The organism is Serratia sp. LTN-2 (genome assembly GCF_059740205.1).
Genome location: NZ_JCAXDO010000009.1, coordinates 23752 through 78094, shown reverse-complemented (window position 1 = coordinate 78094; position 54343 = coordinate 23752). Strand labels below are relative to the sequence as shown.

Here is a 54343-nt window from a genome sequence, read left to right as displayed (position 1 = left end):
TGCACTACATGCCAAAATCTACGTACTGCTGCTGATCGCCGTGCTGATCGCCATCTGCCTCTGAGACAGAAAGGGCGGCCGGATGCCGCCCTGATAACCGCCTAACGGTGGTATTCGCCCGCCGCTTCCGGCTGGTACAGCAATTCCAGCACTTCAATCCGCGCTTCTTCACCGTTCGGCAATTGCCAGGAGATCTGCTTGCCGACGTGCATGCCGAGCAGCGCTGCGCCCAGTGGCGCCATCACCGACAGCTGATCGTGGCTGTCTTTCAGCGATGCCGGATAGACCAGCGTGCGCACGTGCTCTTCATCGGTGTGCAGATCGCGAAAACGCACGCGGCTGTTCATGGTCACCACGTTGGCCGGCATCTTCTCAGGCGGCAGGATCTCCGCGCGATCCAATTCGTCGTTCAGCGCGGCGGCGACGTCGGTGTTGGCAAAGGCCGGTTGTTCCAATAGCGCATCCAGGCGTTCCGCATCCAGCTCATTAATAGTAATGATGGGTTTGGTCATTCCACTCTCCAGTCAAATCAAAGGGTGCCAGTCTGTGCACCCATAAATTCGGAAAAACAACACAAAGCAACACCCCCGCGCCAGAGGAGCGGGGGTGTGGGTAATGTCGGTTTGTCCTATTGATAGTAGGCGGTTGAGGCGAGAAAAGAAAGAGATCCCGATCACGAAGGCTTTTATCGTCAATCGAGGCAAAAAAAACCGTTAGCCGGGTTATGTAATTGTTATCTCATTTACTTTTTCGCCGCCGCGCCGTTTTGCGAAATGGATCTCTGCGCGTCATTCGATTTCCACTTCGAACTGGAAAAAACCGGTCTACACAGAAAATCCTGGCGGGGGTAGGGTAAAGACATCACAGAAAGCGGGTTATTCAGGTGATGCGCTTTACGGCTTACTGATTAATGTGGGATCTAGGGGTACTGAAAAGTGAATGATGGATCTGCTTCGATAAAAGAAATTGAACAATCCGATGTCAGCGAAGCCGGGGCGATCACCGCTCGGGTATTGGCGGATATTACCGCGATGCTGAATGCTGACAATATTTATACCAATGCGGTGCAGCAACAGATGCTGGAGTCGCATATTCGCGCCATGGTGCTGCGTTCAATAACCGGTGAGCCATTGCCGGAGGTGGATAAATCGTTATTCGACGAAATTTCTGCCGAATCCATGCAAATGGCGGAGCGCGTGGTGAATCAGTTTGGCACATTGCCTATCGAAGAAGCCTATTTGCTGTCCGTGCACTTCGAAGTGGCGAAAGATAATAACGCATAGCGGTTAACGCATCGATTTCAATCAGGAGAATATACCATGGGTCAAATTACCGTAGTGATCGGCGATCGTTTGGGTAAAGGGCAAAAAGTCGGACAAGGCGTTGAAAGCGCAGGCGGAAAAGCGGTAGTCATCCCCGGCGTGGCGGCGGATATGAAGCTGGGCGACGTGATGAAAGCGGAAAACGCGCAGCTGGGCATCTCTTTTTGCGGCAGCGGCGGCGCCGGCGCGATTACCGCGCAAACCAAACACGGCTACAAGGCAAAATACGGCATGCGTTCGGTGGAAGAGGGCGTGACGGCAATTAACGAAGGCTACAACGTGCTGGGCTTCGGCTTTATGGATAAAGAAGAGCTGGGCCAGAAACTGGTGGAAGCCTACGTCAAAAAACATGGCAATCCATAATGAAAGAGCAATATACCACATCGGTAAAGGTGGAGGGTAAAGGCGACAGCAAAGCGAAAGCTTTTGCTTCCGCCTTGGCTAATGTGCAGGGCGCGGTATTAAAGTCCACCAATAATATTCTGCTGCGCATCGAGCCGCAGGACGTCAGCGTCTTGAAAGCGGAAGAGAAAATAACTAAAGAGAAATTTCTTTTCTTCTTTTTGCCGCGCGAAAGAAAAAGCTATGCCGTTTCTCTGGAAATAACCGTGAACGTAACCATTATCAACACCGAGAAGGTTGTCTTCGTCACGAAATAAAAACGTTAGCATAAATGAAAGGGTATACTGATGTTTTTAATCATCTTATTTAAATCGATTATTATCGGTGGACTGGTGGGGGTCGGCGTAGGGGCCGGCGCCGCGCGCATGTTCCACGCACCGACCACACAGGGCATGGGGGCGTTTCGCACCCTGGGCGAGCTGAACTCCTGCGAGGGCGATCCGGCTTCCCATTTCTCATTCGGTCTGGGCTTCTTCTTCAACGCCTGGGCGTCTTCCGTGGCGGCGGGTTCCTTCACGCAGGACGTCGACCACCGCATCATTCCGCACTGGGGCGCGGCGGCCTTGATGGTCAAGAACCGCAACCTGGCGCAAACGCTGCACGATCCGAAAAAAATGGCTATCGCCTGCGGCATCATCGGCATGCTGGTGGTGGCCTTCCTCAACACCACCGCTTCCGCCGTGCCCGCCGCGCTGCAGGTCACCGCGATCAAGGTGCTGGTGCCGGCGGCCAACCTGCTGGTGAATACCGTGATGCCGGTGATCTTCTGGTTGGCGGCGATCGACGCCGGGCGCCGTTCCGGCTTCTGGGGCACCATCTTCGGCGGCCTGGCGCAGCTGATCATGGGCAACGCCGTACCGGGCCTGGTGCTGGGCATTCTGATCGGCAAAGGCGTGGAAGAGAGCGGCTGGAACAAGATAACCAAGATCATGATGGCGGTGATCGTGCTGTTGTTCGTGCTGAGCGGCTTCTTCCGCGGCTTCGACATGAAAGTTCTCGAGTCCTTCAGCCTCGGCGTGCCGGGCTGGCTGGACGCCATTCACAACACCCTGAGCGGTAAATAAGGAGCGGGATGATGGAAGAGCAAACCCAAAAAGGCTTCTGGTACGCCGACTGGTCATTCCCGATTTTTGTTGGCCTGCTGTCCTCCGGCGTGTTCGCCGGGACGCACATGTACTACCTGTACGGCATCGGCGCCTTTAACGAAGTGGCGTTCGTCTCCATGCTGCGGGCAGGGATGGATACCGGCGTGTACGGCGCGGTGGCGGCGTTCGGCGCCAGCTTCCTGTTCGCGCGCATCATCGAAGGCTCGCTGGTGGGCATCCTGGACATCGGCGGCGCGATCCAGACCGGCGTCGGGCTGGGCGTCCCGGCGCTGCTGCTGGGGGCCGGCATCGTGTTCCCGGTCGCCAACTTCGCCGCGTCGCTGGCCACCGGTCTGATCATCGGCCTGGCGATCGGTTACGTGATCATCCTGGCGCGCAAATTCACCATCAATCAGAGCAACTCCACCTACGGCGCGGACGTGATGATGGGCGCGGGCAACTCGTCGGGCCGTTTCCTCGGGCCGTTGATCATCCTGTCGGCGATGACCGCTTCGATCCCGATCGGCATCGGTTCGCTGCTTGGCGCGCTGCTGTTCTATATCTGGGGCAAACCGATCACCGGCGGAGCGATCCTCGGCGCGATGATCCTGGGAGCGATCTTCCCGGTAGCCATTTCTTAAGAGGCCTGCGCCAGGCGCCGCCCGATGCTGCGGCGGCGCCCGGGCTAACAGGAGCAATGCGGTATGTATGACTTAGTAATCAGAGGCGCCAGACTGGCGGACGACACGCTGATCGATCTGGCGGTAAAGGACGGCAAAATAGCCTCGGTGGGGCGGCTGGCGGCGGACGTCAGCGCCGTTCGCCAACTGGATCTGGCGGGCAACTGCTGCCTGAGCGCCGGTTGGATCGATGCGCACGTGCACTGCTATCCCGAATCGCCGATTTACCATGACGAACCGGATCGGGTCGGTGTCGCCAGCGGCGTCACCAGCGTAGTCGACGCCGGCAGCACCGGCGCCGACGATATCGACGCTTTTTATCAGCTGACGCGCAGCGCCAAAACCAACGTTTTCGCCTTCCTCAACATCTCGCGCATCGGCCTGCTGCGGCAGAACGAGCTGGCGGATATGGCGGACATCGACAAGCGCGAGGCCGGCCAGGCCATCGCCAACCACCCCGGTTTCATCATCGGCATCAAGGCGCGCATGAGCAGCAGCGTGGTGGGGAAAAACGGCACCCGGCCGCTGGTGTTGGCCAAAGAGATCCAGCAGGAAAACCGCCAGCTGCCGCTGATGGTGCATATCGGCAACAACCCGCCGGATCTGGACGAGATCGCCGATCTGCTGATCCGCGGCGACATCATCACCCACTGCTACAACGGCAAACCAAACCGTATTCTGACGCCGGCGGGCACATTGCGCGAGTCTATCCAGCGCGCGCTGCGGCGCGGCGTGTTGCTCGACGTGGGGCACGGCACCGCCAGCTTCAGCTTCGAGGTGGCGCGCCAGGCGATCAAATTGGGGATTTTGCCGCACACCATCAGCTCCGATATTTACTGCCACAACCGCATGAACGGGCCGGTGCATAGCCTGGCGACGGTGATGTCCAAATTCTTCAGCGTCGGCCTGACGCTGCCGCAGGTGATCGCCTGCGTCACGGAGAACGCCGCGTCGGCGCTGCAGCTGAGCGGCAAGGGCCGGCTGGAGCCGGGCTATGACGCCGATTTCACGCTGTTTGAACTGCGCCGCGAACCGCAGGTCTTCGCCGACGCCGAAGGGCAAACCGCCGAGGGCGAACAGCTGCTGGTGCCGCTGGCCGCGGTGGTGGCCGGGGAAATCCTATTAACCGAACAAGGGGAGGCAAGCCATGTCTTCGATTTATGAAAAATACGGTTTGAAGCAGGTGATCAACACCTCCGGCCGCATGACCATTCTCGGCGTTTCCACGCCGCGCCAGGACGTGATCGACGCCGTTGATTACGGCCTGAATCACTACTTCGAAATCAAGGATCTGGTCAACAAGACCGGCGCCTACATCGCTGACCTGCTCAACGTGGAGGACGCGGTGATCGTTTCCTGCGCCTCGGCGGGCATCGCCCAGTCGGTGGCGGCAGCGATCGTTAAAGATAACGCCAATCTGCTGGTGAACCTGCACTCGGCGCCGATCACCGTGCCGCGCGAGATCGTGTTGCCGCGCGGCCACAACGTCAACTTCGGCGCGCCGGTGGACACCATGGTGGCGCTGGGCGGCGGCAAGGTGGTGGAGGCGGGCTACGCCAACGAATGTTCGCCGGAGCAGATTGAAGCCTGCATCACGCCGCAGACGGCGGCGATCCTGTACGTCAAATCGCACCACTGCGTGCAGAAAAGCATTCTGTCCGTCGAACAGGCGGCGGTGGTGGCGCGCAAACATAACCTGCCGCTGATCGTCGACGCCGCGGCGGAAGAAGATCTGATGTGTTACTACCAGATGGGGGCCGATCTGGTGATCTACAGCGGCGCCAAAGCCATCGAGGGGCCGACCAGCGGCCTGGTGATCGGCAAGAAACAGTACGTCGAGTGGGTGAAGCTGCAGTCCGGCGGCATCGGCCGGGCGATGAAGGTCGGCAAAGAGGGCATCCTCGGCCTGACGCAGGCAATTGAAAGCTATCTGACGCTTGAGAAAACCACCGGGCAACAGATGGTGGAGCGGATGACGCCGTTCCTCGATAGCCTCAACACCCTGACCGGCGTCAGCGCCAAAACCGTCTGGGACAGCGCCGGCCGCGATATCGCCCGCGCCGAGATCACTTTCGACGAAGCGGTGCTGGGGCGGTCGACCTATGACATCGTCCAGGCGCTGAAAACCGGCGATATTGCCATCTACTTCCGCGGCTACAAGGCCAACGAGGGCAAGATTGAGGTTGACGTGCGCAGCGTCGACGAGCAACAGCTGATGACCGTCTTTAGCTGTATCAAGAACCTGTTTACGGAGAAACAAGCATGAAGCTGCAGCCTAACTACTATCGCGACCGCGTCTGCCTGAACGTGCTGGCCGGTTCCAAAGCCAACGCGCAGGACATCTATGCCGCGGCGGAAGGCCATGTGCTGGTGGGCGTGCTCTCCAAGAACTACCCGGACGTCGACAGCGCGGTGACCGACATGCTGCGCTATGCGCGCCTGATTGAAAACGCGCTCTCGGTCGGCCTGGGCGCCGGCGATCCGAAGCAGTCGGCGATGGTCAGCCTGATCGCTCAGCAGGTGCAGCCGCAGCACGTTAACCAGGTGTTTACCGGCGTCGGCGCCAGCCGCGCGCTGCTGGGCCAGAACGACAGCGTGGTCAACGGCCTGGTGTCGCCGACCGGCCGCGTCGGCTGGGTGAAGATCTCTACCGGCCCATTGAGCGCCGCAGCGCCGGACGGCATCGTGCCGGTGGAAACCGCCATCGCCTTGCTGAAGGACATGGGGGGCAGCTCCATCAAGTATTTCCCGATGGGCGGCCTGAAGTGCAAGGACGAATACCAGTACGTAGCCAAGGCCTGTGCCGAGCATGACTTTATGCTGGAGCCGACTGGCGGCATCGATCTGGAAAACTACGAGCCGATCGTCGAGATCGCGCTGGCGGCCGGTGTGAAACGCGTGATCCCGCATATCTACAGCTCGATCATCGACGCCGCCAGCGGCGACACGCGTCCGCAGGACGTGAAAACCCTGCTGGCGATGACCAAAAAGCTGGTGGGTTGAACGCGTAATGGGATGAGGTATGCCCTAAATAATTGGAGTTGCTTCCCGACGGCAAGAGCATGACAAATCGGTCGGGAACCGATTTGAACAGCGTTTTCGCTGGCCCGCAGGGGGGGCCTCAGGACGAGGCCCATCAGTCCTCAGGAGCTTACTTAGGTAAGTGACTGAGGGGAGTGCTTGCAGCCAACACAGAAGCAACTTCAAGTATGACGGGGATAACGCTGGGAGGCGAAGGTTTTCCCGTGGTGCGGCATGCCGCGCCGTTACCTATACTGAGGATTACTATGCGAAACTGGCAGGCTCCAACCCGACGCACCGCGTTGTTCCTGGCGCTGCTGGCCGTGACCGGCCCGGCGCTGCATGCTGAGGATGCAATGAACTCCACGTCATCTCATTTCGCCTATATCGGCACCTACAATCCCAACGGCGAAGGCGTTTACCGGGTGCAGGTCGATCCGGCCAGCGGCGCGCTGAGCCACGCCACGCTGGTCAGCAAAGTGCCGAATCCGGCGCAGCTGACGCTGAGCGTTGACGGCAAGACGCTGTATGTCGCCAGTGAAGTGGCCGACTTCAACGGCGGCAAACACGGCGGTATCACCGCTTACCGGGTCAATCCGGCCGACGGCGGCCTGACCCAGCTCAACCAGGTGGATTCGCAGGGAGCGGGGCCGGTGTATCTCTCATCGACGCCAGACGGGCGCCATCTGCTGGTGGCCAACTACGTCAGCGGCAGTGTGGCGGCTTTCCCGATCGAAGCGGACGGCAGCCTGGGTGCCGCCAGCTCGGTGCAGCAACAGCAGGGCCCGGCGGGGGCGGCCAAACCGGCGGCGGCAGTGAACGGCAGCTTCGCTATCAGCGATCACAACGGCCCGCATGCCCATATGATCGCCAGCGATCCGAGCGGCAAGTTCGTGTTCTCCACCGATCTGGGCTTGGATCGCATCTACCAATGGCGCTTTGACGCCGCGAGCGGCCGCCTGACGCCGAACGATCCGCCGTGGATCGCCGCCTCGTCCGCCGGTGCCGGTCCGCGCCACTTTGTGTTCCATCCGGACGGCGGCACCGTGCTGCTGGTGAACGAAGAGGCTTCGACATTGACCAGCTACCGTTTTGATCGCCAAAAAGGTACTCTGAAACAACTGCATGCGGTTTCCGCGCTGCCCGCCGACTATCAGGGTACCAGCTTCGCTTCGGGGTTGGCGCTCAGCAAGAATGGCGGCACGCTGTACGTCGCCAACCGGCTGCATAACAGCATTGCCCAGTTCAGCGTGGGCGCCGGCGGCGAGTTGAAACCGGTGGCGGAAACCTGGACCCGCGGTGATTACCCGCGTTCGCTGGCGCTGAGCCCGGATGGCCGCTATCTGTATGCGCTTAACCAGCGCAGCGATAACGTCACCCGCTTCAGCGTCAACCCGACGGACGGCAAACTCAGCTTTGCGGGCGGCTATCTGCCGATCGGCAGCCCTTCGCAAATGGCGTTCCTGCCGCCGCCGAAGTAACCCGTGGCCCGCCCGGTTCGCCGGGCGGGCCGCCTGATTGACGGACACAGAATGGTGCGATTTCCTTACCCGCGTTTGGCTTACTTGTTCGATGCTTTGCAAACCGAGACTTTGCCGCAGGATGAGCTGGCGAAGCGTTTCGCCGTGTCCACCCGCACGGTGCGGGCGGATATCACCGCGCTGAACGAGATCCTGGACAAATACGGCGCGCGCTTCGTGCATAATCGCGGGGCCGGCTATCGTCTGCAGGTCGATAACGCTGCGCTGTTCAGCGCCCTGCAGCAGCAAGAGCGCCGCAAGCAGGCTACCCCGCGCAGCGCGCAGGAGCGGGTGCATTATCTGCTGGTGCGTTTTTTGACCTCAGCCTTCTCTCTCAAACTGGAAGATCTGGCCGACGAGTGGTTCGTCAGCCGCGGCACGCTGCAAAACGACATGGCTGAGGTGAGAGAGCGTCTGGCGCACTATCAATTGACGATCGAAACCAAGCCGCGCTACGGCATGAAGCTGTTCGGCGCGGAAATGGCGATCCGCGCCTGCCTGACCGATCTGCTGTTCCAGCTGCAGCTGGCCGACGCCGAGAACCCGTTGCTCAACAACGAGATCCTGCTGCAGCCGCAGGTGGCGGCGTTCGCCGGGTTGTTGCACCCGCTGCTGTCGCAATACGCCATTCGCCTGACCGACGAGGGCGAGCAGTATCTGATCTTCTACTGCGCGGTGGCGCTGCGGCGCATCAGCGACGGCTATCCGTTGCCGGACTTCGAAGTGGAGGACGGCGACGAGGCGGTGCGCCAGGTGTCGACCCGCCTGGCGGCTGAGCTGCGCGCGGCCTCCGGCAAAGAGATCTCGATGGCCGAAGAGGCCTATCTGCGGGTCAACATTGCCGCGCGGCGCGTGCAGGACGTGCAGCCGACCGAGATCAACGCCGACGATGAAGAAGCGCTGGTGGACTACATCCTGTCCTACATCAACGCGCACTATAACTACAACCTGCAGGGCGACGAGCAGCTGCGGGCCGATCTGCTCACCCATATCAAAACCATGATTACGCGGGTGAAGTACCAGATCAATATCCCCAATCCGCTGCTGGCCAACATCAAGCAGCACTATCCGATGGCTTACGACGTGACGCTGGCGGCGGTCTCCAGCTGGGGCAAATACACCCCCTATACCCTGAGCGAGAACGAGATCGGCTATCTGGTGCTGCATATCGGCGTGGGGCTGGAGCGACATTACAACATCGGTTATGAACGCCACCCGCAGGTGATGCTGGTGTGCGATACCGGCAACTCGACGGTGCGCATGATCCAGGCGCAGATTGCGCGCAAGTATCCGCAGTTGGTGATGACGCGCATCGTTTCGCTGCGCGATTACGAGATGCTGGCGCATATCGACGAAGACTTCGTGATTTCCAACGCCCGCATCGGCGAGAAGAACAAGCCGGTGGTGGTGATGTCGCCGTTCCCGACCGATTATCAGCTGGAGCAACTGGGCAAGCTGGTGCTGGTGGATCGCACCCGGCCGTACATGCTGGAGAAGTTCTTCGACGCCGAGCATTTCATGGTGCTCAACGAGCCGCTGACGCAGGCGGAGCTGTTCAGCCGGGTGTGCGGCCAGCTGGAGCGAGAAGGGTACGTCGGCGCGGACTTTTATCCGTCGGTGGTCGAACGCGAGGCGATCGTCTCCACGCTGCTGGGCGAGGGCATCGCGCTGCCGCATTCGCTGGGGTTGCTGGCGAAGAAAACCGTGGTGGTGACGCTGCTGGCGCCGCAGGGCGTCGCCTGGGGCGAAGGCGAGGTCGCGCACGTGATTTTCCTGCTGGCGATCAGCAAGAGCGACTATGAAGAGGCGATGGCGATCTACGAGCTGTTCGTCACCTTCGTGCGTGAGCGCTCAATGAGCCGCCTGCTGGGCAGCGACAGCTTCGACAGCTTCAAAGCGGTGGCGCTGGACTGCCTGAGCCGGAGCTGAAGGGAATTAATCCGCTTCCGGCAGAAAGAGGGCCGGGGGCAGATTGAAGCGCTTGGCCAGCGCCATAATGTGCGGGATGGTCAGCGATCTTTTGCCGCTCAGGATTTGGCTGACCAACGACTTTTTACCGATCTCCTGTTCAAAATCACTTTGGCTGAGCTGGTGCTGTTCCATGAGGACGCGAAGCGCGGCTACCCCCTGTGGCAATTGGGCGATACGCTGGTTGAATGCGGTAAATTCGGCGCTGTTGTCTTCATAGTCGGCGATCTTGTTTGCCAGCATGTCAATCAGCGGATGGTGTTCGTCGTTTTCCAGCAGGTATTCCACCAGTTCGAGCGCTTCCCGGTAGTCTTGCTGAGAGCTGCTGCCCTGCAATAAGGGCACGGCGCGCAGTAGCGCATCGGCGGCCTTAATGGCATCTGTAATCATGATGAACTCCTTCGGTAATGCTGCATCAGCTTGTCGTACTCGGCGTGGCTAACAATGTGTTTTACGAATACTTTCTGTGTCTCAAAGCTGGCAAAGAACAAAATCCGCAGGTGGTTACCGCCGACGTCAATGACCCACCATTTCTCTTTGTATTTCATACGATCGAGCGAAGGAAAAAGCGCTTTTAACTCGTCCGGCGTGCGGAACTCGCCGCGTCGCAACGTTTTATAAATGGCCTCGAGAGCAGCGGCTTCATTAGGGTATTGCTTCGTTGCGTTATTGAACGGTTCCCTGGAAATGATATGCATCGTTCCCTCGATTCCTGCCTGGTGAACATTATAGCGACTGCCTTAGGTGTTCACAAATTGTAAACTTATCATCCCCGCTCGCAGTGAGAGGGAAAGACCCGGCTGCAGCCCGTTTTTGTCGTTGCACACTATTGCGGTTAGCGCTGTGCGGGTAAATCAATACCTCGCATTTACAGGCCGTTACTGCTGATTTTGGAAGCGGATACGCAAAGTGAAAAACGGGAGGTGGTGTCAGGAAGAAAAAGCAAAGGGAACGAACGCGCCAGTGCGGCGCATTCGCGGGAGGGCTTCAGCGGCTAATCTTCATCAAACCCGGAGTTGAACAGCTCGACCACCGCCGCCAGCGCGTTGACTTCGTCGGGGCCGGTCGCCTCGACTTCGATGTGCCGGCCCTGGGCGGAATCCAGCATCAGCAGCGCGATGACGCTGCTGGCTTCGGCCTCGGTGCCGCTTTCGTTGCGCAGCATCACTTCGGCGTCGAAACTTTGCACCAGTTCGAACAGTTTCATCGCCGGGCGTGCGTGCATGCCCAGCTTGTTTTTGATTTCAACCGTCTGTTTGACCGTCATTGTTTGCGCTTTTCCAGCGTGCGGTGGCGCGACTGCACGTTCTTGCCGCGCGAGCGGAAGTAATCGGCCAGCTGTTCCGCCACGTACACCGAGCGGTGCTTGCCGCCGGTACAGCCGATGGCGACCGTCAGGTAGCTGCGGTTGTTGGTTTCCAGCATTGGCAGCCATTGCTCCAGATAGCTGCGGGTCTGGTAGATGAAGTTGTGCACTTCGGTATGGCGATCGAGGAACGACGCGACCGGCTTGTCCAGACCGGTCATCGGCCGCAGCTTCGGATCCCAGTGCGGGTTGGGCAGGAAGCGCACGTCGAACACGTAGTCGGCGTCGATCGGAATGCCGTGCTTGAAGCCGAAGGATTCGAACACCATGGTCAGCTCGCGCTCGCGCTTGCCCAGCAGGCGGGTGCGCAGCATTTCGGCCAGCTCGTGCACCGACATTTCCGAGGTGTCGATAATCAGATCGGCCCGCGAGCGCAGCGGTTCGAGCAGGTCGCTCTCTTCGTCTATCGCGCTTTCCAGCGACAGGTTTTTGCTGGAGAGCGGGTGCAGGCGGCGGGTGTCGCTGTAACGGCGGATCAGCGTGTTGCGATCGGCGTCGAGGAACAGCAGCTGCGGCGAGAAGCTGTCCGGCAGCTGAGTCATCGCGTATTCGAACACTTCCGGCGATTCCGGCATGTTGCGCACGTCGATGCTGACCGCCGCGGAGATATTGCGTTCCGCCAGCGTATTGGCGAGCTGCGGCAGCAGGACCACCGGCAGGTTGTCAACGCAGTAAAAACCCATGTCTTCCAGCGCCCGCAAGGCGACGGATTTTCCGGAACCGGAACGGCCGCTGACAATCATCAGCACCATGTGGCAACTCCCCTGGCATCGCGGCGGCGTTCATCGCCACCGTTGGAAACTTTGTTATTCCGGCCGCAGCCGGATCCATCATCGTGAAACAGTATCGTTATCCGGGCTGGAAGTCACGCCGGCCGGGCATCACTCGGTGATGATTTGGTAAAGTTCTTCGTCGCTCTGCGCGGCGCGCAGGCGGCGGCATACGGTTTTGTCGGCCAGGCGTTTGGCGACCAGCGACAGGGTATGCAAATGGGTTTTGCACTGATCGGCAGGCACCAGCAGCGCGAACAGCAGATCGACCGGCTGATTGTCGATGGCGTCGAAAGCGATGGGTTGGTCGAGACGGATAAACACGCCAACGGCCCGCAGTGTGTCCTCTTCCAGTTTGCCGTGGGGAATGGCGATACCGTTGCCGATACCGGTGCTGCCCATGCGCTCCCGGGTGAGAACCGCGTCAAACACCACCTGCGAAGGCAGATTGAGCTGTTTGGCGGCCAGTTCGCTGATAATTTCCAAAGCCCGCTTCTTGCTGGTGCAGTGTACCGAGCTTTTGGTGCACTCGATGTTTAACACCGAGCTTAATTGCATATATTCGTTGTTCATCTCATCTTCACTTAAAACCGCGCCACCGGGCGGACCCGGCAAGGCGGTTTTTCGTCGGTTTTAACCCTGATTACCGTTCGGCGCGTCACCCATGCGGGTCACGCGCCGAACGGCGAGGCTGCGACGTATGCAACCTCATGGAATGGGTTAGGGTGTCAGTGTTGCTTCAATTTGTCTTTATGTTTGTTCAATTGACGTGCCAATTTGTCGATCAGCGTATCAATTGCGGCATACATATTCTCGTCTTCCGAGGTGGCGTGCAACTCGCCTCCATTCACGTGCACCGTTGCTTCCGCAATTTGCTGCACTTTTTCCACACTTAATACAACATACACCTGATTGATGCGATCAAAATACTGTTCGAGTTTGGCGAACTTGTTGTTCACGAACTCGCGCAACGGATCGGTGATTTCGATGTGGTGTCCGGTAATGTTGAGCTGCATAGTGTCTTCCTTCTCAATAGAGGTCAAACCAACTGTTTGCGTTGGTTCGACGGCGGGATGGACAAAGACTCTCGGTACTTGGCGACGGTGCGCCGCGCCACGATGATCCCCTGATCGGAGAGCAGGGTGGCCAGCTTGCTGTCGCTGAGTGGTTTGGCGGGGTTTTCCGCCGCAATCAATTTCTTCACCAACGCGCGGATCGCCGTCGAGGAGGCTTCGCCGCCGCTGTCGGTATTCACGTGGCTGGAGAAGAAATATTTCAATTCGAAAATGCCGCGCGGGCTGTGCAGAAACTTCTGCGTGGTGACGCGCGAGATCGTCGATTCATGCATCTCCACGGCCTGGGCGATATCCGCCAGCACCATGGGTTTCATAAACTCTTCGCCCTGCTCGAAGAACGCCTGCTGCTGGCTGACGATGCAGCGGGTGACCTTCAGCAAGGTTTCGTTGCGGCTCTCCAGGCTTTTAATCAGCCACTTGGCTTCCTGCAGGTTGCTGCGGATAAACTGGCCGTCGGCTTCGCTGCGCGCGCTGTTGCCCAGCGCGGCGTACTGCTGATTGATCTTTAAACGCGGCACGCTGTCGCCGTTGAGCTCCACCGTCCACTTGTTCTGCGTCTTGCGCACCAGCACGTCCGGAATCACGTATTCCGATTCGCCGGTATTGATAGACTGCCCCGGGCGCGGATCGAGCGACTGAATCAGCAGCATCGCTCCTTTCAGTGTATCTTCTTTTAGCCGGGTTGATCGCATCAGGCTGCGAAAGTCGTGGTTGGCCAACAGATCCAGATGCTCGCTGATGATCAGCCGGGCTTCGGCCAGATAAGGGGTGTCTTTGGCGTATTGGGAGAGCTGCACCAGCAGGCAATCGCGCAGATCGCGCGCGGCGACGCCGATCGGATCGAAACGCTGCACGCGCTTCAACACCGCCTCGACTTCCTCGAGGGTCACGTTCTCGTCGCCCAGGCTTTCCAGAATGTCTTCCAGCGGGACGGTGAGGTAGCCGGTGTCGTCCACCGCGTCGACGATGGAGGTGGCGATGGCGGCGTCGGTATCGGAAAACGGCGTCAGATCCACCTGCCACATCAGGTAATCCTGCAGCGTTTGGGTGGTCTCGCCCTGATAGACCGGCAGCTCATCGTCGCTGTAGTCGGTGCCGGTTCCGGACGGGGTGCCGGCGGTGTAGATTTCATCCCAGGTGGCGTCCAGCGGCAGCTCTTCCGGCATGTCTTTCTGTTCCAACGCCTCGCGGGTATCGAGCCCCTCGGTATCCTGGGTTTCTTTGGCGTCGATTTCGTCGTGCAGATCGGTCTGTTCAAGCAACGGATTGCTCTCTAGCGCCAGCTGGATCTCTTGCTGAAGCTCAAGCGTGGACAACTGCAGCAGGCGGATCGCCTGCTGGAGCTGAGGAGTCATGGCCAGCTGTTGGCTGAGCCTGAGTTGCAAACCTTGCTTCATAGTCTTCTGTCTACTTCCGTTAACGGTGTCGCCCCACAGGGCGCGCCGGCGCTCAGAGGCGGAATTCTTCGCCCAGATAAACGCGTTTTACCTGCTCGTCGGCCAGAATAGCATCCGGCGTGCCGTGGGCAATCAGTTTGCCCTGGCTGACGATATAGGCGCGTTCACACACGTCCAGCGTTTCGCGCACGTTGTGGTCGGTGATCAGCACGCCCAGGCCGCTGTCACGCAGGTGCTCGATGATTTTCTTGATATCGATAACGGAAATCGGATCCACCCCGGCGAAGGGTTCGTCCAGCAGAATGAATTTCGGGTTGGCCGCCAGCGCGCGGGCAATTTCGACGCGGCGGCGTTCACCGCCGGACAGCGCCTGGCCGAGGCTGTCGCGCAGATGGGAGATATGGAACTCTTCCATCAGCTCCTTGGCGCGGTCCTCGCGCTGCTCGCTGGTGAGATCGGGACGGATCTCCAGCACCGCCATCAGGTTGTCGTACACGCTCAGACGGCGGAAGATCGACGCTTCCTGCGGCAGGTAACCGATGCCGCGGCGCGCGCGGGCGTGCAGCGGCAGCAGGCTGATGTCTTCTTCGTCGATCACGATGCGCCCGGCGTCGCGCGGTACAATGCCGACCACCATGTAGAAGGTGGTGGTTTTACCGGCGCCGTTCGGCCCGAGCAGGCCGACGATCTCGCCGGATTTCACTTTCAGGCTGACGTCTTCGACAACTTTACGGCCCTTGTAGGCTTTCGCCAGGTTTTCTGCGATGAGTGTTGCCATAAGTGATTAGTTACTCTTTTTTTGCCCGTTTTTGTCTTGCAACTGCGACGGTACCAGAACCGTTGTCACGCGTTTGCCTTTGTCGCTAAACGCCTGCATTTGCTGCTGTTGCACCAGATAGGTGATGCGATCGCCTTTCACGTTGCTGTCGAGCTGCTCCAGATAGGCGTTGCCCGTCAGGGTCACCAGCTGGGTCGCCACGTCGTAACGCACTTTCTGCGCGTGGCCTTTGACCGGTTTGCCGCTGTCCTGCATCTGGTAGAAGGTTACCGGGTTGCCGAACGCTTCAATATAGGTCTTATTCTGATCTCCGCCCGGACGGGTGACCACCACCTTGTCGGCGCGGATATCGATGGTGCCCTGTTTGATCACCACGTTGTCAGTGAAGGTGCTGACGTTGCTTTGCATGTCCAACGACTGCTTGAGCGAGTCGATGCTGACCGGTTGGCTGGAGTCGGATTTCAGCGCCAGAGCAGGGGCGCTGGCGGCCAAAACTAAGCTGCCGATCAACAGATTACGGAGTTGGTTTTTGGTTCTGGATTTCATAGTTGGTCTTAACCTTATCAATCAGCTCAGCGGTTTTGGTCCGCAGGTTCCCACGCATTTTCATGCCGTTAGAGGTAAAATTGGTCCCGTAAAGCGTGACTTCGTCATCGGAGGTGACGTCCTGGGTGACCAGGTTTACCTGAGCGTTGTCCGTCTTAATTTTTTCCAGCTGCGTGGTGGTGGTCAGGCTGTTTACCTCGACGTGACCATACAGATACAGCATCCGGTCTTTTGTCAGTTTGGCGCGATCGGAGCGAACTGACCAGGTGGCCACCGCATTCTCATCGAACAGCGTCATCACCGGCTGGGTGAACCAGCTCAGCTCGCCGGCGGTGTAATACTTCGCGTCTTCCGCCACCAGCTTGTAATTCAGCTTGCCGGCCGGGTTGTACACCACGGTGACCGTATGCTGGCTCTGGTAGGTCGGATCCTGATCGTTGGCCGGGCCAGGCGCGGTGTCGTCGCTGAAGTCCGTCATGTTCCAGCCGATCAGCGCCAGAACGATCACCGTCAACAGGATGGTGATCCACAGTTTGGTTTTACTCATATCGACAGCCCTTTGGCGTCCTCCAGCTTATTTTGAGCCAAAAGAATGATGTCGCACAGTTCGCGCACCGCGCCGCGGCCGCCGGCAATGCGGGTGACATAGTGAGCGCGCGGCGTCAGCAGCGGGTGTGCGTCCGCCACCGCGACCGCCAGCCCGACCTGCGCCATCACCGGCCAGTCGATCAGGTCATCGCCGATATAGGCGACCTGATCCGCCGTTAACGACAGTGTATCCAACAGTTCGCGGAAGGCCAAAAGCTTATCGGATTGCCCCTGATACAGATGGGTGATACCGAGCGTCTGCGCGCGGTCTTCCAGCAGCTTGGCGGAGCGACCGGTGATGATCGCCACCTCGATGTCCGAGGTTTTCAAGCAGCGGATGCCGTAGCCGTCGCGCACGTTGAACGCCTTCAATTCTTCACCGTTGTTGCCCATGAAGATCAGGCCGTCCGACAGCACGCCGTCAACGTCGCAAATCAACAGGCGGATGTTCCCGGCACGCGCCATAACCTCTTGTTCTACCGGCCCGTAGCAGGTTTCTACCATACCCATTCCGTTCTATTCCTTAATTAAACGACGCCGGCGCGCAGCATGTCATGCATATGTACCACACCCAGCAATTGGTCGCCATCGGCAACCAACAGCGCGGTGATGTGGCGTTGTTGCATCAGATTCAGCGCATCGACCGCCAGGATATTGGGGCGCACCCGCACGCCGCCCGGCGTCATGACATCGGCGATCTTCGCCTCGTGCAGGTTGATGCCCATGTCGAACACCCGTCGCAGGTCGCCGTCGGTAAAGATGCCGGCGATTTTCATCAGATCGTCGCAGATCACCGTCAGGCCCAGATTTTTGCGGGTGATTTCCAGCAGCGCGTCGCGCAACGAGGCGTCGGCGCTGACGTGGGGCATTTCGTCGCCGCTGTGCATGATATCGCTAACCCGCAGCAGCAGTTTGCGGCCGAGTGCGCCGCCCGGATGAGACAGCGCGAAATCTTCCGGCGTGAACCCGCGCGCTTTCAGCAGCGCGACGGCCAGCGCATCACCCATCACCAGCGTGGCGGTGGTGCTGGTGGTCGGTGCCAGCCCCAGCGGGCAGGCCTCCTGCGGCACCTTGATGCACAGGTGGATATCCGCCGCTTTGCCCATCGAACTTTCCGGGTTGTTGGTCATACAGATGAGGGTGATCTGCTGGCGTTTCAATACCGGGATCAGCGCCAGGATCTCGCTGGACTCGCCGGAGTTGGAAATCGCGAGCACGATGTCCTGCGAGGTGACCATACCCAAATCGCCATGGCTGGCTTCCGCCGGATGAACAAAGAATGAGGGGGTGCCGGTGCTGGCGAAGGTCGCGGCGATCTTGCAGCCGATATGACCGGACTTGCCCATGCCCATCACCACCACTTTGCCGCTGCAGGCGGCGATGGTTTCGCAGGCGTGGGTGAAGTCTGCGTTGATGTAGCTGTCGAGCTGGGCCAGCCCTTCACGCTCTATCTGAAGCACTTCTTTACCGGCCTGTTGAAAATCGAAGCCCGGTTGCAACTCAATGTTCGACATACTCATTCCCGTCGGTTTAGCCGAAAGTACTGAAAGGGTTAAAGAACAGCACCGCAAGATACGCAATAAAGCCGCATAATAACAGCGCGCCCGCCAGGTGGCCGATGCGGTGTTTGCGGCCGATGCACAGCACGCTCAGCAGCACGCTGGCCGCCAGCATCACCCAGTAATCGCGCTGGAAGGCGGCGGCGTCCACGCTGCCCGGCGACAGCAGGGCGGGTACGCCCAGCACGATCACCGTGTTGAAAATATTGGAGCCGATGATGTTGCCAATCGCCATATCATCTTCGCCCTTCAGCGCCCCGGCGATGGAGGTGGCCAACTCGGGCAGACTGGTGCCGATGGCGATAATGGTCAGGCCGACCACCAGTTCGCTCAGGCCGAAATAGTGCGCGATCACCGTCGCGTTATCGACCACCATTCTGGAAGAGAGCGGCAGAATGATAAACGCCAGTACCAGCCACAGCACCGCCACGGTGTTGCTGCTGTCCTGCGGCAACTCGGCGATCTGCTCCATGGTCAGGCTGTCGCTGCCCTCGCGCTGCGCCAGACGGGCGATTTTCAGCATCAGCAGGATGAAGCCGGCGGCGGCGGCCAACAGCAGCACGCCGTCCAGCCTGCTGAGGGTGCCGTCCATCAACACGAAACCGCACAATACTGTGACCGCTAACATCAACGGCAGTTCGCGCCGCAGTATTTCGGAGCGCGCCGCCAGCGGGTGGATCAGCGCCGCGACGCCCAGGATCAATAAAATGTTGGTGATGTTGGAACCTAATACGTTGCCAACGGCCATATCTATCTGCCCGTTGAGCGCGGCGGTGGTCGACACGATCAACTCCGGCAGCGACGTGCCGATGCCGACGATGGTCATGCCGATGATCAACGGCGGCACGCCGAGCGAGCGGGAAATCACGGCAGCACCATAAACTAAGCGGTCTGCACCGTACACCAGTAGAAATAAACCAACGATTAATAATGCTATCGCGAGAAACATGCAGGGTCCTTTGTCGGGTATTATCCCGGTTCGTTGGTTAAAGCCGTCAATGCGGCGGTATTGCTTGCCCTCCGTTGCGCGCGTTTGAGCCGCAGCAACGGTTTTTCCCGGCTAATAGTTGAACACTTTCGTTTTTTTTCGTTATGGCGCCAATTTTGACCGGGTGGCGCGGAAAAGTAAAACCAATGGCACCATTGGTTGCGAAATGGCAGTAAGTTTTTGTAAAGATGAGACGGATTGCGCCCATTGCTTTAACATCACGGGTAGATTCAGCAAAAGATGAGTCGTAAAGGGTCCATTAACATGCTCCAAAAGGCAGATAATTTGGTCGAAGTGCGCGACATGAGCTTCTCGCGCGGCGACCGACGGATATTTGAAGACATCAACCTGACGGTGCCTCGCGGTAAGGTCACGGCGATCATGGGGCCATCGGGCATCGGCAAAACCACGCTGCTGCGTCTGATCGGCGGTCAACTGACGCCGGACAGCGGGGAGATTTGGTTTGACGGCGACAACATTCCCGCGTTGTCCCGCCGTCAGTTATACGACGCGCGCAAAAAGATGAGCATGCTGTTCCAGTCGGGCGCGCTGTTCACCGATTTGACCGTATTCGAAAACGTGGCCTACCCGCTGCGTGAACACAGCAACCTGCCTGAACCCCTGCTGCGCAGCACGGTGCTGATGAAGCTGGAAGCGGTGGGGCTGCGCGGCGCGGCCCAACTGATGCCCAATGAACTCTCCGGCGGCATGGCGCGCCGGGCGGCGTTGGCGCGGGCGATCGCGCTGGACCCTGAAATGATCATGTTCGACGAGCCTTTCGTCGGCCAGGATCCGATCACCATGGGGGTGCTGGTCAAGCTGATTGACGAGCTGAACCATGCGTTGGGCATTACCTGCATCGTGGTGTCGCACGACGTACCGGAGGTGCTGAGCATCGCCGACTACGCCTACATCGTGGCCGATCACCGGGTGATCGCCGAAGGCACCACGCAGCAATTGCAGAACAATCCTGATGCGCGCGTGCGCCAGTTCCTGGATGGTATAGCGGATGGGCCGGTGCCGTTCCGCTATCCGGCCGGGGACTATCAGACTGAACTGCTAGGCTTAGGGAGTAAATAAGCTCATGTTATTAAGAGCGTTAGCGTCGTTGGGGCGCAGTGGCATCAACACCAGCGCCAGCTTCGGCCGCGCCGGGCTGATGCTGTTCAACGCATTGATTGGCCGGCCGGAACCCGGCAAGCAGTGGCCGCTGTTGCTGAAGCAGCTCTATAGCGTCGGCGTGCAGTCGCTGTTGATCATCATGGTTTCCGGGCTGTTCATCGGCATGGTGCTGGGTCTGCAGGGGTACATCGTGCTCACCACCTACAGTGCTGAAGCCAGCCTCGGCATGATGGTGGCGCTGTCGCTGCTGCGCGAGCTGGGGCCGGTGGTGACGGCGCTGCTGTTCGCCGGCCGCGCCGGTTCCGCGCTCACGGCGGAAATCGGCCTGATGAAGGCGACGGAACAGATCTCCAGCCTGGAAATGATGGCGGTCGATCCGCTGCGGCGCATCGTGGCGCCGCGCTTCTGGGCCGGGCTTATCAGCATGCCGTTGTTGACCATCATCTTCGTGGCGATCGGCATTTGGGGCGGCTCGGTGGTCGGCGTGGATTGGAAGGGCATCGACAGCGGCTTCTTCTGGTCGGCGATGCAGGGCGCCGTAGAGTGGAAAAAAGATCTGCTCAACTGCCTGATCAAAAGCGTGGTGTTCGCCATTACCGTAACCTGGATTGCCATTTTCAACGGGTACGACGCCGTGCCTACCTCTGAAGGGATTAGCCGGGCGACGACGCGGACCGTGGTGCATTCGTCACTGGCGGTGTTGGGATTGGATTTCGTGCTGACAGCACTGATGTTTGGGAATTGATTCGATGCAAACGAAGAAGAGTGAAATCTGGGTTGGGGCATTTATGCTGATCGCGCTGTGCGCCATCGTGTTTATCTGCCTGCAGGTGGCGAACCTTAAATCGATCGGCAGCGAGCCGACCTACCGCGTTTACGCGACGTTCGACAACATCGGCGGCCTGAAGCCACGTTCGCCGGTGAAGATCGGCGGCGTAGTGATCGGCCGCGTGGCGGACATCGAACTCGATCCGAAAACCTACACGCCGCGCGTGGCGATGGATATCCAGAAAAAGTACGACCAAATCCCGGATACCAGCTCGCTGGCGATCCGCACCTCCGGCCTGCTGGGCGAGCAATATCTGGCGCTTAACGTGGGCTTCGAAGATCCTGAAATGGGCACCGCCATTCTGAAAGACGGCGGCACCATTCAGGACACCAAGTCAGCCATGGTTCTGGAAGATCTGATCGGCCAGTTCCTGTATAAAAGCGGCGGTCAGGACAGCGCCAAATCGGGAGACGCGGCCGCTGAGCCGGCTGCCGGCGCTGCACCGCAACCCGCTGTTCCAAATCATTAAGAGAGGATACCTGCATGTTTAAACGTTTACTGATGGTGGCCCTGCTGGTGGTTGCGCCGCTGGCGAGCGCAGCCGACCAAACCAATCCTTACAGCATGATGCAAGAAGCGGCGCAGAAGACCTTCAGCCGTTTGAAGAACGAACAGCCGAAGATCAAGCAGGACCCGAATTATCTGCGCGCCATCGTGCATCAGGAACTGATGCCGTTCGTGCAGGTGAAATACGCCGGCGCGCTGGTGCTGGGCCGTTACTACAAAGACGCGACGCCTGCGCAGCGCGAAGCTTATTTCACTGCCTTCCAGTCTTACCTGGAGCAGGCTTACGGCCAGGCGCTGGCGATGTACCACGGCCAGACTTACCAGATCGCGCCTGAACAGCCGCTGGGCAATGCCGATATCGTAGCCATTCGCGTCACCATCATCGACAACGGCGGCCGCCCGCCGGTGCGTCTGGACTTCCAATGGCGCAAGAACAGCAAAACCGGCTACTGGCAGGCATATGACATGATCGCCGAAGGCGTCAGCATGATCACCACCAAGCAGAACGAGTGGGCGTCTACGCTGCGTACCCAGGGCATCGACGGCCTGACCAAACAGCTGCAGGCCGCCGCCGCGCAGCCTATCACGCTGGACAAGAAAAACTGATGTCGGCAGCGCTCAGCTTCGAATCACAGCAGCAGACGCTGATCCTGCGCGGTGAACTGGACCGGGAAACGCTGCAGCCGTTGTGGCGGCAGCGCGACACGCTGATGGCGGATAAAACCGCGATCGACGTGGCGCAACTGCAGCGTGTGGACTCCTCCGGGCTGGCGCTGTTGCTGCATCTGCAGGAAGAGCAGCGCCAACGCGGCGTCGCGCTAAAAATTTTCGGCGCTACCGAGCGCCTGAAAACGCTGATCGCGCTCTACAACCTGCAGGCGATAATGCCTGTCGATACCGCCGGTTAGCGGCGCTTTACGCCGCCTTTACGTGGTAAAGCGATACAAAGCCCCTGTTACGCAGGGGCTTTTTCTTTAGTTTAAGAAAACATCGTATTCCACTAAGATACTAGGCTGTTTATGATCCTTTAGCGGCAGAACTGGATACTATGGAAACCAACGAGATTAAAGACGTGCTGATGCAGGCATTGGCACTGGATGAAGTACATGTGACAGGCGACGGCAGCCACTTTCAGGCGATCGTGGTCGGCGAACTGTTCGCCGGCATGAGCCGCGTCAAAAAACAGCAGACGGTTTACGCGCCGCTGATGGAATACATTGCGGACAACCGCATTCATGCCTTGTCTATCAAGGCGTACACCCCTGAAGAGTGGCAGCGAGACCGCAAACTCAACGGATTTTAAGGCTGTTTGCCCTGCCGGGCGGGCAGCTTCAGATTAGATAACAGAGAGTAGTCAGATGGATAAATTTCGTGTGCAGGGTCGGACTCGCCTGAGCGGTGAAGTGTCTATTTCCGGGGCCAAAAACGCCGCCCTGCCGATCCTGTTCGCCGCCCTGTTGGCGGAAGAGCCGGTCGAGCTGCAGAATGTCCCTAAACTGAAGGACATCGACACCACCATTAAACTACTCAGCCAATTGGGTACCAAGATTGAGCGCAACGGTTCAGTCTTTGTGGACGCCAGCGGCGTGAACGAGTTCTGCGCCCCTTACGATCTGGTGAAAACCATGCGCGCTTCCATCTGGGCGTTGGGGCCGCTGGTGGCGCGCTTCGGCCGCGGTCAGGTTTCTCTGCCGGGCGGCTGCGCCATCGGCGCGCGTCCGGTCGATCTGCACATCACCGGCCTGGAGCAGCTGGGCGCCGAGATCAAGCTGGAAGAAGGTTACGTCAAGGCGTCCGTCGATGGCCGCCTGAAAGGCGCGCACATCGTTATGGACAAGGTGAGCGTGGGCGCGACTGTGACCATCATGAGCGCTGCGACCCTGGCGACCGGCACCACCGTTATCGAGAACGCCGCGCGTGAGCCGGAAATTGTCGATACCGCCAACTTCCTCAACACGCTGGGCGCGAAGATCAGCGGCGCCGGTAGCGACAAGATCACCATCGAGGGCGTCGAGCGTCTGGGTGGCGGCGTGTATCGCGTGCTGCCTGACCGCATCGAGACCGGTACCTTCCTGATCGCCGCCGCAGTTTCCGGCGGTAAAGTGATGTGCCGCAACACCCGTCCGGACACCCTGGATGCGGTGTTGGCCAAGCTGCGCGAAGCCGGTGCCGATATCGAAGTGGGCGAAGACTGGATCAGCCTGGACATGCACGGCAAACGTCCGAAGGCGGTCACCGTGCGCACCGCGCCGCACCCGGGCTTCCCGACCGACATGCAGGCCCAGTTCAGCCTGCTGAACCTGGTGGCGGAAGGCACCGGCGTCATCACCGAGACCATCTTCGAAAACCGCTTCATGCACGTGCCGGAATTGATCCGCATGGGCGCGCACGCGGAAATCGAGAGCAACACCGTGATCTGTCATGGCGTTGAACAGCTGTCCGGCGCTCAGGTGATGGCGACCGACCTGCGCGCTTCCGCCAGCCTGGTGATTGCCGGCTGCATCGCCGACGGCGTGACCGTTGTCGATCGCATCTATCACATCGATCGCGGCTATGAACGTATTGAAGACAAGCTGCGCGCGCTGGGTGCGAACATCGAGCGTGTGAAAGGCGAATAACGCATTAGCGCCGGCGCGGCTGCGTCGGCAGGATGAAAATCAAAGGGCCGGCTATCAAGCCGGCCCTTTTTTAATTGCTGTCTTCCGGGAATTCACCCACCGTCATTTTCAACGTAATGCGCTTGCCGTCGCGCAGCACGATAACCGGTATCTCGGTGCCCGGCCTGATCTCCGCCACCTGATCCATGGTTTCCAGCACGGACACCGCCGGTTTGTTATCCACGTTGATGATGATGTCGTTGATCTGGAAACCGGCGCTGCTCGCCGGGCCGTTTGGCGTAATCTCGGTCACGATGATGCCCTGCAGGCGATCGATGCCGGAATTGGACGAGCGCAGCGGGATGATCTCTTTGCCCTGAATGCCGAAATAGCCACGGATCACGCGGCCGTCGCGGATCAGCTTGTCCATGATTTTGGTGGCCAGTTCGATCGGAATGGCGAAGCCGAGGCCCTCCGGCGTTTCGCCGTCGGTGATTTTGTCATAGGTCAGGGTGTTGATGCCGATCAGCTCGCCCAGCGAGTTGACCAGCGCGCCGCCGGAGTTGCCGCGGTTGATCGAGGCGTCGGTCTGCAGGAACGTCTGCCGGCCGGTGGTGCTCATACTGATGCGCCCGGTGGCGCTGAGGATGCCCTGAGTGACGGTCTGCCCCAGGTTATAGGGATTGCCGATCGCCAGCACCACGTCGCCGACGTGGGCAACGCGATTTTTATTGGTCGGGATCACCGGTAAATTGCCGGGATCGATCTTCAGCACCGCCAGGTCGGTCAGGCCATCGGAGCCGACCAGCAGCGCTTCGTAGCGGCGGCCATCCTGCAACACCACGGTGATCTGCTGTGCGTCTTTGATCACGTGGCGGTTGGTGATGATATAGCCGCGTTCGTTCATGATCACGCCGGAACCGAGCGACAGCACGTTGGCGGCGCCGTTCAGGTTGCGGTTGTAGATGTTCACCACGGCGGGCGCAGCGCGGCGCACCGCTTTGTTGTAGCTCACCGGCGTTTCGTCGCTGGTATTCTCGGTTTTTTCTGCAAACAGGCCGTTGGAAGAGCGCAGCATGGGCAGGGCGGCCAACAGCAGGCCGGCAACGATGAGACCGATAACGACAGAACGCAAGAGCTTAGCAAACATGGAGTTTTCGTGGTGTGGTGAACGATGTTCGGAGGATAGCATGAGTTAACCGGGCGCAGTATGTCACCGAGCCCGGTTTTTGCACAAATTAACGCAGCAGCAGATAAATGGTTTCGTTACCGCGCACGATATTGAGCGCCATCACCGGCGGCTTGGCTTCCAGCACCTTACGCAGCGCAGTGATGCTGTCCACGCGCTGGCGGTTGACGCCGATGATCACGTCGCCTTTTTGCAGACCGATCTGCGCCGCCGTCGAGCCTTTATCCACGTTCTCCACCTTCACGCCCTTGTCGCCGCTCGGCAGCGCGCCGTTGCTGAGGGAAACCCCCTGCAGCGCCGGCGACAGCGTTTCGGCGTTGGTCGAGGCGCTCTCGCTGTTGTCCAGCGTGACCGAGACTTCCTGCGCTTTGCCGTCGCGCAGCAGGCCGACCTTGAGGGTTTTGCCCGGCGCGGTGGTGCCGACCTTGGCGCGCAGCTCGGCGAAGCTGTTCACCGGCTTGCCGTCGACGGAAACCAGAATATCCCCGGCTTTGATGCCGGCCTTGGCGGCGGCGGATTTCGGCAGCACTTCGCTGACGAAGGCGCCGCGCTGCGCGTCGGTGTTGAAGGCTTTGGCCATGTCCGGGGTCATTTCGCTGCCCTTGATGCCCAAGAGGCCGCGCTTCACTTCGCCGAATTCGATCAGCTGCTGGCTCAGGTTCTGCGCCATATTGCTCGGAATGGCGAAGCCGATGCCGACGTTGCCGCCGCTCGGCGCCAGGATGGCGGTATTGATGCCGATCAGCTCGCCGTTCAGGTTAACCAGCGCACCGCCGGAGTTGCCGCGGTTGATCGAGGCGTCGGTCTGAATGAAGTTTTCCAGCCCTTCCAGATTCAGGCCGGTGCGGCCCAACGCCGAGATAATGCCGGAGGTGGCGGTTTGGCCCAGGCCAAACGGGTTGCCGACCGCCACGGCGAAGTCGCCGACGCGCAGCTGATCGGAGTCGGCCATCTTGATGGCGGTCAGATTTTTGGTGTCGCTGAGCTGCAGCAGGGCGATGTCGGATTGCTCATCGCGGCCGACCAGCTTGGCGTCCAGCTCACGGCCGTCGTTCAACTGCACGCGGATTTTATCGGCGTTGTTGATGACGTGGTTGTTGGTCAGCACGTAGCCTTTGGCGGCGTCGATGATCACGCCGGAACCCAGCCCTTCAAACGGGCGGGAGCTCTGCTGTTGGCCGGGGAAATTGGGGCCGAAGAAGCGTCTGAACTCTTCCGGCAGCTGTTGGCGCTGCACCTGAGTGCCTGCGACATGCACGCTCACGACGGCGGGCAAGACTTTTTCCAGCATCGGCGCCAGGCTCGGCAGCGGCTGACCCTGAACGGCGACGGGCAGGGCCGCGTTAGCCGCCGGTACGGAGCTGAGCGCCAGGCCGAGGCTCATTGCCAATGCGCTAAGAATTAACGATTTTTTCTTCATTGATGATAACTCTCTCAATACCTGCCGATGAAAATTTGATGATAAGGCAATCACCTTGTCATAGTGAAGGGTAAGACCGTGAATTTGCGTGCAAAGTTCAGTAAAGGTAATGCGAAGGAAGGTCAATCAGGCAAACGGAGAAATAAACCCGCGGGTGGCCCCGCGGGCGAAGGGCGAGATGTTAGTCGCGGCGCGCGCCTTGGCCACGCAGCAGGCCGGAGGCGCCTTCCGAATAGTCGCGCGGCATTTCCACCGGCGCCTGATCGTTGTCCGCTTCCGCTTCGGTCAGGCGATAGCGGAACGGGTTCTCCTGCATCGGCAGATCCGGCAGCAGATTGTTGGAGCTTTTCGCCATATGCTGATACAGCTGGCGATAATCGCGCGCCATGTTGTCCAGCAGCTCGGCGCTGCGGGCGAAGTGGCCGACCAGCTCCTGACGGTACTCTTCCAGCTCGGTTTTGCTCTTGTCCAGCTCATTCTGCAAGACTTGTTGTTGACGCAATTTACGGTTGCCAAAACGCATCGCCACCGCACCAATCACGATACCGACGACCAAACCAATCAGCGCATACTCCCAGGTCATGATGACTCCTATTTTGACTTCGTTGTTCCGCAGGGATTTTTCACTTAATAATATCCACTATAACCGTTAACCTTGTCCGAGTGGAATCCTGATGCGCTTCCACCCAGTGTTTACAGGGGTTTTCAACGGCGCCCGCAGCGGGCATTTGTGGCGATAACGGTGCGAATCGGCATCAACTTGCCGCCAACGTTGGCTAAATAATTTCTAAGCGTTCTTAGGGAACATCGAACAGATGCAGGCACTATCACCGTTATCTCGTTACCAGCAGGCGCTGGATGCGGGGGAATATCAGGCCGATGAGGTTCAACGCCGGGCCGTCACTCAACTGGATCGCATTTATCAGGCCCTGCTGCAAAAACCGGCGGGGAGCGCACCTGCCGGCGGGCTGCGCGGCAAGCTCAGCCGTTTGCTGGGCAAGGGCGGCGAAACGGCGCCGCAGCGTCCGGTGCAGGGGCTGTATATGTGGGGCGGCGTCGGGCGCGGCAAAACCTGGCTGATGGACATGTTTTTCCACAGCCTGCCGGGCGATCGCAAAATGCGTCTGCACTTCCACCGCTTCATGCTGCGGGTGCATGAAGAGCTGACCGAGCTGCAAGGGCAGGAAAACCCGCTGGAAATCGTCGCCGACGGCTTCAAGGCCGAAACCGACGTGCTGTGCTTCGACGAGTTCTTCGTGTCCGACATCACCGACGCCATGCTGCTGGCCACGCTGCTGCAGGCGCTGTTCGCGCGCGGCATCACCCTGGTGGCCACCTCGAACATTCCGCCGGACGATCTGTACCGCAACGGCCTGCAGCGGGCGCGTTTTCTGCCGGCCATCGATCTCATCAACGAATACTGCGACGTGATGAACGTCGACGCCGGCATCGACTATCGCCTGCGCACCCTGACCCAGGCGCACCTCTACCTGACGCCGCTGGGCGAACAAACGCGCGAGACCCTGGATCGGATGTTCGTCAAGCTGGCGGGCAAGGCGGGGGAGGAGGCGCCGGTGCTGCAGATTAACCATCGGCCGCTGCAGGCGATCCGTTCGGTGGACGGCGTGCTGGCGGTAGATTTCCACACGCTGTGCGAAGAGGCACGCAGCCAGCTGGACTATATTGCGCTGTCGCGGCTGTATCACAGCGTGATCCTGTATAATGTGCAGGTGATGGGGCCGCTTAAAGAGAATACCGCGCGCCGTTTCCTGGCGTTGGTGGACGAATTCTACGAGCGGCACATCAAGCTGGTGATCGGTGCCGAAGCGTCGATGTTCGAAATCTATCAGGGCGTGCAACTGAAATTTGAATTCCAGCGCTGCCTGTCGCGCCTGCAGGAAATGCAGAGCGAAGAGTACCTCAAGCTGCCGCATCTGCCCTGAGTCTGCCGGGCTTGCCGCCGCCGTATCGCCGGTTGTCCGCCACCGGCGATAAATTTATTTTCCATTCAAAAACCGTTCGATCTTTGTGAGCGACTTCTCTATAATCTTGCGACCCCACGTTACAACAAAGTTTTTTTTCCCAAAAACTTTATAGTGCCGGCAATGGCTATTCGAAGGGGTAGGTTTGCTGGACTTGTATGGTCGTGTGAGCCTCAACTGTTTTCGAGCGTTTGGGTGTTCACCAACGTGTAACTAATTATTGGGTAAGCTTTCTAATGAAAACTTTTACAGCTAAACCAGAAACCGTAAAACGCGACTGGTACGTTGTTGATGCAGATGGTAAAACTTTAGGCCGTCTCGCTACTGAACTGGCTCGTCGCCTGCGCGGCAAGCATAAAGCGGAATACACCCCGCACGTGGATACCGGTGATTACATCATCGTTCTGAACGCTGACAAAGTTGCTGTAACCGGCAACAAGCGTACAGACAAAGTGTACTACCACCACACCGGCCACATCGGTGGTATCAAGCAAGCGACCTTTGAAGAGATGATTGCCCGCCGTCCTGAGCGCGTGATTGAAATCGCGGTTAAAGGCATGCTGCCAAAGGGCCCGCTGGGTCGTGCTATGTTCCGTAAACTGAAAGTTTACGCGGGCACCGAGCACAATCACGCGGCACAGCAACCGCAAGTTCTGGACATTTAATCGGGATTAATGGCAATGGCTGAAAATCAATACTACGGCACTGGTCGCCGCAAAAGCTCCGCCGCTCGCGTCTTCATCAAGCCGGGCAACGGTAACATCGTTATCAACCAGCGCAGCCTGGAACAGTACTTCGGTCGCGAAACTGCCCGCATGGTAGTTCGTCAGCCGCTGGAGCTGGTCGACATGGTTGGCAAACTGGACCTGTACATCACCGTTAAAGGTGGTGGTATCTCCGGTCAAGCTGGCGCTATCCGTCACGGTATCACCCGTGCACTGATGGAGTACGATGAGACTCTGCGTTCTGAACTGCGTAAAGCTGGCTTCGTCACCCGTGACGCTCGTCAGGTTGAACGTAAGAAAGTCGGCCTGCGTAAAGCACGTCGTCGTCCGCAGTTCTCCAAGCGTTAATTTTCGCTGCTTCGGCAGTGCGATTTACGCAAAAAACCCGGTGCTTCACCGGGTTTTTTTATGCCTGAAATCCGCCGTCCCCGACTAAAATCTGTGGCATATCAGACAATTCAACATGAATTCGCCGCAGCGTCCCCACAAAACAAGCAAAATCTGGTAAACTATCACCCACTTTTGCGCCTGTTCGCCGTGCAGTTGACCGCCTGGGCCGGTTTTTCATGGGCTCGGGTCGCGCTGCGTGCTGCCGGCCTGCGGCAAGATTATTCAGGATAGCAGCCTGTCAGTTGGCTATTCGCAGTATTTTCTAGATAACTTGGAGGTTTTCATGGCTGTCGCTGCCAACAAACGTTCGGTAATGACGCTGTTCTCTGGCCCGACCGACATTTTTAGCCATCAAGTACGCATCGTACTGGCGGAGAAAGGTGTCAGCGTCGAGATCGAGCAGGTCGAAATGGATAACCTGCCGCAAGATCTGATTGACCTCAACCCTTACCAGACGGTGCCTACGCTGGTCGATCGCGAACTGACCCTGTATGAATCCCGCATCATCATGGAATACCTGGATGAGCGTTTCCCGCACCCGCCGCTGATGCCGGTTTACCCGGTTGCCCGTGGCGAGAGCCGTCTGATGATGCTGCGCATCGAGAAGAACTGGTACTCGCTGATGGACAAGATCGAGAAAAGCAGCGGTCAGGAAGCGGAGTCCGCCCGCCGCCAACTGCGCGAAGAGCTGCTGGCGATCGCGCCGATCTTCGGTCAGGCGCCGTATTTCATGAGCGAAGAGTTCAGCCTGGTGGATTGCTACCTGGCGCCGCTGTTGTGGCGTCTGCCGCAGCTGGGCATCGAATTGAGCGGCGCCGGCTCCAAAGAGCTGAAAGGCTATATGACCCGCGTCTTTGAACGCGACGCTTTCCTGGCTTCCCTGACCGAAGCCGAGCGTGAAATGCGCCTGCAAACCCGGGGCTAAGCGCGATGGACATGTCTCAGATGACGCCGCGTCGCCCGTATCTGCTGCGGGCGTTCTACGACTGGCTGCTGGATAACCAGCTGACGCCGCACCTGGTGGTCGACGTGACTCGCCCTGATGTTCAGGTGCCGATGGAATTCGCGCGTGACGGCCAGATCGTGCTGAATATCGCGCCGCGCGCGGTAGGCAACCTGGCGTTGGGCAACGAAGACGTGCAGTTCAACGCGCGCTTCGGCGGCGTGCCGCGTCAGGTTTCGGTGCCGATGGCCGCCGTGCTGGCGATCTATGCGCGTGAAAACGGCGCCGGCACGATGTTCGAACCGGAAGCCGCCTACGACGAGAGCGAAGGCGTGTTCGAAGGTCTGGACAATGAGACGATCCCTTCGGAAACGCTGATGTCAGTGATCGACGGCGATCGCCCGGATACTGCGGAAGACAACGGCCCGGATGACGAGCCGCCGCAGCCGCCGCGCGGTGGCCGCCCGGCGCTGCGCGTGGTGAAATAATCCCACCAGAGCGAACGAAAAAGCACCCTAAGGGGTGCTTTTTTTTTTGCCCGGCAGAAGCGGGTCAGCCTTTCAGGGCGGCAATGCAGGCATCGCGGGGCGCGCTGAGATCGCCGACGCGCACGGTAGAGAGGGCGCGGGTTGCGCGCTGGCGGAAACTGGTGATGGCGGTGTCGCCTTGCACCTCCGGCGGCGCGGTGCAGATGTCATTGAGCGGCAGATCGTTGCCTTGGTTGAGCGCCTGCAACACCGCCGCCGGATTGTAGATCAGGGCCGCGGAAAGGGCCGATTTGATACCGGCGGTAAAGCCGGCGTTGCCGCCGCCGGCCAGCTTGGGCGCCAGGGCAATCCAGTTGTCGTCCCCCAGCCGGATGCTGTTTTCTACGGCGCTGAACTGCCCGGCCTTACCCAACTGCGCCACGACCGGCCGCGCGCCGCGCGCTTCGATATTGTAACCGACCTCCTGCGAATCCGGCGCCATGGCTGAAGCGCTGAAACTGGCGGCCAGCAGCGCGCCGGCCAACAGGGAAATGGAGCATTTCATGTTCGCTATCCTTATCTCGGTGTCAGGCGCAGCCGCGCCCCGCAATGGTGCTAACTCAATACTATAGCGCGTTGAGGCGGTAAGGAGAGGGGAGGTTGTTACAAAGCGTGGCAGGCTAAAAACAGAGGCCCGTCAATGTGCCGGGCCTCGGATGGTACGGGAGGTTTACACTTCCAGGTAGTTCATGATGCCGTCTGCCGCTTTGCGGCCTTCGGCGATCGCCGTCACCACCAGGTCGGAGCCGCGCACCGCGTCGCCACCGGCGAAGATTTTCGGGTTGCTGGTCTGGAACGCGTTGTCGTTGCCTTCCGGTGCCAGGATGCGGCCCTGTTTGTCGAGCTGCACGTCATGCGCCGCCAGCCAGTCCATGCGGTGCGGGCGGAAGCCGAACGCCATCACCACCGCATCGGCGTCGATCACGTGCTCGGAACCCGGCACCTGCTCCGCCGCCTGACGGCCGTTGGCATCCGGCGCGCCTAACTGAGTGCGCACCATTTTCACTCCGGCTACGCGGCCGGCGCTGTTCAGTTCGATGCTCAGCGGTTGTAGGTTGAACTGGAAGTCCACCCCTTCTTCCCGGGCGTTCTTCACTTCGCGCTTCGAGCCCGGCATGTTGGCTTCGTCGCGGCGGTAGGCGCAGGTGACCTGCGTCGCGCCCTGACGTACCGAGGTGCGCACGCAGTCCATGGCGGTATCGCCGCCGCCCAGCACCACCACGCGTTTGCCTTCCATGCTGACATAAGGCTCGTGCTGCTCGGTTTCATACCCCATCAGCTGCTTGGTGTTGGCGATGAGGAACGGCAGTGCGTCGTACACGCCCTGCGCCTCCTCGTTCTCCAGGCCGCCGCGCATTGACTGATAGGTACCGACGCCGAGGAACACCGCATCGTACTCGCTCAGCAAAGTCTCCATGCTGACGTCTTTGCCCACTTCGGTATTCAACTGGAACTCGATGCCCATCTCGCTGAAGATGCCGCGGCGTTTGATCATCACGTCCTTTTCCAGCTTGAAGGCCGGGATACCGAAGGTCAGCAGGCCGCCGATCTCCGGATGACGATCATACACCACCGCTTTGACACCGTTGCGGGTCAGCACGTCGGCGCAGGCCAGCCCGGCGGGGCCGGCGCCGACGATCGCCACGCGCTTGCCGGTTGGCTGCACGTGCGACATGTCCGGCTTCCAGCCCATTTCGATGGCCTTATCGCTGATGTAGCGCTCGATATTGCCGATGGTGACCGCGCCGAACTCGTCGTTCAGGGTGCAGGAGCCTTCGCACAGGCGATCCTGCGGGCATACGCGGCCGCACACTTCCGGCAGGCTGTTGGTCTGATGCGCCAGGTCCGCCGCTTCCATGATGCGGCCTTCGTTGGCCAGCTTCAGCCAGTTCGGGATGTAGTTGTGCACCGGGCACTTCCACTCGCAATACGGGTTGCCGCAGGACAGACAGCGATCCGCCTGGGCCTTGGCCTGGGTTTCCGAAAACGGTTCGTAGATCTCGACGAACTCGATTTTGCGGATTTTCAGCGGTTTCTTTGGCGGATCAACACGCTGCAGGTCGATAAATTGATAAACGTTCTGGCTCATTAATGACCTACCTCTTACTGCGCCTGCACCCGCAGCTCGGCTGCGGAACGGCTACGGTGACCCAACAGCGCTTTGACATCGCTGGACTTCGGTTTGACCAGGGCGAACTTCGGCGCCCACTCCGGCCAGTTGGCCAGGATCTCTTCCGCGCGGGAAGAGCCGGTCGCCTGCACGTGTTCGGTGATCAGGCCGCGCAGGTGCTCCTCGTGGATCGCCAGCTGATCGACATCCAGCACTTCCACCAGCTCCGGGTTCACGCGCTTGCGGAACTCGCCGTCTTCGTCCAGCACGTAGGCGAAGCCGCCGGTCATGCCGGCACCGAAGTTGATGCCGGTTTTACCCAGCACGCAGACGATGCCGCCGGTCATGTATTCACAGCCGTTGTCGCCGATGCCTTCCACCACGGTGATGGCGCCGGAGTTGCGCACCGCGAAACGTTCGCCCGCGCGGCCGGCGGCGAACAGTTTGCCGCCGGTGGCGCCGTACAGGCAGGTGTTGCCGACGATGCTGGCTTCATGGCTGCGGAAGGCGGAGCCGATCGGCGGACGCACCGCGATGCTGCCGCCGGCCATGCCTTTACCGACATAGTCGTTGGCGTCGCCGGTCAGGGTCAGCTCGACGCCGCCGGCGTTCCAGACGCCGAAGCTCTGCCCGGCGGTGCCGGAGAAGTGCGCCTTGATCGGATCGGCCGCCATGCCCTGATCGCCGTGCGCGTTGGCGATAGCGCCGGACAGCATGGCGCCCACGGAGCGGTCAGTGTTGCGAATGTCGAAGTAGAAGGTTTTGCCCTGTTTCGCTTCGATGTGCGGCTGCGCCTGCGCCAGCAGCTCTTTGTTCAGCAGGCCCTTGTCGAACGCCGGGTTGCTGCTTTCGGTGCAGTACACCGCTTTGCCCGGATGCGGCGTGGCGGTTTTCAGCAGCGGCGACAGATCCAGCTTGTTCTGCTTGGCGGAAATGCCGTCCAGTTCGGTCAGGAACTCGGTGCGGCCGATCAGATCCACCAGCTGGCTCACGCCCAGCTGCGCCATGATCTCGCGGGTTTCACGCGCGATAAACTGGAAGTAATTCGTCACGCGTTCCGGCAGGCCGTGGTAGTGATCGCGGCGCAGTTTGTCGTCCTGAGTCGCGACGCCGGTCGCGCAGTTGTTGAGATGGCAGATGCGCAGGTATTTGCAGCCCAGCGCCACCATTGGCCCGGTGCCGAAGCCGAAGCTTTCCGCGCCCAGGATCGCCGCTTTGACGATGTCCACGCCGGTTTTCAGGCCGCCGTCCACCTGCAGGCGGATCTTGTGGCGCAGGCCGTTGGCCACCAGCGCCTGCTGGGTTTCCACCAGGCCCAATTCCCACGGACAGCCGGCGTATTTCACCGAGGACAGCGGGCTGGCGCCGGTGCCGCCGTCGTAACCGGCGATGGTGATGAGATCGGCATAGGCTTTCGCCACGCCGGTGGCGATGGTGCCGACGCCCGGTTCGGACACCAGTTTCACCGAGATCACCGCCTTCGGATTGACCTGCTTCAGGTCGAAGATCAGCTGCGCCAGATCTTCGATCGAGTAGATATCGTGGTGCGGCGGCGGGGAGATCAGGGTCACGCCCGGCACCGAGTAACGCAGTCTGGCGATATACGGGGTGACTTTGTCGCCCGGCAGCTGGCCGCCTTCGCCCGGCTTGGCGCCCTGCGCCACCTTAATCTGGATCACATCGGCGTTCACCAGATAGGCCGGCGTCACGCCGAAGCGGCCGGAGGCCACCTGTTTGATGCGCGACACCTTGTTGGTGCGGTAGCGCGCCGGATCTTCGCCGCCTTCGCCGGAGTTGGAGAAACCGCCGAGGCCGTTCATGGCGATCGCCAGCGACTCGTGCGCTTCCGGGCTCAGTGCGCCGATCGACATCGCCGCGGTGTCGAAGCGTTTGAACAGCGACTCCGCCGGTTCAACCTGATCGACCGGGATCGGTTCGCCTTTCGGCGTGATGGCCAGCAGATCGCGCAGCATGGCGACCGGCCGCTCGTTCACCAGCTTGGCGTAGACTTGATAGTCGCTGTACTCGCCGCTGTGCACCGCTTTTTGCAGTGAGTTCACCACGTCCGGGTTGTAAGCGTGGTATTCGCCGCCGTGCACGAACTTCAGCAGGCCGCCTTGCTCCAGCGGTTTGCGTTTCAGCCAGGCGCGCTTGGAAAGGTTCTGCAGATCCTGCTGGAAGTCGCTGAAGCTGGCGCCGCCGATGCGGCTGACCACGCCCTGGAAGCACAGATCTGCCAGATCGCGGTGCAGGCCGACCGCTTCGAACAGCTTGGAACAGCGGTAAGAGGCGATGGTCGAGATGCCCATTTTGGACATGATCTTGTACAGGCCCTTGTTGATGCCGTTGCGGTAGTTCAGCATCACGTCGCGGTATTTCTTGTCGATCGCCTGGCTGTCCACCAGCTTGGCCAGGGTTTCATAGGCCAGATACGGGTAGATGGCGGTCGCGCCGAAGCCGAGCAGCACGGCGAAGTGGTGCGGATCGCGGGCGCTGGCGGTTTCAACGATCAGGTTGGCGTCGCAGCGCAGGCTTTTCTCCACCAGGCGGGTTTGTACGGCGCCAACTGCCATCGGGGCCGGTACCGGCAGGCGGCCGGGCGCGATGGCGCGGTCGGACAGCACCAGCAGCACCGCGCCTTCGCGCACCTTGCGTTCCGCTTCGTCGCACAGGGCGCGAATGGTCTGCTCCAGATCCTGCTGTTGCGGATCGAAGGTCAGATCGAGGGTCTCGGCGCGATAGTATTCGCCTTCCAGCGTGGTGAGCTGTTTGAAATCGGAGTACAGCAGGATCGGCGATTTGAAGCTCAGGCGGTGCGCCTGGCCTTCGGCTTCGCAGAACACGTTCATTTCACGGCCGATGCTGGTGGCCAGCGACATGACGTGCGCTTCGCGCAGCGGATCGATAGGCGGGTTGGTGACCTGCGCGAACTGCTGGCGGAAATAGTCGTAAACGATGCGCGGCCGGCTGGAGAGCACGGCGAACGGGGTATCGTCGCCCATCGAGCCGGTGGCTTCCTGGCCGATCTCGCCCAGCACGCGGATCACCTGATCCAGCTCTTCGCTGCTGTAGCCGAACTGTTTCTGGTAGGTCTCGAGCTGTGCGTCGTCGAGCTCGCGGCTGCCGACCTGGTCGTCCGGCAGATCTTCGAACGGCACCAGACGTTTGACGTTTTTCTCCATCCACTCTTTATACGGATGGCGGCTTTTCAGATCGTTGTCGGTTTCCGCCGAGTGCAGGATACGGCCGCTGCGGGTGTCGATCACCATCAGCTCGCCGGGGCCGACGCGGCCTTTTTCCACCACTTCGTCCGGCTGGTAATCCCAGATGCCGACTTCGGAGGCACAGGTGATCAGCTTGTCTTTGGTGATCACGTAGCGCGCCGGGCGCAGGCCGTTGCGATCGAGGTTACAGGCGGCGTAGCGGCCGTCGGACATCACGATGCCGGCCGGGCCGTCCCACGGCTCCATGTGCATCGAGTTGAAGTCGAAGAAGGCGCGCAGATCGCCGTCCATGTCCGGGTTGTTCTGCCAGGCCGGCGGCACCAGCAGGCGCATGGCGCGGATGAGATCCATCCCGCCCGCCAGCAGCAGCTCCAGCATGTTGTCCAGCGAGCTGGAGTCGGAGCCGGTTTCGTTGACGAACGGCGCGGCGGCCTGCAGATCCGGGATCAGCGGCGTTTGGAATTTATAGGTACGGGCGCGCGCCCATTGGCGGTTGCCGGTGATGGTGTTGATTTCGCCGTTGTGCGCCAGGTAGCGGAACGGCTGCGCCAGCGGCCAGCGCGGCACGGTGTTGGTGGAGAAACGCTGGTGGAACAGGCAAATGGCCGATTCCAGGCGCAGGTCCGCCAGATCGAGATAGAAGCGCGGCAGATCCGCAGGCATGCAGAGGCCTTTATAGATCGTCACAAGGTTGGAGAAGCTGCAGACGTAAAAACTGTTGTCCTGCACGCGTTTCTCGATGCGACGGCGCGCCACGAACAGGCGGCGTTCCATATCGCGCGGGCGCCAGCCGGCCGGGGCGTTAACGAAGATTTGCTCGATGCGCGGCAGGGAGGAGAGGGCGATTTCACCCAGCACGTCCGGGTTGGTCGGCACTTCACGCCAGCCGACGATCGACAGCGTTTCGTTTTGCAGCTCTTCTTCCACGATGCGGCGGCTGAGGCGCGCTTCCTCTTCATTCTGGCTGAGGAACATCATGCCGACGGCGTAGTTCTTGGCCAAGCGCCAGCCGCGCTCTTCCGCCACCATGCGGAAGAAGCGATCGGGTTTTTGCAGCAACAGGCCGCAGCCGTCGCCGGTCTTGCCGTCGGCCAGGATCGCGCCGCGGTGCTGCATGCGGGCCAGCGCGTGAATGGCGGTGCGCACCACCTTGTGGCTAGGTTCGCCTTCTATGTGGGCGATCAGGCCGAAACCACAGTTGTCCCTCTCTTGGGATTTATCGTACAACATATCAGTGAACCTCCCCAGGCTCTGCGTGACTCTCACAACCTACTGCGAGGGGGCTTCCCAATTTCAGGCAGAAGTCCAATCAGCAAGTTAACCCCGCCAATCTGCTTTTCCGCCCTCCATCAATGGCCTCTCGTGACGGTCTCACAAGTGGTATAGGACTTGTTTTAAGAGGGAGTCTTCAATTACTGCATAAATATGACGAGACGTTTGCCCGTCCAGAAAGCTTCCAGCGGACTTCCAACTTAGCGAGAAAGAATTCGCAGGTCAAATGTGGGCTTAAGATAGATTCTTATCGAATTGATGATGTTTATTTATTTGAAAAATAAGTATTTTAATGCATTTTTGCACTATCGTGGGGCAACACGGATCCCCGCAGAAGTGTGAGCTGTCTCACTATAGTGCAACCCCTTAATCTCTGCACCATGCTAGTGCGGGGGTTAATGACAGAGTTTTATTCTATAAGATATTGCTTTGTTGATGTTTATGACTATTTTTCACCGCATTGTCATATTGCCGTTAACGGTTGCGTGACGATTAGAATAATTCATCAGAATTATAGTGAATTTATTTGCGTTTATGATGAATGGTTATGCGTGATGGCGCCTTGCGGGGAAAGCGTTGATCTCTGTCATCGCGGGAAAAACCGTTTCTTATTAGCATCGCGGCTTTGAACACAGAGAATCACCAAGATTATGCAGTTGCCGCAATTAGTCAATATGTTTGGCGCGGATCTCCAGCGCCGCTATGGCGAAAAGATCCATAAACTCACGCTACACGGCGGATTCAGCTGCCCAAACCGCGACGGCACGCTGGGACGCGGTGGCTGTACATTTTGCAACGTCGCGTCGTTCGCCGATGAAACGATGCAGCAGCAGAGCATCGCCGAACAGCTGGCGCGGCAGGCCGTGCGGGTCGACCGGGCGCGGCGCTATCTGGCCTATTTCCAGGCCTATACCAGCACCTATGCGGAGGTCGAACTGCTGGCGTCGATGTATCGGCAGGCGCTGGCGCAGAGCGACATGGTCGGCCTGTGCGTCGGCACCCGGCCGGACTGCGTGCCGCCCGCCGCGTTGGACCTGCTGGCGGGCTACCGCGAACAAGGCTATGAAGTGTGGCTGGAACTGGGGCTGCAGACGGCGCACGATAAAACGCTAAAGCGCATCAACCGCGGCCATGATTTCCGCTGCTATCAGCAGACCGCACGGCTGGCTCGACAGCGCGGTCTGAAGGTGTGCTGCCATCTGATCGTCGGGCTGCCGGGAGAAACCCAGCGCGATCATCTGCTCACGCTGCAGCAGGTGACGCAGACCGGTGTCGACGGCATCAAGCTCCACCCGCTGCACGTCGTCACCGGCAGCACCCTGGCGCGGGCTTGGCAGGCCGGGCGTTTGTCCGAACTGGCGCTGGAGAATTATGCCGCCAGCGCCGGGGAGATGATCCGCCATACGCCGGGGGACGTGGTGTACCACCGCCTTTCCGCCAGCGCCCGCCGGCCTACGCTGCTGGCGCCGCTGTGGTGCGAAAACCGCTGGAGCGGCATGCAGGCGGTCGGCGCTTATCTGCAACGGCACGGCGGGCAGGGCAGCGCGCTGGATGAAAAGCGGCGCTACCGCCCTGGCATGCCGCTCTGAAGTGCAATCTTTGCCACACTTCGGCGTTTGTCGCCTTATCTCACCGCTGTTTTACGGTATGATTCAAAAGATTGTGTCTGATGGGAGCCGCTATGAAGCAAATCCGGGTGTTGGCCCAGTACTACGTCGATTTAATGGTAAAACTGGGGTTGGTGCGCTTCTCGCTGCTGCTGGCCTCGGCGCTGGTGGTGCTGGCGATGGTGGTGCAGATGGCGGTGACCATGCTGCTGCGCGGCGAAGTGGAAAGCATCGACGTGGTGCGTTCGATCTTCTTCGGCCTGCTGATCACCCCGTGGGCGGTCTATTTCCTCTCTGTGGTGGTGGAGCAGCTGGAGGAGTCGCGCCAACGGCTGGCGCGGTTGGTGGACAAGCTGGAGGAGATGCGCCACCGCGATCTGGAGCTCAACCAGCAGCTTAAAGACAATATCAGCCAGCTGAACCAGGAGATCGCCGACCGTATCAAGGCGGAAGAAGAGCGCCTGCAGGTGATGGAAAAGCTGACGGAAGAGATGGAACAGCGCGAACTGGCGCAGATTGAGCTGGGCCAGCAATCGGCGCTGTTGCGTTCCTTCCTCGATGCCTCGCCGGATCTGGTTTATTACCGCAACGAAGACAAAGAATTTTCCGGTTGCAACCGCGCGATGGAGCTGCTGACCGGCAAGAGCGAGAAGCAGTTGATCGGCCTGACGCCGTTCGACGTCTACGGCCAGGAGATCGCCGAAAAGGTGATCGAAACCGACGAGAAGGTGTTCCGCCACAACGTCTCGCTGACCTACGAACAGTGGTTAGTGTATCCCGATGGCCGCAAGGCCTGTTTCGAGCTGCGCAAGGTGCCGTTTTACGACCGGGTGGGCAAACGCCACGGCCTGATGGGCTTCGGCCGCGATATTACCGAGCGTAAGCGCTACCAGGACGCGCTGGAGAATGCCAGCAGGGAGAAGACCACCTTTATCTCAACGATCAGCCACGAGCTGCGTACGCCGCTTAACGGCATCGTCGGCCTGAGCCGCATCCTGCTCGATACCGAGCTGAACGATGAGCAGCTGAAATACCTGAAGACCATTCACGTCAGCGCCATCACCCTCGGCAACATCTTCAACGACATTATCGAAATGGATAAGCTCGAGCGGCGCAAGGTGCAGCTCGACAACCAACCGGTGGACTTCACCGGCTTCCTGGCGGATTTGGAGAACCTCTCGGGCCTGCTGGCGCAGCCGAAAGGGCTGCAGTTCGTCATGGAGCCGCAGACGCCGCTGCCGCAGCAGATCGTGACCGACGGCACCCGCCTGCGGCAGATCCTGTGGAACCTGATCGGCAACGCGGTGAAATTTACCCAGCAGGGCAAAATCGTGGTGCGCGTGCGGCGCGAGGCGCCGGAGAAGCTGGTGTTCGAGGTGGAAGACTCGGGCATGGGCATCCCGCAGGATGAGCAGGACAAGATCTTCGCCATGTATTATCAGGTGAAAGATCAGCGCGGTGGCCGCCCGGCCACCGGCACCGGCATCGGGCTGGCGGTCTCCAAGCGGCTGGCGCAGAGCATGGGCGGCGACATCACCGTGCGCAGCGAACAGGGGCACGGCTCTTGCTTCACCCTGACCATCAAGGCGCCGGCGGTGCAGGAAGCCGTCAGCGCGGTGCCGGAGGAAGAGGAGCTGCCGTTGCCGGCGCTGCACATCCTGCTGGTGGAGGATATCGAACTGAACGTGATCGTGGCGCGCTCGGTGCTGGAGAAGCTGGGCAACAGCGTCGAGGTGGCGATGAACGGCCACGACGCGCTGGCGATGTTCGATCCGGACGAGTTCGATCTGGTGCTGCTGGACATCCAACTGCCGGACATGACCGGGCTGGATATCGCCCGGGCGCTGCGTGAGCGCTATGCCGGGCAGGCGCTGCCGCCGCTGGTGGCCCTGACCGCCAACGTGCTGAAAGACAAAAAAGAGTATCTCGAGGCGGGCATGGACGATGTGCTGAGCAAGCCGTTGTCGGTGCCGGCGCTGACCCAGGTCATCAAACACTATTGGGATCATCAACCTTCTCACACTTCTAAGAAAACGGAGCATAAGGCGATGCAGATTAATGAGTCGTTACTCGATACCGCGATGCTGGAGCAGTACATGGACCTGGTTGGCCCGCAGTTGATCCACCAAAGCCTGGAGATGTTCGAACAGATGATGCCGGGCTATCTGGCGGTGCTGGATTCCAACATGACGGCGCGCGATCAGAAAGGCATCACCGAGGAAGGGCACAAGATCAAGGGCGCCGCCGGTTCGGTCGGTCTGCGCCACCTGCAGCAGCTGGCACAACAAATTCAAACGCCTACGCTGCCGGCCTGGTGGGATAACGTGCAGGATTGGGTGGATGAGTTGAAACAAGAGTGGCGCAACGATGTGCAGGTGCTGCGGGCTTGGGTTGAGAACGCTGAAAAAAAATGACCCCGACCTAAGCCGGGGTGCGCGAATATTGCGCCAACACCAGGGAAATTGTGAACCTGCGTATTGGTTTCAGTGTTCTGGTCGAGCAGGTTGTAGCGAATTCCTAAACATCATACAGCCAACAACATAGCAAATGTAAGCGCTCTTGTTAGAAGATTCATTAAAATGTGTGATGTAGATTAGTGTTTGTCAACTCCGAGCACGAACCAGTTGACAGCAGCGACAGGAGTAAGAGTGATGAAAAAGGTGGGTGTCGTCCTCAGCGGCAGCGGCGTTTATGACGGTACAGAGATCCATGAAGCGGTGTTGACGCTGCTGGCGTTGGACCGCGCCGGCGCCCAGGCGGTGTGCTTTGCGCCGGATAAACCTCAACGCCATGTTATCAATCACTTATCCGGTGATGAGATGGCGGAGTCGCGCAATGTCCTGATTGAATCGGCGCGCATCGCCCGCGGCGCTGTGCAGCCGCTGGCGCTGGCGGAAGCCGCGCAGCTGGATGCGCTGATCGTGCCCGGCGGCTTCGGCGCCGCCAAGAATCTCAGCAATTTCGCCGAAGCCGGCGCGGAATGTTGGGTCGATGAAGATTTGGCGCGCCTGACGCGCGAGATGCATAAGGCCAACAAACCAATTGGCCTGATGTGCATCGCGCCGGCGCTGTTGCCGAAGCTGCTGGATCAACAAGCGCGGCTGACCATTGGCAACGATCCCGACCTGGGGGAAGTGATTGACGCCATGGGCGGAGAGCCGGTGATTTGCCCGGTGGACGACATCGTGGTGGACCGCGAACATAAGATCGTGACCACGCCGGCCTATATGCTGGCGCCGTCGATCGCGCAGGCGGCCCTCGGCATCGACAAACTGGTGGCGCGGGTGCTGGAACTGGCTGAATGAGAAAATCGCTCGGCGGATGGCGGCGGCTGCGCCCTTGGTATTGGCTGAAGCGCGGCGTCATCGCGATTATCGGCCTGTGGGTGCTGGGCATTGTGGCCTTTGCTTTCCTGCCGGTGCCGTTTTCCGCCGTGATGGTGGAGCGGCAAGTCAGCGCCTGGTTGAGCGGCGACTTCGGCTACGTCGCTCATTCTGACTGGGTGTCGATGGACGATATCTCGCCGCAGATGGCGCTGGCGGTGATGGCGGCGGAGGATCAGAAGTTTCCCGATCATTGGGGCTTCGACGTGGCGGCCATTGAAAAGGCGCTCAGCCACAACGAGAAACGCCCGACGCGCATCCGCGGCGCGTCCACGCTGTCGCAGCAAACCGCCAAGAATCTGTTTCTGTGGGATGGCCGCAGCTGGCTGCGCAAAGGGCTGGAGGCCGGGCTGACGTCGGGCATCGAGCTGGTGTGGACCAAGCGGCGCATTCTGACGGTGTATCTGAACATCGTAGAGTTCGGCGATGGGGTGTTCGGCGTGGAGGAGGCTTCACAACGCTTTTTCCATAAGCCGGCCAAGCGCCTGACCGCGGCCGAAGCGGCGCTGCTGGCGGCGGTATTGCCGAATCCGCACCGTTTCAGGGCCGATGCGCCGTCCGGCTATGTGGTGCAGCGTCAACAGTGGATCATGCGCCAGATGCGGCAGTTGGGCGGGGAAACGTTTTTACGCGAGAACAAGCTGGATTAAGCGAGCGGGAACGGCGTAGCGCCGCTCCCGCAGAGAGGATTACTTCACATAGGTAAAGGCGGTAGTGACGTGCTTCACGCCGCTGACCTGGCTGGCGATCTGCGCCGCCGATTGCCCTTCCTGCTGCGTGACCAGGCCCAGCAAGAACACTTCGCCGTTTTCGGTGGTGACCTTCACGTTGGACGATTTCACCGTATCGCTGGTCAACAGCTGCGAACGCACCTTGGTGGTGATCCAGGTGTCGGAGGAGGCGGTGCTCAGGCTGACCGGCGTGCCCTGGCGGATTTCGTTATACACTTCGGTGGTGCCTTCCACGCCCATGGCGATCTGCTTGGCGCGCGCGGTGAGGTCGGCGTTAGGCGACTGACCGGTCAACAGCACCTTGCCCTGATAGGCGGTGGCGACCACCCGGGCTTCTTTCTTCAACTGCTGGTCTTTGCTCAGGGCGCTCTCGACCCTGGCTTCCAGCGTGCCGTCATCTACCTGAGTCCCTACGCTGCGCGGGTCGGTGGCGGTTTTGGTGGCGACGGCCGCACTGCCGACGACGACGCCGGCGATACAGCCTTGCAACAGCAGGGCGCTGGACAGCACTGCAAATGTGGCTTTTAGCTTCATCTCAGTTCCTTAATCGTCCTGGTGGGGGAATAACGTATTGTCTATCAGGTCGCACAGGCAGTTTACGGTAAGCATATGCATTTCCTGAATGCGCGAACTGCGGTGCGACGGGATGCGGATCTCGACATCCTGTTGGCCGAGCAACCCGGCCAGTTCGCCGCCGTCGTAGCCGGTGAGCGCGACGATGGTCATGTCGCGCGTGACGGCCGCTTCGACCGCTTTCACAATATCACGGCTGTTGCCGCGGGTGGAAATCGCCAGCAGCACGTCGCCGGTGTGCCCGAGCGCGCGCACCTGTTTGGCGTACACTTCGTCGTGCAGCCGATCGTTGCTGATCGCCGTCAGCACCACGTTGTCGGCATTGAGGGCGATGGCCGGCAGGCTGGGGCGCTCGGTTTCAAAACGGTTGATCATGCTGGCGGCGAAGTGCTGCGCGTTGGCCGCCGAGGTGCCGTTGCCGCAGCACAGGATTTTGTTGCCGTTGAGTAAGGATTGAACCAGCGTCATCGCCGCGCGGGAAATGGCGTCAGGCAACGCTTCCGCCGCCGCGATCTGGGTTTGGATGCTTTCGGTAAAACAGACTTTAATTCTATCCAGCACGTTGTATTAATCCACTAAGTCAAAGGGCCGGTCTGCGCCGCAAAACCCCGATTAATCCGCATTGAAGGCGTTGGGTATCCATTCTAACTGGCTACCGGTAATGGCCAAAACATCAAAACGGCAAGATGATGTGTCAAAACTGGCTCCGCGTCCCGCCAGCCAGACGGCGGCGGCGTGCAGCAACCGCTGCTGTTTGCGAGAGGTGACGCTGGCGGCCGCGCCGCCGAAAGCGTCGTTGCGGCGGTAGCGCACTTCGACGAACACCCAGGTGGCGCCGTCGCGCATGATGAGGTCGAGCTCACCGCCGCGCACCGCGACGTTGGCGGCGCAGAAGGTGAGCCCGGCGTGTTCCAGATGACGGCGGGCCAGTAACTCATAGCCCGCCCCTGAGGCGCGTGGGTTCAAGAGACCGGGACGACCGTACCCTGACGGTATTGCAGCCAAGGCAGTTTGCGGTTGATCACGCAGTTCGGCGACGCGCTCAGCGTACCGGTGGTGCCGGAAACCTGGAAGCCCGGCAGCTGGCGCATTTCAGCAAAATGGTTGGCCAATGTCCAGGCATCCATCCCCATCGCATACAGGCGCACCAGCGAGTAATCGTTGCGGAAACGCGCGCTGGCCTGCTGCAGCAGCTGAGGGTTTGAGCCGGCCAACAGCGGAATATCGCTGAACTGCAGGCCTTCCATTTCCAGACGGAAGTCCGGGCCGGCGCCGGCCTGGTAGCTGCGCGAGCTGGCGTACATCGCCGGTTTGCCGCGCGAGCTGGTGGCCATGTCGATCATCGGTTTGATCAGCGTCAGCTGGGACTGGGTGGCGACGATATATACCGCGTCGACGCTGCCGCCGGTGGCGGCGGGCACGTCGCTCGGCGGCGCCGGAATGGTCAGCCCGGCGATGGTGACGCTCTGCGGCGCCGGGGCGCTCGACATCGGCGTGCCGGTCATGCGAATGCCGCCGCTGTTCACCATCTGGCGCAGTTCACCGGCGGAGCCGATGTCCTGACGCAGCACGGTTTGACCACCCTGTTTCTGCCATTCCTGGTTAAAGGCCTTGGCGACGCGATCGCCGAAGGCGCCGCGCGGCACCAGCAGCAACGGCTGGCGCTTCTGTTGTTCCCAGATGTGGCGGGCGGCGTCGCGCGCTTCATCTTCTGGCGACAGGGCGAAGTAACAGATGTTCAGGTTGTCCTTCGGCGTTTCCGGCTGGTTGAGCGCCAGCACGTTCAGCGTGGTGGTGCTGGCGGACAGCTGGTCGACGTTCTCTTTCAGCAGCGGCCCGACCACCAGAGTGGCGCCATCCTGCTGCGCCTGGCTCAGCAAGGCGGCCAGCGGCTGGCTGGTAGTGTCGTACACTTTGACCTGCGCATTGGCGGCCTGCAGCGGCGTTACCGGCGCGCTGGACGGTGCGGCGGGTTGCGCGGCGGTCACGGCAGGTTGGCTCTCTTGCGCTGAAGGGCTGACCGCGCCGTTGGCGTTGATGTCACCCGCAGCGGCCTGGTCGGCCGGCGCCGTTTGTGCCGCTGTGACAGCCGGTTGCGCGGCTTGAGGCTGCGGCGCCGGCATGGAACCGCCGTTTTTCGCCGCTTCGAAGCCTTGCTGGATAGCGTCGGCGAACACCTTCGCCTGGCCGTTCAACGGCAGCAGCAGGGCGATTTTCGAGGTAGAGGCCTGGGTGAAGTTCAGCACCTGGTTCAGGCGAGCCGGCAGCGTTTTGGCCGCCGGGTTTTTCGGATAACGGTTCTGCCAATCTTTGATGCCGGCCTTCAGCAGATCGGGATCCTGCTTGTTGTCCTGATAGACGCGCAGCAGATCCAACCAGCCTTGCAGCACGTTTTCATCGGCGTTGATCACCAGGCTGTTCATCTCCTGCGGCGTCAGCTGCAGCAGCGCCTGCCAGGTTTGATCCAGGTTTTCCTGGTGCGGTTTACCGGTCAGCAGCGGCTCCTGCGCGATATAGGCGCGGATCAGCGGCAGCGACGCTTTGCCCTGATTGGCGGCGATCTGCGCCTGGTAGTAACGCACCTTCTGATTCGGCGACAGCGAACCGCTGTCTAGGTGGCCCAGCGTGCTGCGGGCGCTGACGTAGCTCTTGTTGGCGATCTGCAGTTCGGCGGTCAGCAATTGGCGTTCGGTCTGCTGCGCGCCGCTGAGGTTTTTCGGCAGTTGATTCAACTGGTCGCCGGCCTGCGGCAGTTTTCCTTCACGCAGCAAGGCGCGAATAGCAAGTAATTGCCAGTCAGCCTTGTTATCATCGCTGCTTTGCTGCAACTGCTGCAGGTAGTAATCGGAGCTGGCGCTCGCTTCGTCCTGTATATTGGCGGGCGGCGTTTGCGGGGCCCGACTTGGACAGCCCGCCAGGAAAAGGGCGGCGGCGATGACTGCGGTCAGTCGGACAGGCTTGGAACGCCCTGCTTTGGTACGAACGAATGTTGAGGAAAGCATACTGTATCCAGTGATGTTTTTTTCAAGATGCTCAATATTAAATCGGCAACCCGGATGAAACAATGAATCAACACCAACAATCAGTCATTTCTGCATCAACGCTGTATGTGGTGCCCACTCCAATCGGCAATCTGGGCGATATTACCCACCGTGCGTTAGAGGTACTGAAAAGCGTTGATCTGATCGCGGCGGAAGATACGCGCCATACCGGATTGCTGTTGCAACACTTCGCGATCAACGCGCGCCTGTTCGCGCTGCACGATCACAACGAACAGCAAAAGGCCGATCAACTGCTGGCGAAACTGCAGGAAGGCCAGAGCATCGCGCTGGTGTCCGACGCCGGCACGCCATTGATCAACGATCCCGGTTATCACCTGGTACGCCGTTGCCGCGAGGCCGGCATTCGCGTGGTGCCGCTGCCGGGCGCCTGCGCCGCCACGACTGCGCTGTGCGCTGCGGGCGTCGCTTCCGACCGTTTTTGCTACGAAGGCTTCCTGCCGGCGAAAACCAAGGGGCGCAAGGATACGCTGATGGCGCTGGCGGAGGAGCCGCGCACGCTGATTTTCTATGAGTCCACCCATCGTCTGCTGGAAAGCCTGCAGGACATGGTCACCGTCTGGGGCCCGCAGCGCTATGTGGTGCTGGCGCGCGAGCTCACCAAAACCTGGGAATCCATCCACGGCGCGCCGGTGGGCGAACTGCTGGCGTGGGTGCAGGAAGATGAAGTGCGCCGCCGTGGCGAAATGGTGCTGATCGTCGAAGGCCACAAGGCGCAGGAGGATGCGTTGCCGCTCGAGGCGCTGCGCACGCTGGCGCTGCTGCAAAAAGAGCTGCCGCTGAAAAAGGCGGCGGCGCTGGCGGCGGAAATCCACGGCGTGAAGAAAAATGCGCTGTATAAGCACGCGCTGGAGCAACAACAGCCGTAAAGCGGTTGACCTGCCGCCGTCGCGACGCTACTATCCGCGCCGGAGTTGACCAGACAGTCGCCGCTTCATTGCCGTCCTCTTCGGGGAGACAGATGGAGGGGAGGAAAGTCCGGGCTCCATAGGGCAGGGTGCCAGGTAACGCCTGGGAGGCGCAAGCCTACGACTAGTGCAACAGAGAGCAAACCGCCGATGGCCCGCGTAAGCGGGATCAGGTAAGGGTGAAAGGGTGCGGTAAGAGCGCACCGCGCGGCTGGCAACAGTTCGTGGCACGGTAAACTCCACCCGGAGCAAGGCCAAATAGGGGTTCACATGGTACGGCCCGTACTGAACCCGGGTAGGCTGCTTGAGCCAGTGAGCGATTGCTGGCCTAGAGGAATGACTGTCCACGACAGAACCCGGCTTACCGGTCAACTCCCTCGACAAAAGAAAACCCCGCGCAACGTCAGTTGCGCGGGGTTTTTCGTTTTCCGGCCGGTTTGGTTTACACCGGCAGGTCGATCAGCAGCGCGCGCAGCGGCGTCTCGGCGCGGATTGTCAGGCGATTCTCCTCGCGCACGAAGGCACCGTCGCCGCAGGTCAGACGCTGTTCTTCGTGGCGCTCGCCGTTGGCGGTGATGGTGCCGTGGATCGACTGCAAATAAGCGCGCGGCCCGTTAATCGCCAGCGTCAGCTGTTCACCCGCTTGCAGATCGAGATGGTGGATCCAGACCTGCTGGCGCAGCTGCAGGCTGCCCTGCGCGCCGTCCGGCGAGGCCAGCAGCAGGTTGCCTGCCGTCGGCAGCGTCAGGCGCTGCACCCGCTCGTTGCTGCGTTCCGGACAGGCGTCCAGCCACAGCTGCAGACGGGTGAGCGGCGTGTCGCCGCTGACGTTCTGCTCGCTGTAACTCAGGCCCGGCTGGGTGGCCAACAGCAGCGCTTCGCCGGCTTTGGCACGCACCGTGTTACCGTCGCTGTCGCGGTACTCCGCCTCGCCCTGCAGGATCAGGTTCAGGATGTCCACGCTGGGATAGGTGCGCGGCTGGAACGACGCGCCTGGTGCCAGCACCTCCTGATTCAGTACCCGCAGCGAGGCGTAGCCCATCAGTTTGGGATCGAAGTAGTGACCAAAGGAAAAGGTGTAGCGAGCCTGCAGCCAACCAAAGTCAGCTTGCCCGCATTGTTGTGCTGTTCTGCATGTAATCATGGCAATCGGCTCTCTAAATTCATTATCCAAATGGTAAGCATCTGGACGTCGGATTGTTAGCCAGTTAATCTGGTCGGCATATTCAAATTTCCTGACAGAGGGATGTGATGGCCAGAGATCGGGCGCTCACGCTTGAGGCGCTGAGAGTGATGGACGCGATCGACCGGCGTGGCAGTTTCGCCGCGGCCGCCGACGAATTGGGCCGGGTGCCGTCGGCGCTCAGCTACACCATGCAAAAATTGGAAGAAGAATTGGACGTGGTGCTGTTCGACCGTTCGGGCCACCGCACCAAGTTCACCAACGTGGGGCGCATGCTGCTGGAGCGCGGGCGGGTGCTGCTGGAGGCGGCAGACAAGCTGACCACTGACGCCGAAGCGCTGGCGCGCGGTTGGGAAACCCACCTGACCATCGTCAGCGAAGCGTTATCACCGCCGAGCCTGCTGTTCCCGCTGGTCGACAAGCTGGCGCTGAAGGCCAATACCCAGGTGTCGATTTTCACCGAAGTGTTGGCGGGCGCCTGGGAGCGGCTGGAGCAGGGGCGCGCCGACATCGTGATCGCACCGGATATGCATTTCCGCGCATCCTCGGAGATCAACACCCGCAAACTGTACAAGGTGATGAGCGTCTATGTCGCCGCGCCGGATCACCCGATCCATCAGGAGCCGGAGCCGTTGTCCGAGGTGACCCGCGTGAAGTACCGCGGCATCGCCGTGGCGGATACTGCCCGCGAGCGCCCGGTGTTGACCGTTCAGCTGCTGGATAAACAACAACGTCTGACGGTGAGCACCATTGAAGACAAGCGTCTGGCGCTGCTGGCCGGGTTGGGGGTGGCGACCATGCCGTATCCGATGGTGGAGAAAGATATCGAAGCCGGGCGGCTGCGGGTGGTGGGGCCGGAATACAGCCGCGAAGCCGACATCATCATGGCCTGGCGGCGCGACAGCATGGGAGAGGCGAAAGCCTGGTTCCTGCGCGAAATTCCGCGCCTGTTCGCACAGCGTTAACGTTCGTTGAATGACATCCCCTTGCCGGGCGGCAAGGGGATTTTTTTCGTCTTAACCGAAGCGCTGGTCGCGGCCGTGCGGCTCGTCCAGATCCTGCGCCGGCCCGATGGAAATGATGCCGTACGGGTTGATGGTGGCGTGGCTGCGGTAGTAGTGATTGCGAATGTGCGGCAGGCTGACCGTCTCGGCGATGCCCGGCATCTGGTAGATGTCGCGCAGGAAACCGTACAGGTTCAGGTAGTCGCTGATGCGGTTTTTGTCGCACTTGAAGTGGGTGACGTATACCGGATCGAAACGCACCAGCGTGGTCCACAGCCGCAGGTCGGCCTCGGTCAGCCGATCGCCGGTCAGATAGCGGTGCTGCCCCAGGATCTGCTCCAGGCGCTCCAGCGCGCTGAATACCCCGTGGACCGCTTCGTCATACGCTTCCTGGCTGGTGGCGAAACCGGCCTTGTACACGCCGTTGTTCACCCGATCGTAAATCCAACCGTTCAGCTCATCGATCTTGCCGCGCAGCTCGGCCGGGTAGTAATCGCCCGCGCGGGCGCCCACGCCGTCAAACGCGCTGTTGAACATGCGAATGATGTCGGCGGATTCGTTACTGACGATGGTTTGCTGCTGTTTATCCCACAGCACCGGCACGGTCACGCGCCCGCTGTAGTGCGGGTCGGCCCGCAGGTAGATCTGGTACAGGAAGTCGGCGTGATACAGCGGATCGCCGGTGGTCTCAGGAAAATCCTGGCCAAAGGTCCAGCCGTTTTCCAGCATCAGCGGGTGCACCACGGAAACTGGAATGATCTGCTCCAGCCCTTTCAATTTGCGCATCAGCAGCGTGCGGTGCGCCCAGGGGCAGGCGAGAGAAACGTACAGGTGATAACGGCCCGCTTCGGCCTGGAAGCCGCCCGCGCCGTGTTCGCCCGGCTGACCGTCGGCGGTCACCCAATTGCGAAACTGAGCGGTTGAACGTTTGAAACGGCCGCCGGTAGATTTCGTGTCATACCAGATGTCTTGCCAAACGCCATCGACGAGTTGTCCCATGGGAATCTCCTTGGTGTCCGAGTGAAAAACGACAGGGCCCGGCATGCCGGGCCCTGAATGACAGTTTAGATTACCATTTCTTGTTCAGAATACGGTCGATGCTGAAGCCGCCTGGGCCTGCGACTGCCAACACGATGAAGCCGCCGGCGATGGTCAGGTTTTTCATGAACATCAGCTGGTTTACGCCTTCTGCAAAGTCAGTGTGGAACAGCAGCGCGGTCAGGATGGTGAAACCGGCGGTGAACAGCGCCACGGTGCGGGTCAGGAAACCGAACAGGATTGCCAGGCCGCCGCCAAATTCCAGCAGGATGGTCAGCGGCAGCAAGAAGCCAGGTACGCCCATTGATTGCATGTATTGTTGGGTACCGGCGTAGGCGTCACCCATTTTGCCGTAGCCTGCCACGATGAACAGGATTGGCATCAGAATACGAGCAACCAGCAAACCTGTATCTTCTAATTTTTTCATCATCAACTCCAAAAGTGTTTTTGTGCGCCTGTTCGGCGGTAGTCATATCAGCGGGCGGCGTAGCGGGTCTTTGACCCTGTCCGGTCCGTATCGTATTGATGGAGTGAATGTTAAGCGGGAAGTGCTCAGGTTGTTAGCAAGTAAAACTGTCGTAATTTTTCAAAAAATCTGAATCTTTAGCGTGCTAATAAATTGCTGTTGGTCAGCAGGTTGCCCGGCCCCGGGATTAGGCATGCTGTTTCAGGGGGAAAAATGGGGGCAGAGCAACAGGAGGTTTGAAGGAAAAACGCGGCGGCTTACTTGGTAGAGAACGTCTTCTTAAACAGACGGATAGCGCTCCAGGCGCCGAAAGCGCGGCGCGACCAGCGGATCATCTTGCTGGGATGGCGGATGCCGTACAGCGCCATGATGCTGGAACCGAGCACCAGATAGCGGCGCAGGCCAAACACCGTTTGCCAGCCGCGGTCGATGCGTTCGGTCTTTTCCAGCCACAGAGACTTGTGTTCGGCCAGATCCAGACGCTGTTGCTGGATCTGCCGAATCAGCCTCTCTTTCTTCCATTCCAGGTAGCGGCGGCGGCTCATGGTTCGCGCTCCAGCTCGGCGCGGTCCAGCTCCAGCTGCTTGCGCGTGGCGCCCAGCAGCGTGGTGCGACGGGCCTTGACCAGCGTCCAGATGGTGCCGACCACGGCCAGGAACAGCAACACGCCGGTCGTGGCACCCAGCGCCACCAGCCGGTAGACCGGATCGATGGCCCAGAAGATCAGGATCAGCAGGCTCATCAAACCGAAGGCGGTGAACAGCAGCGTCATACCGGCCATGATCAGCAGCTGAATGAGGTTGGCTTTCTCCTCTTCCAGCTCGACGACCGCCAGCCGGACACGGGTTTCCACCATGCCGACCAGGATCGTGATGATGCGCTGACCGATATCCAGGACCCCTTTGGCGGGGCCCTGCGCGCGCACTTGCGGTTGTTCAGCCATGATTAGCGACGCGCGAGCAGCACGCCCAGCACCACGCCGACCGCCGCGCCGATACCGATGCCGGTCCACGGGTTGTCGCGCACGTAGTCGTCGGCTTGGCCGGCGATCTGTTTGGTTTGCGAAGCCAGCTTGTCACCGGCGTCGCTCAGGCGAGCGCGGGTCTCTTTCAGCGCGCCTTCCGCTTTCGAACGCAGCTTCTCCAGCTCGGCTTTCGGCTTGTCGGTGGAGGAGTTCAGCACTTCCTCCAGCGTATCGGCTAAGGACTTCAGTTCAGCGCGTAAGTTTTCTGCATTTGAATCATGTGCCATGTGATTATTCCTTAACGTTTATTTCGACAGACTTTTAACATAGCGGATTTTTTCGCCGGAGCAAAGGGGTGATGACTAGCAGATAACACCAGACATCACTTTCATATGCTTAAGAAATCCCGCGTGATGGGGCTCTCATCGATAAATCCGCTGGTGTAAAAAAATTATTCCGCCTGGGCGCGTTTCAACTCAGCCTGCGCTTCCGCCAGCTTTTGCTGTTTCTTGGCGACCTTGTCCAGCTTGCCGGTTTGCTGCGCTTCTTTCAGTTCTTCCCGGCGTTCGTCAACCTTGCGCTGTTTCTCCGCGATATTTTTCTGGCGTTCGGCCTGCAGGCCGGCTTCGGTGCAGTGGGTCTGCACTTCGCTCAGCGCCTTTTTCAGCCCGTCCACGCGGTGGGTGTTGCCGTGCTGGGTGGCGTAGTCGATTTGTTGTTGGATGCTTTGCGCTTTGGCGGCGCAGCCGCCCTCTGCGGCCGAAGCGAGTGCCGGCAGCGCGCAGAGTGGCAGCAGCAGTAACAGTGAATGGCGTAATTTCATCTTTCAGTTCCTTTTCATGGGATGCCTGCACAGGCATCCGCTTTCCTGACTGCCTAAGACGGCAGCGCGAGAGGAGGGCGTTCATCGCCGGCTGAAGTTACCCTTCAGCATAGTCATGAAACCGGCGTGCCCCCAAAGAATCAGCCGTGGTCTGGTGTCGACTGACTGATTTTTGAGCTAAACGGTGCGAATGAAAATGAAGATAGCGGCAGCGAAAGGAAACCCCTTCATCTGAAGGGGGATTATCCCAGATTGAGTGGGGAACGCGCAAATTCGCGCACCCAATGCGACGGCACCGGAGACTCGCTCAATGCGATGTGGTAACCGGGCGGCAGGATGGTTTGCAACGCTTCGCGCGCCAGCAATTGCTGCTCCGGCGAATCCAGGCGAATGACCAGGCCATCGCCTTCCGGCGTGATGCTCTTGATGCGGATGCCGCGCTCATCGAGGCGCTGGTAGACATAAAATCCGTCGGGCAGCGACAGCCCCTGCTGGCTGGCGCGAATGCGCAGCTCGCTCTCGGTGCGCACCATGCAGGGCACCAACAGCGTCGCCAACGCCAGCAGGGCGAGCGCGATCATCAGGACGTATTGCCAGCGCGGGCGCTTTGCTGTCACGCCCCTTTCCCCGGGTTCTGGCCGCTGGCGCGTTTCTTGCGCCACAGCACGATCAGCGAGCCGACCAGACCGACCACCAGCAAC

Annotated in this window: 61 protein-coding genes, 1 other RNA gene and 1 pseudogene (1 of these 63 cut by a window edge); 30 read left to right on the top strand and 33 right to left on the bottom strand. The window is 60.1% G+C overall.

Annotation, left to right across the window (positions count from 1 at the left end; all coding sequences use genetic code 11):
• Positions 1-64, top strand: partial view of a sulfite exporter TauE/SafE family protein gene (locus AC6BYQ_RS17585; protein ID WP_498057275.1) — the 3' portion only. Its footprint begins 725 nt before the window's first position; only the last 64 of its 789 coding nucleotides appear in the window; its start codon lies beyond the left edge, outside the window; its stop codon occupies positions 62-64.
• A 37-nt stretch (positions 65-101) separates the two neighbouring features.
• On the opposite strand, the gene rnk is transcribed toward AC6BYQ_RS17585, so the two are convergent.
• Entirely contained in the window at positions 102-512 is a 411-nt protein-coding gene (rnk, locus tag AC6BYQ_RS17580; RefSeq protein ID WP_004936993.1) for a nucleoside diphosphate kinase regulator, read from the bottom strand.
• A gap of 444 nt (positions 513-956) precedes the next feature.
• On the opposite strand from rnk, the gene AC6BYQ_RS17575 reads away from it, so the two are divergent.
• The 10 genes from AC6BYQ_RS17575 to AC6BYQ_RS17530 all read left to right on the top strand — a co-directional run bounded on the left by AC6BYQ_RS17575 (position 957) and on the right by AC6BYQ_RS17530 (position 9959).
• Positions 957-1283, top strand: coding sequence for a glycine dehydrogenase (locus tag AC6BYQ_RS17575; protein ID WP_086012753.1), 327 nt, complete (start codon positions 957-959; stop codon positions 1281-1283).
• 36 nt (positions 1284-1319) lie between these two features.
• The gene (locus tag AC6BYQ_RS17570; protein WP_019453148.1) at positions 1320-1685 is read left to right on the top strand and encodes a glycine-rich SFCGS family protein; all 366 of its coding nucleotides are present in this window, start codon (positions 1320-1322) and stop codon (positions 1683-1685) included.
• The gene (locus tag AC6BYQ_RS17565) at positions 1685-1981 is read left to right on the top strand and encodes a DUF4312 family protein (RefSeq protein WP_019453147.1); all 297 of its coding nucleotides are present in this window, start codon (positions 1685-1687) and stop codon (positions 1979-1981) included. Before AC6BYQ_RS17570 ends, AC6BYQ_RS17565 begins: the two co-directional genes overlap by 1 nt.
• 30 nt (positions 1982-2011) lie before the next feature.
• Positions 2012-2788, top strand: a complete 777-nt coding sequence (locus AC6BYQ_RS17560) for a DUF4311 domain-containing protein (protein WP_004937006.1) — start codon at positions 2012-2014, stop codon at positions 2786-2788.
• An 11-nt stretch (positions 2789-2799) separates the two neighbouring features.
• Positions 2800-3450 carry a DUF4310 family protein gene (locus AC6BYQ_RS17555; protein ID WP_004937013.1) on the top strand — a complete coding sequence of 217 codons (651 nt, stop codon included), beginning with the start codon at positions 2800-2802 and terminating at the stop codon, positions 3448-3450.
• A gap of 63 nt (positions 3451-3513) precedes the next feature.
• Positions 3514-4653 (top strand): amidohydrolase/deacetylase family metallohydrolase, encoded by a 1140-nt coding sequence (locus AC6BYQ_RS17550; protein WP_498057274.1) that lies wholly within the window; start codon positions 3514-3516, stop codon positions 4651-4653.
• The gene (locus AC6BYQ_RS17545; protein WP_019453145.1) at positions 4637-5755 is read left to right on the top strand and encodes a DgaE family pyridoxal phosphate-dependent ammonia lyase; all 1119 of its coding nucleotides are present in this window, start codon (positions 4637-4639) and stop codon (positions 5753-5755) included. The genes AC6BYQ_RS17550 and AC6BYQ_RS17545 overlap by 17 nt, the downstream gene beginning before the upstream one ends.
• Positions 5752-6492: a 2-dehydro-3-deoxy-phosphogluconate aldolase gene (dagF, locus tag AC6BYQ_RS17540; RefSeq protein WP_033648993.1), complete on the top strand. Its 741-nt coding sequence runs from the start codon at positions 5752-5754 to the stop codon at positions 6490-6492. The genes AC6BYQ_RS17545 and dagF overlap by 4 nt, the downstream gene beginning before the upstream one ends.
• 284 nt (positions 6493-6776) lie before the next feature.
• Positions 6777-7991, top strand: coding sequence for a beta-propeller fold lactonase family protein (locus AC6BYQ_RS17535; RefSeq protein ID WP_440528712.1), 1215 nt, complete (start codon positions 6777-6779; stop codon positions 7989-7991).
• A 51-nt stretch (positions 7992-8042) separates the two neighbouring features.
• On the top strand, positions 8043-9959 hold the full coding sequence (locus tag AC6BYQ_RS17530; protein WP_498057273.1) for a BglG family transcription antiterminator: 1917 nt from the start codon (positions 8043-8045) through the stop codon (positions 9957-9959).
• Positions 9960-9965: 6 nt separating this feature from the next.
• Here the strand turns inward: AC6BYQ_RS17530 and AC6BYQ_RS17525 are convergent, their stop codons facing one another.
• The 13 genes from AC6BYQ_RS17525 to AC6BYQ_RS17465 all read right to left on the bottom strand — a co-directional run bounded on the left by AC6BYQ_RS17525 (position 9966) and on the right by AC6BYQ_RS17465 (position 19027).
• Positions 9966-10388: a helix-turn-helix domain-containing protein gene (locus AC6BYQ_RS17525; RefSeq protein WP_498057272.1), complete on the bottom strand. Its 423-nt coding sequence runs from the start codon at positions 10386-10388 to the stop codon at positions 9966-9968.
• The gene (locus tag AC6BYQ_RS17520; RefSeq protein ID WP_498057271.1) at positions 10385-10696 is read right to left on the bottom strand and encodes a type II toxin-antitoxin system HigB family toxin; all 312 of its coding nucleotides are present in this window, start codon (positions 10694-10696) and stop codon (positions 10385-10387) included. The genes AC6BYQ_RS17525 and AC6BYQ_RS17520 overlap by 4 nt, the downstream gene beginning before the upstream one ends.
• 296 nt (positions 10697-10992) lie before the next feature.
• Positions 10993-11265 (bottom strand): PTS phosphocarrier protein NPr, encoded by a 273-nt coding sequence (gene npr / locus AC6BYQ_RS17515; RefSeq protein WP_004937034.1) that lies wholly within the window; start codon positions 11263-11265, stop codon positions 10993-10995.
• Positions 11262-12116: an RNase adapter RapZ gene (gene rapZ, locus AC6BYQ_RS17510; protein WP_015379177.1), complete on the bottom strand. Its 855-nt coding sequence runs from the start codon at positions 12114-12116 to the stop codon at positions 11262-11264. The genes npr and rapZ overlap by 4 nt, the downstream gene beginning before the upstream one ends.
• Positions 12117-12245: 129 nt before the next feature.
• Positions 12246-12707: a PTS IIA-like nitrogen regulatory protein PtsN gene (ptsN, locus tag AC6BYQ_RS17505; protein ID WP_016930212.1), complete on the bottom strand. Its 462-nt coding sequence runs from the start codon at positions 12705-12707 to the stop codon at positions 12246-12248.
• 155 nt (positions 12708-12862) lie between these two features.
• Complete coding sequence (gene hpf / locus AC6BYQ_RS17500; RefSeq protein ID WP_004937038.1) at positions 12863-13150, bottom strand: ribosome hibernation promoting factor; 288 nt, start codon at positions 13148-13150, stop codon at positions 12863-12865.
• A gap of 23 nt (positions 13151-13173) precedes the next feature.
• Positions 13174-14607: an RNA polymerase factor sigma-54 gene (gene rpoN, locus AC6BYQ_RS17495; protein WP_498057270.1), complete on the bottom strand. Its 1434-nt coding sequence runs from the start codon at positions 14605-14607 to the stop codon at positions 13174-13176.
• 52 nt (positions 14608-14659) lie between these two features.
• The gene (gene lptB, locus AC6BYQ_RS17490) at positions 14660-15385 is read right to left on the bottom strand and encodes an LPS export ABC transporter ATP-binding protein (protein ID WP_004937040.1); all 726 of its coding nucleotides are present in this window, start codon (positions 15383-15385) and stop codon (positions 14660-14662) included.
• 6 nt (positions 15386-15391) lie between these two features.
• Positions 15392-15931, bottom strand: coding sequence for a lipopolysaccharide ABC transporter substrate-binding protein LptA (gene lptA, locus AC6BYQ_RS17485; RefSeq protein ID WP_025160121.1), 540 nt, complete (start codon positions 15929-15931; stop codon positions 15392-15394).
• Positions 15900-16478, bottom strand: coding sequence for an LPS export ABC transporter periplasmic protein LptC (gene lptC / locus AC6BYQ_RS17480; RefSeq protein ID WP_498057269.1), 579 nt, complete (start codon positions 16476-16478; stop codon positions 15900-15902). Before lptC ends, lptA begins: the two co-directional genes overlap by 32 nt.
• Positions 16475-17029, bottom strand: a complete 555-nt coding sequence (gene kdsC / locus AC6BYQ_RS17475) for a 3-deoxy-manno-octulosonate-8-phosphatase KdsC (RefSeq protein WP_019453138.1) — start codon at positions 17027-17029, stop codon at positions 16475-16477. Before kdsC ends, lptC begins: the two co-directional genes overlap by 4 nt.
• 17 nt (positions 17030-17046) lie before the next feature.
• Positions 17047-18033, bottom strand: coding sequence for an arabinose-5-phosphate isomerase KdsD (kdsD, locus tag AC6BYQ_RS17470; protein WP_019453137.1), 987 nt, complete (start codon positions 18031-18033; stop codon positions 17047-17049).
• 16 nt (positions 18034-18049) lie between these two features.
• Positions 18050-19027: a calcium/sodium antiporter gene (locus AC6BYQ_RS17465; protein WP_025160120.1), complete on the bottom strand. Its 978-nt coding sequence runs from the start codon at positions 19025-19027 to the stop codon at positions 18050-18052.
• A gap of 303 nt (positions 19028-19330) precedes the next feature.
• Between AC6BYQ_RS17465 and mlaF the strand changes: the two genes are divergently transcribed.
• The 7 genes from mlaF (at position 19331) to murA (ending at position 24142) form a co-directional block, all read left to right on the top strand.
• The gene (gene mlaF / locus AC6BYQ_RS17460) at positions 19331-20146 is read left to right on the top strand and encodes a phospholipid ABC transporter ATP-binding protein MlaF (RefSeq protein ID WP_043129180.1); all 816 of its coding nucleotides are present in this window, start codon (positions 19331-19333) and stop codon (positions 20144-20146) included.
• A gap of 4 nt (positions 20147-20150) precedes the next feature.
• A complete protein-coding gene (gene mlaE / locus AC6BYQ_RS17455) occupies positions 20151-20933 on the top strand; it encodes a lipid asymmetry maintenance ABC transporter permease subunit MlaE (protein WP_004937059.1) in 783 nt (260 codons plus the stop codon).
• A 4-nt stretch (positions 20934-20937) separates the two neighbouring features.
• Positions 20938-21486 (top strand): outer membrane lipid asymmetry maintenance protein MlaD, encoded by a 549-nt coding sequence (gene mlaD, locus AC6BYQ_RS17450; protein WP_025160119.1) that lies wholly within the window; start codon positions 20938-20940, stop codon positions 21484-21486.
• A 14-nt stretch (positions 21487-21500) separates the two neighbouring features.
• Positions 21501-22130: a phospholipid-binding protein MlaC gene (mlaC, locus tag AC6BYQ_RS17445; RefSeq protein WP_019453133.1), complete on the top strand. Its 630-nt coding sequence runs from the start codon at positions 21501-21503 to the stop codon at positions 22128-22130.
• Positions 22130-22432 carry a lipid asymmetry maintenance protein MlaB gene (gene mlaB, locus AC6BYQ_RS17440; RefSeq protein WP_498057268.1) on the top strand — a complete coding sequence of 101 codons (303 nt, stop codon included), beginning with the start codon at positions 22130-22132 and terminating at the stop codon, positions 22430-22432. Before mlaC ends, mlaB begins: the two co-directional genes overlap by 1 nt.
• Positions 22433-22572: 140 nt before the next feature.
• Entirely contained in the window at positions 22573-22827 is a 255-nt protein-coding gene (ibaG, locus tag AC6BYQ_RS17435; RefSeq protein ID WP_004937066.1) for a BolA family iron metabolism protein IbaG, read from the top strand.
• 55 nt (positions 22828-22882) lie between these two features.
• The gene (gene murA, locus AC6BYQ_RS17430; protein WP_019453131.1) at positions 22883-24142 is read left to right on the top strand and encodes a UDP-N-acetylglucosamine 1-carboxyvinyltransferase; all 1260 of its coding nucleotides are present in this window, start codon (positions 22883-22885) and stop codon (positions 24140-24142) included.
• Between the two features lie 70 nt (positions 24143-24212).
• On the opposite strand, the gene degS is transcribed toward murA, so the two are convergent.
• The 3 genes from degS to zapG all read right to left on the bottom strand — a co-directional run bounded on the left by degS (position 24213) and on the right by zapG (position 27313).
• A complete protein-coding gene (gene degS / locus AC6BYQ_RS17425; protein ID WP_019453130.1) occupies positions 24213-25271 on the bottom strand; it encodes an outer membrane-stress sensor serine endopeptidase DegS in 1059 nt (352 codons plus the stop codon).
• An 88-nt stretch (positions 25272-25359) separates the two neighbouring features.
• Positions 25360-26730, bottom strand: coding sequence for a serine endoprotease DegQ (gene degQ / locus AC6BYQ_RS17420; RefSeq protein WP_063918699.1), 1371 nt, complete (start codon positions 26728-26730; stop codon positions 25360-25362).
• 181 nt (positions 26731-26911) lie between these two features.
• Entirely contained in the window at positions 26912-27313 is a 402-nt protein-coding gene (gene zapG, locus AC6BYQ_RS17415; RefSeq protein ID WP_063918700.1) for a Z-ring associated protein ZapG, read from the bottom strand.
• Between the two features lie 232 nt (positions 27314-27545).
• On the opposite strand from zapG, the gene zapE reads away from it, so the two are divergent.
• The 5 genes from zapE (at position 27546) to sspB (ending at position 31258) form a co-directional block, all read left to right on the top strand.
• Positions 27546-28673 carry a cell division protein ZapE gene (gene zapE / locus AC6BYQ_RS17410; RefSeq protein WP_498057267.1) on the top strand — a complete coding sequence of 376 codons (1128 nt, stop codon included), beginning with the start codon at positions 27546-27548 and terminating at the stop codon, positions 28671-28673.
• Positions 28674-28948: 275 nt separating this feature from the next.
• The gene (rplM, locus tag AC6BYQ_RS17405) at positions 28949-29377 is read left to right on the top strand and encodes a 50S ribosomal protein L13 (protein ID WP_004937079.1); all 429 of its coding nucleotides are present in this window, start codon (positions 28949-28951) and stop codon (positions 29375-29377) included.
• Positions 29378-29392: 15 nt separating this feature from the next.
• On the top strand, positions 29393-29785 hold the full coding sequence (gene rpsI / locus AC6BYQ_RS17400) for a 30S ribosomal protein S9 (RefSeq protein WP_004937080.1): 393 nt from the start codon (positions 29393-29395) through the stop codon (positions 29783-29785).
• 325 nt (positions 29786-30110) lie between these two features.
• Positions 30111-30752 carry a stringent starvation protein SspA gene (gene sspA, locus AC6BYQ_RS17395; protein WP_004937082.1) on the top strand — a complete coding sequence of 214 codons (642 nt, stop codon included), beginning with the start codon at positions 30111-30113 and terminating at the stop codon, positions 30750-30752.
• 5 nt (positions 30753-30757) lie between these two features.
• Positions 30758-31258, top strand: coding sequence for a ClpXP protease specificity-enhancing factor (gene sspB, locus AC6BYQ_RS17390; protein ID WP_004937084.1), 501 nt, complete (start codon positions 30758-30760; stop codon positions 31256-31258).
• Positions 31259-31322: 64 nt separating this feature from the next.
• On the opposite strand, the gene AC6BYQ_RS17385 is transcribed toward sspB, so the two are convergent.
• From AC6BYQ_RS17385 to gltB, 3 genes are all read right to left on the bottom strand, one after another.
• Positions 31323-31802, bottom strand: coding sequence for a hypothetical protein (locus AC6BYQ_RS17385; RefSeq protein ID WP_019453125.1), 480 nt, complete (start codon positions 31800-31802; stop codon positions 31323-31325).
• 165 nt (positions 31803-31967) lie between these two features.
• On the bottom strand, positions 31968-33386 hold the full coding sequence (locus AC6BYQ_RS17380) for a glutamate synthase small subunit (protein ID WP_019453124.1): 1419 nt from the start codon (positions 33384-33386) through the stop codon (positions 31968-31970).
• Between the two features lie 14 nt (positions 33387-33400).
• Positions 33401-37861: a glutamate synthase large subunit gene (gene gltB / locus AC6BYQ_RS17375; protein ID WP_498057266.1), complete on the bottom strand. Its 4461-nt coding sequence runs from the start codon at positions 37859-37861 to the stop codon at positions 33401-33403.
• Positions 37862-38553: 692 nt separating this feature from the next.
• Here gltB and mnmL point away from each other — a divergent pair.
• From mnmL to mtgA, 4 genes are all read left to right on the top strand, one after another.
• Positions 38554-39492 carry a tRNA modification radical SAM protein MnmL/YtqA gene (mnmL, locus tag AC6BYQ_RS17370; protein ID WP_498057265.1) on the top strand — a complete coding sequence of 313 codons (939 nt, stop codon included), beginning with the start codon at positions 38554-38556 and terminating at the stop codon, positions 39490-39492.
• A gap of 92 nt (positions 39493-39584) precedes the next feature.
• On the top strand, positions 39585-41924 hold the full coding sequence (gene arcB / locus AC6BYQ_RS17365; protein ID WP_498057264.1) for an aerobic respiration two-component sensor histidine kinase ArcB: 2340 nt from the start codon (positions 39585-39587) through the stop codon (positions 41922-41924).
• Positions 41925-42161: 237 nt separating this feature from the next.
• Positions 42162-42815, top strand: coding sequence for an isoprenoid biosynthesis glyoxalase ElbB (elbB, locus tag AC6BYQ_RS17360; RefSeq protein ID WP_019453120.1), 654 nt, complete (start codon positions 42162-42164; stop codon positions 42813-42815).
• Positions 42812-43543: a monofunctional biosynthetic peptidoglycan transglycosylase gene (gene mtgA / locus AC6BYQ_RS17355; RefSeq protein WP_019453119.1), complete on the top strand. Its 732-nt coding sequence runs from the start codon at positions 42812-42814 to the stop codon at positions 43541-43543. Before elbB ends, mtgA begins: the two co-directional genes overlap by 4 nt.
• A 39-nt stretch (positions 43544-43582) precedes the next feature.
• On the opposite strand, the gene dolP is transcribed toward mtgA, so the two are convergent.
• From dolP to AC6BYQ_RS17335, 4 genes are read right to left on the bottom strand one after another with little or no spacing between them, the layout of a single operon-like run.
• Positions 43583-44158, bottom strand: a complete 576-nt coding sequence (gene dolP, locus AC6BYQ_RS17350) for a division/outer membrane stress-associated lipid-binding lipoprotein (protein ID WP_021505102.1) — start codon at positions 44156-44158, stop codon at positions 43583-43585.
• Between the two features lie 9 nt (positions 44159-44167).
• Entirely contained in the window at positions 44168-44758 is a 591-nt protein-coding gene (gene diaA / locus AC6BYQ_RS17345; protein ID WP_004937103.1) for a DnaA initiator-associating protein DiaA, read from the bottom strand.
• A 51-nt stretch (positions 44759-44809) separates the two neighbouring features.
• A complete protein-coding gene (locus AC6BYQ_RS17340; RefSeq protein WP_019453117.1) occupies positions 44810-45163 on the bottom strand; it encodes a YraN family protein in 354 nt (117 codons plus the stop codon).
• Positions 45160-47199: a penicillin-binding protein activator gene (locus tag AC6BYQ_RS17335; protein ID WP_498057263.1), complete on the bottom strand. Its 2040-nt coding sequence runs from the start codon at positions 47197-47199 to the stop codon at positions 45160-45162. Before AC6BYQ_RS17335 ends, AC6BYQ_RS17340 begins: the two co-directional genes overlap by 4 nt.
• Positions 47200-47261: 62 nt before the next feature.
• Between AC6BYQ_RS17335 and rsmI the strand changes: the two genes are divergently transcribed.
• Positions 47262-48125 carry a 16S rRNA (cytidine(1402)-2'-O)-methyltransferase gene (rsmI, locus tag AC6BYQ_RS17330; protein WP_004937108.1) on the top strand — a complete coding sequence of 288 codons (864 nt, stop codon included), beginning with the start codon at positions 47262-47264 and terminating at the stop codon, positions 48123-48125.
• 41 nt (positions 48126-48166) lie between these two features.
• Positions 48167-48544: RNase P RNA component class A (gene rnpB / locus AC6BYQ_RS17325), an RNA gene on the top strand.
• A 62-nt stretch (positions 48545-48606) separates the two neighbouring features.
• On the opposite strand, the gene AC6BYQ_RS17320 is transcribed toward rnpB, so the two are convergent.
• On the bottom strand, positions 48607-49308 hold the full coding sequence (locus AC6BYQ_RS17320; RefSeq protein ID WP_198636880.1) for a pirin family protein: 702 nt from the start codon (positions 49306-49308) through the stop codon (positions 48607-48609).
• A 107-nt stretch (positions 49309-49415) separates the two neighbouring features.
• On the opposite strand from AC6BYQ_RS17320, the gene AC6BYQ_RS17315 reads away from it, so the two are divergent.
• Positions 49416-50312, top strand: coding sequence for a LysR family transcriptional regulator (locus tag AC6BYQ_RS17315; protein ID WP_004937113.1), 897 nt, complete (start codon positions 49416-49418; stop codon positions 50310-50312).
• A 51-nt stretch (positions 50313-50363) separates the two neighbouring features.
• Here AC6BYQ_RS17315 and AC6BYQ_RS17310 read toward each other — a convergent pair whose 3' ends face one another.
• From AC6BYQ_RS17310 to AC6BYQ_RS17275, 8 genes and pseudogenes are all read right to left on the bottom strand, one after another.
• Positions 50364-51350 (bottom strand): glutathione S-transferase family protein, encoded by a 987-nt coding sequence (locus AC6BYQ_RS17310; protein WP_498057262.1) that lies wholly within the window; start codon positions 51348-51350, stop codon positions 50364-50366.
• Between the two features lie 70 nt (positions 51351-51420).
• Positions 51421-51816: a DoxX family protein gene (locus tag AC6BYQ_RS17305; RefSeq protein ID WP_025160115.1), complete on the bottom strand. Its 396-nt coding sequence runs from the start codon at positions 51814-51816 to the stop codon at positions 51421-51423.
• A 296-nt stretch (positions 51817-52112) separates the two neighbouring features.
• On the bottom strand, positions 52113-52400 hold the full coding sequence (locus AC6BYQ_RS17300; RefSeq protein WP_019453112.1) for a YqjK-like family protein: 288 nt from the start codon (positions 52398-52400) through the stop codon (positions 52113-52115).
• A complete protein-coding gene (locus tag AC6BYQ_RS17295) occupies positions 52397-52798 on the bottom strand; it encodes a phage holin family protein (protein ID WP_015379160.1) in 402 nt (133 codons plus the stop codon). Before AC6BYQ_RS17295 ends, AC6BYQ_RS17300 begins: the two co-directional genes overlap by 4 nt.
• Positions 52799-52800: 2 nt before the next feature.
• Positions 52801-53106 (bottom strand): ElaB/YgaM/YqjD family protein, encoded by a 306-nt coding sequence (locus AC6BYQ_RS17290; protein WP_004937125.1) that lies wholly within the window; start codon positions 53104-53106, stop codon positions 52801-52803.
• Positions 53107-53270: 164 nt separating this feature from the next.
• A complete protein-coding gene (locus AC6BYQ_RS17285) occupies positions 53271-53642 on the bottom strand; it encodes a DUF1090 domain-containing protein (protein WP_019453111.1) in 372 nt (123 codons plus the stop codon).
• 242 nt (positions 53643-53884) lie between these two features.
• Complete coding sequence (gene mzrA, locus AC6BYQ_RS17280; RefSeq protein ID WP_004937130.1) at positions 53885-54259, bottom strand: EnvZ/OmpR regulon moderator MzrA; 375 nt, start codon at positions 54257-54259, stop codon at positions 53885-53887.
• A pseudogene (locus AC6BYQ_RS17275) lies at positions 54256-54343 on the bottom strand (DedA family protein); the annotation flags it as partial. The pseudogene AC6BYQ_RS17275 and the gene mzrA, both read right to left, overlap by 4 nt.

Excerpts from the sequence above, each read along its gene's own strand:
- zapG (WP_063918700.1), bottom strand. The coding sequence starts at position 27,313 with ATGACCTGGGAGTATGCGCTGATTGGTTTGGTCGTCGGTATCGTGATT.
- AC6BYQ_RS17300 (WP_019453112.1), bottom strand. The coding sequence starts at position 52,400 with ATGAGCCGCCGCCGCTACCTGGAATGGAAGAAAGAGAGGCTGATTCGG.
- mnmL (WP_498057265.1), top strand. The coding sequence starts at position 38,554 with ATGCAGTTGCCGCAATTAGTCAATATGTTTGGCGCGGATCTCCAGCGC.
- lptB (WP_004937040.1), bottom strand. The coding sequence starts at position 15,385 with ATGGCAACACTCATCGCAGAAAACCTGGCGAAAGCCTACAAGGGCCGT.
- AC6BYQ_RS17380 (WP_019453124.1), bottom strand. The coding sequence starts at position 33,386 with ATGAGCCAGAACGTTTATCAATTTATCGACCTGCAGCGTGTTGATCCG.
- lptA (WP_025160121.1), bottom strand. The coding sequence starts at position 15,931 with ATGAAATCCAGAACCAAAAACCAACTCCGTAATCTGTTGATCGGCAGC.
- rapZ (WP_015379177.1), bottom strand. The coding sequence starts at position 12,116 with ATGGTGCTGATGATTGTCAGCGGCCGTTCCGGTTCCGGAAAATCCGTC.
- AC6BYQ_RS17320 (WP_198636880.1), bottom strand. The coding sequence starts at position 49,308 with ATGATTACATGCAGAACAGCACAACAATGCGGGCAAGCTGACTTTGGT.
- murA (WP_019453131.1), top strand. The coding sequence starts at position 22,883 with ATGGATAAATTTCGTGTGCAGGGTCGGACTCGCCTGAGCGGTGAAGTG.
- mlaB (WP_498057268.1), top strand. The coding sequence starts at position 22,130 with ATGTCGGCAGCGCTCAGCTTCGAATCACAGCAGCAGACGCTGATCCTG.
- degS (WP_019453130.1), bottom strand. The coding sequence starts at position 25,271 with ATGTTTGCTAAGCTCTTGCGTTCTGTCGTTATCGGTCTCATCGTTGCC.
- AC6BYQ_RS17535 (WP_440528712.1), top strand. The coding sequence starts at position 6,777 with ATGCGAAACTGGCAGGCTCCAACCCGACGCACCGCGTTGTTCCTGGCG.
- AC6BYQ_RS17565 (WP_019453147.1), top strand. The coding sequence starts at position 1,685 with ATGAAAGAGCAATATACCACATCGGTAAAGGTGGAGGGTAAAGGCGAC.
- rpoN (WP_498057270.1), bottom strand. The coding sequence starts at position 14,607 with ATGAAGCAAGGTTTGCAACTCAGGCTCAGCCAACAGCTGGCCATGACT.
- AC6BYQ_RS17555 (WP_004937013.1), top strand. The coding sequence starts at position 2,800 with ATGGAAGAGCAAACCCAAAAAGGCTTCTGGTACGCCGACTGGTCATTC.
- gltB (WP_498057266.1), bottom strand. The coding sequence starts at position 37,861 with ATGTTGTACGATAAATCCCAAGAGAGGGACAACTGTGGTTTCGGCCTG.
- degQ (WP_063918699.1), bottom strand. The coding sequence starts at position 26,730 with ATGAAGAAAAAATCGTTAATTCTTAGCGCATTGGCAATGAGCCTCGGC.
- AC6BYQ_RS17525 (WP_498057272.1), bottom strand. The coding sequence starts at position 10,388 with ATGATTACAGATGCCATTAAGGCCGCCGATGCGCTACTGCGCGCCGTG.
- arcB (WP_498057264.1), top strand. The coding sequence starts at position 39,585 with ATGAAGCAAATCCGGGTGTTGGCCCAGTACTACGTCGATTTAATGGTA.
- AC6BYQ_RS17530 (WP_498057273.1), top strand. The coding sequence starts at position 8,043 with ATGGTGCGATTTCCTTACCCGCGTTTGGCTTACTTGTTCGATGCTTTG.
- elbB (WP_019453120.1), top strand. The coding sequence starts at position 42,162 with ATGAAAAAGGTGGGTGTCGTCCTCAGCGGCAGCGGCGTTTATGACGGT.
- AC6BYQ_RS17520 (WP_498057271.1), bottom strand. The coding sequence starts at position 10,696 with ATGCATATCATTTCCAGGGAACCGTTCAATAACGCAACGAAGCAATAC.
- rplM (WP_004937079.1), top strand. The coding sequence starts at position 28,949 with ATGAAAACTTTTACAGCTAAACCAGAAACCGTAAAACGCGACTGGTAC.
- AC6BYQ_RS17560 (WP_004937006.1), top strand. The coding sequence starts at position 2,012 with ATGTTTTTAATCATCTTATTTAAATCGATTATTATCGGTGGACTGGTG.
- AC6BYQ_RS17310 (WP_498057262.1), bottom strand. The coding sequence starts at position 51,350 with ATGGGACAACTCGTCGATGGCGTTTGGCAAGACATCTGGTATGACACG.
- AC6BYQ_RS17545 (WP_019453145.1), top strand. The coding sequence starts at position 4,637 with ATGTCTTCGATTTATGAAAAATACGGTTTGAAGCAGGTGATCAACACC.
- AC6BYQ_RS17550 (WP_498057274.1), top strand. The coding sequence starts at position 3,514 with ATGTATGACTTAGTAATCAGAGGCGCCAGACTGGCGGACGACACGCTG.
- zapE (WP_498057267.1), top strand. The coding sequence starts at position 27,546 with ATGCAGGCACTATCACCGTTATCTCGTTACCAGCAGGCGCTGGATGCG.
- AC6BYQ_RS17315 (WP_004937113.1), top strand. The coding sequence starts at position 49,416 with ATGGCCAGAGATCGGGCGCTCACGCTTGAGGCGCTGAGAGTGATGGAC.
- mtgA (WP_019453119.1), top strand. The coding sequence starts at position 42,812 with ATGAGAAAATCGCTCGGCGGATGGCGGCGGCTGCGCCCTTGGTATTGG.
- rnk (WP_004936993.1), bottom strand. The coding sequence starts at position 512 with ATGACCAAACCCATCATTACTATTAATGAGCTGGATGCGGAACGCCTG.
- rpsI (WP_004937080.1), top strand. The coding sequence starts at position 29,393 with ATGGCTGAAAATCAATACTACGGCACTGGTCGCCGCAAAAGCTCCGCC.
- AC6BYQ_RS17305 (WP_025160115.1), bottom strand. The coding sequence starts at position 51,816 with ATGAAAAAATTAGAAGATACAGGTTTGCTGGTTGCTCGTATTCTGATG.
- AC6BYQ_RS17290 (WP_004937125.1), bottom strand. The coding sequence starts at position 53,106 with ATGGCACATGATTCAAATGCAGAAAACTTACGCGCTGAACTGAAGTCC.
- AC6BYQ_RS17385 (WP_019453125.1), bottom strand. The coding sequence starts at position 31,802 with ATGAAATGCTCCATTTCCCTGTTGGCCGGCGCGCTGCTGGCCGCCAGT.
- dolP (WP_021505102.1), bottom strand. The coding sequence starts at position 44,158 with ATGAAGCTAAAAGCCACATTTGCAGTGCTGTCCAGCGCCCTGCTGTTG.
- lptC (WP_498057269.1), bottom strand. The coding sequence starts at position 16,478 with ATGAGTAAAACCAAACTGTGGATCACCATCCTGTTGACGGTGATCGTT.
- AC6BYQ_RS17570 (WP_019453148.1), top strand. The coding sequence starts at position 1,320 with ATGGGTCAAATTACCGTAGTGATCGGCGATCGTTTGGGTAAAGGGCAA.
- npr (WP_004937034.1), bottom strand. The coding sequence starts at position 11,265 with ATGACGGTCAAACAGACGGTTGAAATCAAAAACAAGCTGGGCATGCAC.
- ibaG (WP_004937066.1), top strand. The coding sequence starts at position 22,573 with ATGGAAACCAACGAGATTAAAGACGTGCTGATGCAGGCATTGGCACTG.
- ptsN (WP_016930212.1), bottom strand. The coding sequence starts at position 12,707 with ATGAACAACGAATATATGCAATTAAGCTCGGTGTTAAACATCGAGTGC.
- AC6BYQ_RS17285 (WP_019453111.1), bottom strand. The coding sequence starts at position 53,642 with ATGAAATTACGCCATTCACTGTTACTGCTGCTGCCACTCTGCGCGCTG.
- AC6BYQ_RS17465 (WP_025160120.1), bottom strand. The coding sequence starts at position 19,027 with ATGTTTCTCGCGATAGCATTATTAATCGTTGGTTTATTTCTACTGGTG.
- sspB (WP_004937084.1), top strand. The coding sequence starts at position 30,758 with ATGGACATGTCTCAGATGACGCCGCGTCGCCCGTATCTGCTGCGGGCG.
- mlaC (WP_019453133.1), top strand. The coding sequence starts at position 21,501 with ATGTTTAAACGTTTACTGATGGTGGCCCTGCTGGTGGTTGCGCCGCTG.
- mlaE (WP_004937059.1), top strand. The coding sequence starts at position 20,151 with ATGTTATTAAGAGCGTTAGCGTCGTTGGGGCGCAGTGGCATCAACACC.
- sspA (WP_004937082.1), top strand. The coding sequence starts at position 30,111 with ATGGCTGTCGCTGCCAACAAACGTTCGGTAATGACGCTGTTCTCTGGC.
- AC6BYQ_RS17335 (WP_498057263.1), bottom strand. The coding sequence starts at position 47,199 with ATGCTTTCCTCAACATTCGTTCGTACCAAAGCAGGGCGTTCCAAGCCT.
- rsmI (WP_004937108.1), top strand. The coding sequence starts at position 47,262 with ATGAATCAACACCAACAATCAGTCATTTCTGCATCAACGCTGTATGTG.
- AC6BYQ_RS17295 (WP_015379160.1), bottom strand. The coding sequence starts at position 52,798 with ATGGCTGAACAACCGCAAGTGCGCGCGCAGGGCCCCGCCAAAGGGGTC.
- dagF (WP_033648993.1), top strand. The coding sequence starts at position 5,752 with ATGAAGCTGCAGCCTAACTACTATCGCGACCGCGTCTGCCTGAACGTG.
- mlaF (WP_043129180.1), top strand. The coding sequence starts at position 19,331 with ATGCTCCAAAAGGCAGATAATTTGGTCGAAGTGCGCGACATGAGCTTC.
- mlaD (WP_025160119.1), top strand. The coding sequence starts at position 20,938 with ATGCAAACGAAGAAGAGTGAAATCTGGGTTGGGGCATTTATGCTGATC.
- kdsC (WP_019453138.1), bottom strand. The coding sequence starts at position 17,029 with ATGGGTATGGTAGAAACCTGCTACGGGCCGGTAGAACAAGAGGTTATG.
- kdsD (WP_019453137.1), bottom strand. The coding sequence starts at position 18,033 with ATGTCGAACATTGAGTTGCAACCGGGCTTCGATTTTCAACAGGCCGGT.
- hpf (WP_004937038.1), bottom strand. The coding sequence starts at position 13,150 with ATGCAGCTCAACATTACCGGACACCACATCGAAATCACCGATCCGTTG.